We start from the raw sequence: 57671 nt of genomic DNA on the forward strand, positions 1-57671 counted from the left end.
CAAGGCGGCAAGCGAGTGAATCCCGATGAGCTTACATTTAGTCAATGATTCGGGTGAAAGAGCGAAGCCAACGACGTTACACCCCAAGACCATTGGCGCTGTAACAAGGCGGCAAGCGAGTGAATCCCGATGAGCTTACATTTAGTAAGTGATTCGGGTGAAAGAGTGAAGCCAACGATGTTACAGCGTCAATGGGGCAGGATAGTGTTGCGCAAACTAGGTGGGAAAGGATAGTATGCGCGCCGCGGTAGCAAATTCGCCGTTTTTAATACAATATTTAGCCCGCACAGCACTCGTCGCACAGGGCAAGATGCAGCAGGCGTTATTGGGTTCCCTCACCCCAACCACTAAAAAGGTCACAATTTATGTATTCCTTTACAGCTCAACAGCGGTTTTCCGCGTTGATATGGCTTTCGCTATTTCATATCGCCATCATTACTTCCAGTAATTATCTGGTGCAATTACCTGTCTCCATCTTTGGTTTTACTACCACTTGGGGCGCTTTTACCTTTCCGTTTATCTTCCTGGCAACCGATCTGACGGTGCGTATTTTTGGTGCTCCCCTGGCGCGGCGAATTATTTTATCGGTGATGGTGCCTGCGCTGGTGATTTCTTATTTCATCTCCGCGCTGTTTTATCAGGGAAGCTGGCAGGGCTTTGCTTCGCTGAGTAGTCTCAACGTTATGGTGGCGCGCATCGCGACCGCCAGCTTTATGGCTTACGTGTTGGGGCAAATCCTTGATGTACAAGTGTTTAACCGCCTGCGTCAGCGCAACAGCTGGTGGGTAGCGCCCACGGCGGCAATGTTCCTCGGTAATATCAGCGATACTCTGGCGTTCTTCTTTATTGCTTTCTATAAAAGTAGCGATGCGTTTATGGCCCAGCACTGGGTTGAAATTGCACTGGTAGATTACAGCTTCAAATTGCTCATTTGTCTGATTTTCTTCCTGCCGATGTACGGTATGCTGCTCAACGTCCTGCTCAAGCGCCTGGCGCAATCAGGTAAAGGCGAACCCGTAGCGTTTCATGACGACACAAAAGCCGCCAATATCTGACTTGCTTTTCGCCCGTGAATAGGTTGCCATAAAGGCCGTGAAGTCAATAATCTACATCCGTCACGCGTTGGCGGATGTAAGGTGCGTGAAACTTAAAGGAAGCCCTATGCACAAATTAGCCAAGTTTATGGGAATAACGCTGCTGGTTGCCGGTTTGGCGGCCTGCGATGGCAAAACTGATGATAAAACAGCATCAGCAGACAAGGGCGCAACGCCAGCCGCTGCGGCTGCCGCAACTAAGCAAATTAGCCTGCTGGATGGCAAACTCACCTTTGCATTGCCAAACGGCATGAGTGACCAAAGCGGCAAGCTGGGTACTCAAGCCAATAATATGCACGTTTATGCCGATAAATCCGGGCAAAAAGCAGTGATCGTTATTCTCGGCGATTCCACCCCGGACTCGCTGGAAGTTATTGCCAATCGACTGGAACAGCAGCAGCACGATCGCGACACTAACCTGCAAGTTGTGACCAATAAATCGATTCAGGTAAATGGTCAAACTCTGCAACAGTATGACAGCGTGATCAACTCTGCCGGTTCAAAAGCCTATTCTTCTATTGTGTTGGCGAAAATTGACAACCAGCTGATGACCATGCAAATCACCCTGCCTGCCGACAACCAGCAACAGGCACAAACTGATGCCGAAGCGATTATCTCAACGCTTAAAGTTCAGTAATATTATCGGTAATAAACGCGGAGCCCGCCTCCGCGTATTTCGTCCCTAAAATCCCGCCTATTTTCAACACACCCTCACATTTCGCGCAAAATCGAACGTAAATGCGCATATAAATCCTTAAAACGTGATCTCATCCCGCCAATTCATGCGCATTAATATTTCAAAGTGTTAATAAATCCGGCAGAATCGCCCCGACAGTCATATTTCTGCAACATTACTGTCATAAAGCAGATTCCATCTTCGTGTGTCGGATCCGTAGGATGCTCGTTATGGAACATTTCAATACCTATGGAAAGCACCTCGGAGGCATCATGCTTAGTATTTTCAAACCGGCCGCGCATATCGCGCCAGTGGACGATACGCACGTCGATCCACTCTACCGCCGCCTGCGCTGGCAGATATTTATTGGCATTTTCTTTGGTTATGCGGCCTACTATCTGGTGCGTAAAAATTTTGCTCTGGCGATGCCGTATCTGGTTGAACAGGGATTCTCACGCGGCGATCTTGGGCTGGCGCTGTCAGGCATTTCCATCGCCTACGGTTTCTCCAAATTTATTATGGGTGCGGTCTCCGATCGTTCTAATCCCCGCGTTTTCCTGCCTGCCGGGCTAATCTTATCCGCCGTAGTGATGCTTTTTATGGGTTTTGTGCCCTGGGCAACGTCAAGCATTGCCATCATGTTCGTATTGCTGTTCCTTTGTGGCTGGTTCCAGGGCATGGGATGGCCGCCATGCGGACGAACTATGGTTCACTGGTGGTCGCAGAAAGAGCGCGGGCGCATCGTTTCAGTATGGAACTGTGCGCATAACGTCGGTGGCGGCATTCCTCCCCTACTGTTTCTGCTCGGCATGGCGTGGTTTAACGACTGGCACGCCGCGCTGTACATGCCGGCATTTGCCGCTATCGCGCTGGCAGTTTTTGCTTTTGTAATGATGCGCGATACCCCGCAATCCTGTGGTCTGCCGCCTATCGAAGAATATAAAAACGATTACCCGGCCGATTATGACAAAGCTTCGGCAGAGCAAGAACTGACGGCAAAACAGATCTTTATGCAATACGTGTTGCCCAATAAGCTGCTGTGGTACATCGCACTGGCCAACGTATTTGTTTACCTGCTGCGTTACGGCATTCTCGACTGGTCACCGACCTATCTTAAGGAAGTGAAGCACTTTGCACTCGATAAGTCTTCCTGGACCTATTTCCTCTATGAATATGCCGGGATACCGGGCACTCTACTTTGCGGTTGGATGTCAGACAAAGTGTTCAAGGGCAATCGCGGGGCAACTGGCGTGTTCTTTATGACGCTGGTAACTATCGCCACTGTGGTTTACTGGCTTAATCCCGTGGGAAATCCAGGCGTGGATATGGCCTGCATGATCACCATCGGCTTTCTGATCTACGGGCCGGTAATGCTGATTGGCCTGCACGCGCTGGAACTGGCACCAAAAAAAGCAGCAGGAACGGCGGCTGGTTTTACCGGCCTTTTTGGTTATCTCGGAGGATCGGTCGCAGCAAGCGCGATTGTTGGTTACACGGTGGACTATTTCGGCTGGAATGGTGGGTTTATCGTGATGATCGGCGGCTGTGTGCTGGCGGTGATTTTGCTCGTAATGACGATGCTGAGTGAAAGCAAACACAAAGCGGAACTGGCTAAACGCAATTAGTCATAAAAAAATCAGATAATGAGCCGGAAAAACAAAGGGCCGCGAGTTGCACAACTGGCGGCCCTTTTTCGTAAGCGAAGTATTAACGCTCGCTGTTCAGATACATTTTACGCAGGTAATGCGGCACGGCGTCGTCGGCGTTGGAGCCGATAATTTCCGCCTCCGGCATCGCCGCTTTCAGACGCGGCAGTGAACCGCTCATCAAACAGCCTTTACCCGACATGTTTAGCATCTCAAGGTCGTTCATGCCGTCACCAAAGGCGATACAGTCTTTCAGCGTATAGCCCATCAGCCTGGAAACTTCTTCCAGCGCGTGGCCTTTCGACACGCCACCGGCCATCACTTCCAGACATACCGGCAACGAGAAGCTGACATTGACCCTGTCGCCCCAGCGCGCATTAATCGCCTGCTCCAGCGGGATCAATTTTTCGTGATCGTCGCAGGTAAAATACACCTTGGCAATACCGTCAGTTTCCAGCAGGCCCGGCTGATAGATCTTGTACTTGAAAATCGATTCTTTGAAAAAGTCTTCCTGATCGCGACGATCGCGATTCATGTGCCAATCGTCGTTGCGGTAGACATTGGTCAGAATATCGGGATTGTCGTGGACAATGGCGAAGAGATCTTCGGCGATATCCGGGTCGAGATTATGGCTAAAAATCAATTCGCCGTCGGTGTTGTGTACACGCGCACCGTTGGAGGTGATCATGTACGCGCTGATGCCCAGAGCATCGCGCATCTGTGCAACGTCAATGTGATGACGTCCGGTGGCAAACACAAAGTGAATATCCCGCTGGGTTAATAGTTGCAGGGTCTCTTTGGCGAAAGGGCTCAGGGAATGATCGGGTGACAGCAGCGTGCCATCTAAATCGGATGCAACAACATGATACATAACGTTAGGTTCTAACCTCTGATGGAGTTGTGCGCGGCAGGCCGCGGTTTAAGTTCGTCGCGCATAAAAGCGCATGATGGCGTCTAACGCCTTTGCCCGCATATCGTCCCGCTCGAACAGGATCTCATGGCGTGCGCCTTCGATAACCAGCGGCTTACCCCCAACGCAGGGGTGTCCGGCAATGGCCATGGCCTGACAAAAAGCAGCATGCGACCTGTTATCGACAACGTGGTCTTCACCTGCCTGCAATAACAACAGTGGCGTAGTAATATTTTTGGCTTGTTCCAGAATCTTGACGCCTGCCTGAATGCTTTCGCGCACCCAATGGTAGGTCGGCCCGCCCACCCGCAACTCGGGATAATCGGCATAAAAACGCTGATTACGACGATAGCGCTCGCGGCTGTGGGTCAGGCGATTGACCACAAACGGCAGTGGCCGCCAGGTGCCGGTACCCAGTGCATATTTATTGCGATAAAGCGGACGCCGTTCAGCCCAGTTAAGAATATTGCGCGTTAGCCAGTCCGGTGTGCGCAACGAAATACCGGTCATCGGTGCACAAAGCACTGCTGCATCGAAGTTTTTAGGTTCACTGGCTAAAAACAGTGCCATGATCGCGCCACCCATCGAATGAGCCAGCGCAAACTTTTTAGCATAATTGCGCGGAGCGATCTCGAGCTTATAAAAGGTCGATAAATCTGACACGTAGTCGTCAAACTTGTCGACATGCCCCAAGTGCGGATCTTTAAGTAATCTTCCTGAACGACCTTGACCACGGTGGTCGAGAATCATGACGTCGTAGCCACAGTGAAACAAATCGTAGGCCAGCTCAGGATATTTTACGTAGCTTTCGATACGCCCGGTGGATATAAAAATGACTTTGTTATGACGAGCGGAACAGAAACGCACGTAGCGGATCGGGACGTTATCAACCCCGTTAAACTCGGCTTCTTCGCGTGTGCGCCAGAAATCCAGCAAGGGTCCGGTAGCAAAGGCTGAAAAGCCGTATTCTCGCGTTAACCAGCGATCGTAATTAGATGGCATCGACTGTCCCAGAACAAAAATACCGCGTGGAGAAATAAGTTGTTTTCAGGCCGTAGCGCATTAATAAGCAATAGCGTATTGTGCCACAAAAAGACGGTTCTCAATAGATTTCAAGCTGCAGAGTCAGCATTAAGGAAGAAGTAAAATGACAGTAGATTGGTGGCTGACGTACCTGCTCACAACCTCAATTTTAAGCCTTTCACCGGGTTCTGGTGCCATTAACACCATGAGTACCGGTATCAGCCACGGTTATCGCGGTGCGGTCGCCTCTATCTCCGGATTACAGCTCGGCCTGTCGATTCATATCGTGCTGGTGGGTATCGGTCTTGGCGCGCTGGTGTCACAGTCGCTGCTGGCGTTTGAAATTCTGAAATGGTGCGGGGCGGCGTATCTTATCTGGTTGGGGATCTGCCAATGGCGCGCAGCGGGAGCTATCGACATGAATGCGCTGGCCAGCAATATGCCGCGCCGTCGTTTGTTCAAACGCGCGGTGTTGGTCAATCTTACCAACCCAAAAAGCATCGTGTTTCTCGCCGCGCTGTTCCCGCAGTTTATCGTTCCACACCAACCGCAAGTTGCGCAGTATCTGGTGCTGGGAGTTACCACCGTCGTCGTCGATATTATCGTGATGATCGGTTACGCCACGCTGGCAAAACGCATTTCTGGCTGGATAAAAGCGCCAAGGCAAATGACCCTGCTCAATCGCATCTTCGGCTCGCTGTTTATGATGGTTGGGCTGCTGCTGGCAACGGCGCGGAAAATTTGACCACAGCGAAGAAGGCCCGTTTTATCCCTATCATGGACAACAACTCACTCACCATGGTGAGGGTATTCCTGAAAGCGCGATTTACAGCGAGCATCCGGATAAAAAGTTTGGGGTGTGGTATTAATTGCCGAAGATAAACGAAAAATAGCTGCTTTAGTCGCTTAATAATGCGAAAAACCGCCATCGGCGGTTTTTTATTACATGACGTTGAAGATTAGCGGGAAATAATCAGGTGGATACCGATACCCGCGAACAGCACGCCCGCTACGCCATCAATCCACTTGGCTAAGCGCTGATAACCTCGGCGCATCACTGGCAGAGCAAACACCATCGCGACTACCGAGAACCAGGCCAGCGTTTCGAGACTGATCAACGCAAACAATCCCCAACGCTCGCCATTGCCGACGCTATCGCCAACGAACAGCGAGAAGATACTGCCGAAATAAATAACCGCTTTCGGATTAGAAAGATTGGTCAGCAAACCGCGCATAAAGGTTTTACCGCGCTTGGGCAAGATTACCGGCTGAATCTCGGATACGCTTTCACCCGCCGCTTTTTGCGCCCGCGCAGACTTCAGCAGTTGCCAGCCCATCCAGCAAAGATACAGCCCGCCGCCCACGGTAATGATTTGATGCAGCCAGGCCATTTTTTGCAGCAAAAGGTGCAGGCCCATTAATGCGACGGCGGCCCAAACCAGCACCCCCAGCGTAATGCCAAACACGCCCATCATTGCCTCTTTGCGCGAGCGGCTCATTGCCGTCTGAGAAACAAAGAAGAAGTCTGGCCCCGGCGACATCAATGCTACGAGATGCACGGCGGCAACGGTTAAAAACAGAATTAACATGATTTACTGCTCCTCTTTACGCTGACTTATTTGATTGTTGACGGTCGGGCATTGTACTCATTCGTCGTCGTTATCAATGTGATCGCGGATCAATGCCATAAACGGACGACCAAATTTTTCAAGCTTGCGCTGGCCAACCCCGGTAATACCAAGCATTTCGCCGGGGCTGACTGGCAGCTGTTCGGCCATTTCCAACAGCGACGTGTCGTTAAATACTACGTAAGGTGGAACGTTTCCTTCATCCGCAAGGGTCTTACGCAGCTTGCGTAGTTTGGCAAACAGCTTGCGGTCATAGTTGCCACCATAGGTTTTCTGCGTGTTGGTGCCGCGAATTTTAAGTGTTTGCAGGCGCGGAACGGCCAGCTGCATCGCTATCTCGCCACGCAATACCGGTCTGGCAGCCTCGGTGAGCTGCAACGCGGAGTGCATGGCGATATTTTGGGTAATCAGCCCGAGGTGAATGAGCTGGCGCACCACGCTTATCCAGTGCTCATTGCTTTGCTCGCGACCCATGCCGTAAATCGGCAACTTGTCATGGCCGTATTCGCGGATACGCTGATTGTTCGCCCCACGCAGCACCTCAACGATATAGCCTAAGCCAAAGCGCTGGCCGACACGATACACGCAGGACAGCGCTTTTTGCGCATCCATCAGGCCATCGTAGCGTTTAGGTGGGTCAAGGCAGATATCGCAGTTGCCGCAGGCTTCCTGCTTGCCTTCGCCAAAGTAATTCAGCAGCACTAAACGACGGCAGGTTTGCGCTTCGGCAAAGGCGCCCATCGCGTTGAGCTTGTGGCGTTCGACGTCCTGCTGTGGCCCTGCCGGTTTTTCATCAAGGCATCGGCGTAGCCAAGCCATGTCGGCCGGATCGTAAAGCAGTAAAGCTTCGGCAGGCAAACCGTCACGCCCCGCGCGTCCGGTTTCCTGATAATAAGATTCGATATTGCGTGGGATATCAAAGTGCACCACGAACCGCACATTGGGCTTGTTAATCCCCATGCCAAAGGCGACAGTCGCGACCACAATTTGCACGTCGTCACGCTGGAATGCTTCCTGCACCTGCGATCGGCGATCGTTTTCCAAACCGGCATGGTAGGCACCCACGCTGATGCCACGGCTTTGCAGCCGGGCGGCGGTGTCTTCAACCTTGGCTCGGCTACCACAATAAATAATGCCGCTTTTGCCGCGTTGGTCCTGCACGAAACGCAGCAGCTGGTCGAGAGGTTTAAACTTCTCGACCAGAGTGTAGCGAATATTGGGACGGTCAAAGCTGCTAACCTGCACCAGCGGGTCGTTGAGTTCGAGCAGGCGCACGATATCGTTACGCGTAGCATCATCGGCGGTTGCGGTCAGGGCAATCACCGGCAGCTGTGGATAACGCAGTTTCAGCTGGCCGAGCGCGCGGTATTCTGGACGGAAATCGTGGCCCCACTGAGAAATACAGTGAGCTTCATCGACCGCCAGCATAGCCGGATTCCACTGTTGCAGCTGCTCCAGGAAATCGCCCATGGTCAGACGCTCAGGGGCGATATAGAGCATTTTAATACGCCCGCTGCGACAGCCAGCCATGACTTCCTGCTGCTGTTCGCGGGTTTGGGTAGAATTGAGGCAACCGGCTTCTACACCGGCAGCCATCAGCTGATCGACCTGATCTTTCATCAGGGAAATCAGCGGAGAGACCACCAACGTCAGGCCATCCATCACCAGCGCAGGGATCTGATAACACAGCGACTTTCCGCCGCCAGTAGGCATCACCACCAGGCAATCTTTACCTAAGATGGCTGCATTTATGATCGTCTGCTGACCCGGTCGAAATTGCTGGTAGCCGAAGGTATCTCGCAACACCTGCTCTGCCAGTAACTCCTTATTTATCACTGCCGCCGTTGACACTCGTTTCCCCAAAATTTATTACACCCGAACGCTTCTCCTTGAATAACATGAAGATAGCGTCGGGTTATGCTGGTGCCGATCGGTCGGTCACATCATATCGTTCATCATGATACCAATACCGAAGCGAGTCTGCTTGTGGTTGTAGTCAATCATTGACTCACCGTAGCCACTAAACAGCTGGGTATAGAAGCGCACATGACGAGTAATTGGATAACTCCAACCCAGTTCACCGCTGCCGTAACCGGTGTTCCAGTTATAGTGGCTGGTTACGGTGATAACGCTATCGCCCAGCGCATAGCCGACTTTCACCTGGTAATAACCCATATACTTGGTGATGTCCGGATTATCATCATTACTTTTACTTTCTGGAATACGGTACCAGGGTTTTAGCTCAACTTGCCAGTTGCCATGCTGCGCCATATAACGAGCATACACGCGGTTCCAGCTGCGCGAGGTGGGATCGGCACGACCGTTGGATTCATGGTTGAATCCATACTCGGCTTCACGCAGAGTCCAGCCAAGGAACTCGTAATCAGTGGCCCAGGCGAGGAATAACTGTGGCTCGTAGTTGGTTTCACGGAAAGGCGAGGACTCTTTACTGTTGGAAATCTGCCACCAGGATCTCTGCGTATAAGACGCACCCAATACCGAGTTATCGCCAGCAATACCGCGCCAGATTGGGAACGCCAGACTCAGCTGGAATTTTAGCTCATCGTGTCTGGCATTATGGGCCCAGTTATAAGACTGGATCGCCTGCTTGTTGATATTACTGGTGTCAGTATAAATGACATAGTTTGTATCGTAAGGATAAAGCGTAAACGGATTATCGTGTTCCTGGAGCATGTTGGCAATGATGCTGCCGCGCACGCTCGGTGTGTCATGCACGTCCTGAATTTTTGCTTCATCAGCATAGCTGAGTAGCGGTAAAGCCAGCATGGCAGCGCCAGCAGCCCAAGATTTACCCATCCTTTCACCCCAAAAAGTTAATTGCCGCGAATCGGCATAATCAAAAAATGTTGATACATATTGTTAAAAAAACAGGCCATTCTACACACAATTTTAAACCTGTAGAGGATTAGCATAAGTAAGCTAGAAAACAATCACCAGGATGCTTAAAATCAACAATTCATTCACAAAGCAAATACTATCCTCGTCATTCGCTATCAGGAAATGTTATGTCTGCCACACCATTGAGTCACGATGCAGCCCGCCAGCTAATAGGTGAGATTTTTATCTATGACATGCCATTCAATCGCGAGCTTGGTCTAGAACTTTGCCGCCTTGATGCTGGCTGTGCCGAGCTGACTTTTCAAAATCAATCGAAGTTAGTGGGCAATGCGGTGCAAAAGATTCTGCACGGCGGCGTGATTGCGTCAGTGCTGGACGTCGCCGCCGGACTGGTGTGCGTTAACAGCGCACTGATCCGCTTTGATAAACCTGAACATCCACTGCTGGAACCGGAACTGCGTCAGCGTTTATCGAAGATGGGCACCATTGATCTGCGAGTTGACTATCTGCGTCCCGGTCGTGGCGAAAATTTTGCAGTAAAAAGCACACTGATCCGCGCTGGAAATAAAGTTTCCGTCGCGCGCGTCGATTTATTCAATGAAACCGCGATTCATATCGCCACCGCCACCGCGACCTATCTGGTTGGCTAGGAACATGAATTAACAGGGAATTGCCATGGATGCCAAAAGAACCCGCGAGGGAGTAATCTTTGCCTTTATCGCCTATTTTATCTGGGGCGTTGCGCCTGCCTACTTCAAGTTGCTGCAACGAGTCCCCGCCGAAGAAATCCTGACCCATCGGGTGATCTGGTCCTTCTTCTTTATGCTGGTGTTGCTGTCAGTCAGCCGAGGCTGGGGCGGCGTGCGCAAAGTGTTTGGCACCCCGATTAAGGTTGGATTACTGCTGGTGAGCGCCCTTCTGGTCGGTGGAAACTGGCTGCTGTTTATCTGGGCCATCAACCATGACCATATTCTCGAGGCCAGCCTGGGCTATTTTATCAGTCCGCTGGTGAACGTTTTGCTGGGGATGATGTTTCTCGGCGAGCGCTTTCGTCGATTACAGTGGGTGGCGGTGGTGCTGGCGCTAGCCGGGGTGCTGGTACAGCTGTGGATATTTGGCTCGCTGCCGATTATTGGCCTGGGGATTTCACTGACCTTCGCGTTTTATGGCCTGCTACGCAAGAAGATCGCCGTGGATGCTCAATCGGGAATGTTGATTGAAACGATGTGGCTGCTACTGCCTGCTGCAATTTATCTGTTCTATTTTGCCCACAGTTCGACCAGCAATCTGATTAATAATCCGCTGTCTCTGGACCTGTTACTGGCGGCAGCAGGGGTGATCACCACCGTGCCGCTGCTGTTCTTTACCGCCGCGACCTCACGACTGAAATTCTCCACGCTAGGCTTTTTCCAGTATATCGGCCCAACATTGATGTTCCTGCTCGCGGTGCTGTTTTATGGCGAGTCGGTTAAACAATCTCAGTTGGTGACATTCGCTTTTATCTGGGCCGGTTTAGCCTTTTTTATCTATGACGCGGTTCAGCATCAGCGCCAGCAGAAAAACCTCAAGGCGGTAGGCATCGCCACCGCCGAGGCCGTCGAAATCAAAAACTAAGAGGGGGCCGGCGTGGCGCTGCGTGAGATAAAGCGCGCCATTGCAGGGCCAGTGACAATAATGGTCAACAGCCGCAGTGTCTGCATCGCCATTATAAACGAAATATCCACGTGGCTACCGGCCGCGATAATTGCCACCGTATCCAGCCCGCCCGGGCTGGTTGCCAGATAGGCCGTCAGCATGTCGACGTGCAGGATTTTAGTCAGTACCCAGGCCATTGCGCCGCACAGCAAAATCAAACCAATAATCGAGACCACCATCTGCGGCAGCGTGCGTAAAGCCAACTTGAAGATAGGACGAGTAAAACGCAGGCCTACACTCCAGCCAATCAGGGTATAGGCAATCGCCAACAACCATTCGGGAACTTCTAATAATACCGTGCCTGTAGAGTGTAGGAACGCGCCGACCACCGCCGGGATAAGCAGCGCACCCGAGGGAATACGCAGCTTGGGGGCAAGCCAGACGCCGGCGAGCGCAAGCGCGGGTGTCACCAGAAAGCGCCAGTCCAATGCCGGAAACCATTCTACTGCCGCCGCACCCGTGGCATGATCGCCCAAGCTTAGCCGCGAGACAATCGCTGCCGCCGTGGCGACAAACAGCACGCGCAAGTACTGCATAAACGCGACTAATCGCACGTCGGCCCCAAAGTCGCCAGCCATTGCCACCATCGCGCTGGCACCGCCCGGAGAAGACCCCCACGCACCGGTCGGACCGGGAAGATCGCTGAATTTCACCAGTAGCCAGCCGGAAAGGCCGCTGGCCAGCAGCGTGCAGACCAACACCATCAACACTAAAAACCAGTCGTGCAGCAGCGGCGGCAAAATGGAAGGTGAAAGCGCCTGCGCAATCATACAGCCAATCACGCCTTGCGCGATTTTGAAAAATACGCCTGGAATGCGCACCGTAGCGCCAAACAGGCCCATCACGACGCCGACGATCATCGGCCCCAACAGCAATGCGGCCGGAACATTAAAATATTGAAAGATAAAGCCTAAAATCAGCGACGCGACGACCAGACTACACCACTGGGCGACGGGAGCCATTCTTTCCATGTACATTATTCGAGTCTACGTAAAAGCAACAGGAGGGATATTTTTAGCACATTTAAGGAACTAGCGGGTAAAGATAAGGCGGGATTTCCCCCGGCGAACCGGAGGATCTGTTACTGAGAAAAGAGGCATTACAGCCAGTTTTTTCTTTTGAAATACAGGTATGGCGCGAGACCGGCGAGCAGCATTAACACCAATGCTGCCGGATAGCCGAATTCCAGCTTCAGCTCTGGCATAAACTGGAAGTTCATCCCGTAGCTTGAGGCAACCAGCGTCGGCGGCAGGAACACAACCGAAACCACCGAGAAAATTTTGATGATGCGGTTCTGCTCGATGTTGATAAAGCCCATCGCCGCCTGCATCAGGAAGTTGACCTTTTGGAACAACGATTCGTTGTGCGGCAGCAGCGACTCGATGTCACGCAATACTTCACGCGCCTGCTCAAGCTGTCCGCCAGGTAAACGGGCTTTACGCACCAGGAAATTCAGCGCGCGCTGGGTGTCCATCAGACACAGGCGAACCTTCCAGCCGATATCTTCCAGCTCGGCCAGCGTAGAAAGCGCGGCGTCGTACTCATCGCCCTGATGACCTTCCATAATCACGCGCGAGAGCTTCTCCAGATCGCTGTAGATGTTTTCGATCTCATCGGCCAGCTGTTCGATTTTAGTTTCGAACAGATCGAGTAGCAGCTCGTAGGCATTGCCGTCGGTCAGTTGCTGATTTCTGGCGCGCATGCGGTACAGACGAAACGCCGGCAGTTCGCGCTCACGCAGAGTAAACAGGCGGCCATCGCGGATGGTAAATGCCACGGTGCTGTTACCCGCGTGATCTTCCGCGTCTTCGTAATAGAAGAAGGAGTGAATATGCAGGCCGTCTTCGTCTTCAAAAAAACGTGCCGACGCTTCGATATCGTCCAGTTCTGGCCGGGTTGCCAGACTTTGCCCTAATTCGTTCTGTACGCGATCGCGTTCCAGATCGTCAGGCTCAACCAAATCGACCCACAGAGACTCAGACAGAGAGGTCTCTGATTCATCCAGTTCCAAACGGGATAAGCGGCTGTTATCTAATTTAAAAGCACTCAGCATGTGCCCGTTCTCCCTAATGGTGACAGGTTTAGACAACGCATTGAAGCACTAGGGGAAACACAGGTGAAAGTCACCAGCATGTTTCAGACCCGATTCAGGTCTGACTCACAGCGACGGGTTGGAGCCGCTGACAACCAAGTTAAGCAGGATTCGATTATCCGCTCTCTGGCCGTCAGCAATGAGGGCCTAGGAGTGGAACCTGCTTAACAGATTATTGAGCCAGTATCGACTGGGTGCGTCCAAGGCGAAAATCCTCATAAATAATAGTGCGCGCATGTTACGCCGATAAGAAAAAGACTGTCAACCGGGAAGGTGCTTAATTCCGCAACATTTCGGCATGATTTTCAACCGTCGATCAACAGTCTGCCTGCTTACCCGCAAGACGTTTTTTGACTACACTCTATAGCACACCAAATCGAAATTCGCCCCACCACTCCATACTTTTCAGGATCAAAAATGATTAAGCAAATTACCCGTGAAAATCTTGGCCAACTCGCGACCAAAGCGGAACAATCGCCACGCCTGCGCACCAATCTTAACCTGCATCCTGACGTTAACGATCCGGTACAACGACTGGCCGTGACCATGGAGCCACAAAGCTATGTGCGCATCCATCGCCATCCGCATACCTGGGAATTATTGAGCATTTTGAGCGGCCGTCTTGTTGTATTGATTTACAATTCAGAGGGAAAAATAACCGAACGGCTGGTGTTGGGTGAAGAGACGCGAACGCTGGAAATTCCGGCGGGTATTTGGCACAGCGCGATTGCATTGGATAAAGGCACCACTTTCCTGGAAATTAAACAGGGGCCTTATGTTCCTGTGCCAGAGGAAGATACCTTCACCGGCAGCCCGGCCGAAGGCGACGACAAATCCGCAGCGATTATGGCCTGGTATCCGGATGCCAAAGTGGGTGACACCGTGAAGTTTTAAGCTTTTAAACACAAAAAACGCCCAGATAAGGGCGTTATTGTCGCAGGCAGTTTGAGTGCTCTACTCTTTGAAAAATCAACATTTAAGCGCAAGCGATTTATAGCCTTTGAATTCTAACGCCCAAACGAGGGCGTTATTGTCGCAGGCAGTTTGAGTGCGCACTCCTCGCAAGCTCAACATTTAAGCGCAAGCGATTTATAGTCTTTGAATTCTAGCGCCCAAACGAGGGCGTTATTGTCGCAGGCAGTTTGAGTGCTCTACTCTTTGAATATCAACATTTAAGCGCAAGCGTCGCGGCTATGTTGAGTGCGGACAGCGCGGAGAAACCGGAGCGTACATTAGTACGTGAGGATTTCGAGCACTGCCCAAGCTCAACAGAGCAAGTAAGCTAGCTTAAACCGCCTCAAGCCGGGCATAGGCGGCGACTAACCATTTAATGCCTTCGCCGGGGAAGGCGATCTGCAGGCGGCTGTGTTCACCGCTACCTTCCAGATTGACGATGGTGCCTTCACCGAATTTTGGATGACGCACTCGTTGCCCCAAAGCGAAGCCGCTGCTGTTTTCACTGAGCACCGGCGTGCCCATGCTGCGGTGTTTGACCTGACGCGTCACGCTGGCGCGTAATCGCACCTCTTCAACGCAGTTTTCCGGCAGTTCGCCAACAAAACGTGAAGGCCGATGATAGACCTCTTTACCGTACAATCGGCGAGTTTCGGCGTAGGTCAGAGTCAGCTTTTTCATTGCACGGGTTACGCCAACGTAGGCCAGTCGACGCTCTTCTTCAAGACGCCCGCCCTCATCCAGCGACATCTGGCTCGGGAACATCCCCTCTTCCATGCCGACAATAAACACCTGCGGGAATTCCAGTCCTTTAGCCGAGTGCAGCGTCATTAGTTGCACCGCGTCCTGATAAGCATCTGCCTGCCCTTCACCGGCTTCCAGCGCGGCGTGAGAAAGGAAAGCCTGCAACGGCATCAGATCCTGGTCTTCATCCTGATAGCTGAACTGACGCGTTGCCGTCACCAGTTCCTCAAGGTTTTCAATACGCGCCTGGCCTTTTTCGCCTTTTTCCTGCTCATACATGATAAACAGGCCTGAATCTTTGATCACACGGTCGGTCTGAACGTGCAATGGCATCTCTGCCGTTTCGTGCGCCAGCGCGTCCACCAGCTCGGTAAAGCGTTGTAGTGAAGACGCTGCGCGACCGGCCAATACCTTTTCCTGCAACAGCACGCGAGTTGCCTGCCACATAGTCAGCTGACGATCGCGAGCCGTTTGACGCACCACGTCGAGGGTGCGATCGCCGATGCCACGCGTCGGGGTATTCACCACGCGCTCAAAAGCGGCATCGTCGTTGCGGTTAGCCATCAGGCGAAGGTAAGCCAACGCGTCTTTAATTTCCTGACGTTCAAAGAATCGCTGGCCACCGTAGATGCGATATGGCATCGCCATCTGCAATAAAGCCTCTTCCAGCACGCGCGATTGGGCATTGCTGCGATAAAGAATCGCGCAGTCGTTCAGCGCCCCACCGTTGTCCTGCCACGCCTTGATGCGGTTAACCACGAAGCGGGATTCATCCAGCTCGTTAAACGCACAGTAAAGAGAAATGGGTTCGCCTTCGACACCCTCGGTCCAGAGGTTTTTACCCATACGGCCATTGTTATTGGCAATCAGCGAGTTGGCAGCGGTCAGAATGGTGCTGGTGGAACGATAGTTCTGCTCGAGGCGAATAGTTTCCGCGCCGGGGAAATCCTGCAGGAAACGCTGGATGTTTTCCACCTGCGCACCACGCCAGCCATAGATTGACTGGTCATCGTCGCCGACGATCATCACGTTGTTATTTTCACCGCACAGCAGGCGGATCCAGGCGTACTGAATGCTGTTGGTATCCTGGAACTCGTCCACCATCAGGTTGGTAAAACGCTCACGGTAGTGTTGCAAGATATGCGGCTTGTTCAGCCACAGCTCGTGAGCGCGCAGCAGCAGCTCGGCGAAATCCACCAGACCGGCGCGATCGCAGGCTTCCTGATAGGCCTGATAAATCCTCAGCCAGGTAGCTTCAACTGGATTACCATAGCTTTCAACGTGTTGAGGACGAAGACCTTCATCTTTTTTGCCATTGATGTACCACATAGCCTGACGCGGCGGCCACTGTTTGTCGTCGATGTTCAGCGCTTTGATAATACGCTTGAGCAGGCGGAGCTGGTCGTCGCTGTCGAGGATCTGGAAGTCCTGCGGCAAATTGGCGTCAAGATGATGGGCGCGCAGCAGGCGGTGAGCCAGGCCGTGGAAAGTACCAATCCACATGCCACCCTGGCTGGTGCCAATCAGCTGTTCAATACGGTGGCGCATTTCGGCTGCGGCCTTGTTGGTAAAGGTCACCGCCATAATGGAATACGGGGAGCAGTTCTCTACTGACAGCAGCCAGGCGATGCGATGCACCAGAACTCGGGTTTTCCCGCTGCCTGCACCTGCCAGCACTAAAAGATTGCTGCGCTTGGCGCCTACGGCTTCGCGTTGTTTTTCATTAAGGCTGTCGAGCAGGTCAGAAACGTCCATAAGCACCGTTTGTCTGGATAGAGAATTGCATCCACGGGAAGGTCGAAGAAATGTCGACCTCCCCAAGGAGGTTTACTGCTGTTATATACAGTATATTATCACAAAAGGCTACCCGAGGTATCACAGTAGCGTGGTGAGAGAGCTTAGTGCGTTGATCTCGATGTGCGGCAACAGGCGCGCATCGGGAATAGTCATCAGATTACCCTGACGCAGGTTGATCCAGCAGGCCTGCATGCCACAGCGTACAGAACCGGCGACGTCTGTGGTCAAGTCGTCGCCAACGTGGAGAATATTGGCTAGCGGCAAGTCAAGACGCTCGGCCGCCAGTTGGTACATGTCGTCCCACGGCTTGGCGCGCCCGTCCCGCCCGGCAACCAGTGTAAACTCGAAATGCTTCGACAGGCCGCACAGGTCGGGATTGGCATTGCCGTTGGTGATCGCCACCAGCGGGAATTTTTTGCCCAGCGCGGCAAGCGTGTCGTGGGTTTCCTGCGGTACATCAATGCGGCTGCGCCATTGAGCAAAGTTCTGCATCGTAGCTTCGGCACCGGCTGTGGATTCTGCCTCGCTCAACCCGCGACGCAGCAACGTGTGGTACAGCGCCTTATGACGCCACGCGGTAACGTCATGATAAATTTCTGCATCCTGTTCGAGCAGCTCCGCTCGCACCGCCCGCCATTCTGCCGATTCGATATCTGCGGTCGCCGGATGGTACTGACGCAAAAACTGCATCGTTTCCGACTCGGTACGGACAATCACCGGATAGTTATCGTAAAGCGTATCGTCGAGATCGAATGTGATCGCCTCGATCTGTTGCAGGGGACGGTAGAACTTCATCAGGATTTTCCTCGTTTAGCGCGGGGATGCGCGGCATCGTAAACTGACGCCAAATGTTGAAAGTCGAGATGGGTATAGATTTGCGTGGTCGACAGGTTGGCGTGGCCCAGTAGCTCCTGGACGGCGCGCAAATCACCACTCGACTCCAGAACGTGCGTCGCAAAGGAGTGGCGCAGCTTGTGGGGATGAATATGACTGTTCACGCCCTGCTTGATGCCCCACTCTGCAAAGCGCTTTTGCACGTTGCGGGTTGAAATTCTTCGGCCTTGATTAGATAAAAACATCGCGTCATCTTCAGGCCCGAACAGGTCACGCAGCGCCAGCCAGTTCTCAAGCCAGGTGACCGCCGTGCGGCCAATCGGCAGTTTTCGCTCTTTGCTCCCTTTACCCATCACCCAAACTTCGCCGGAAGGTAAATCAACGTGTCCGAGATTTATGCCCACCAACTCAGATAAACGCAGGCCCGCGCCATACATTACTTCAAGCATAGCGCGATCGCGAACCGCGAGTGGATCATTGAGGTCGATATCCAGTAACTGCCCGACTTCATCGACGTCGATATTTTTAGGCAGATGGCGCGGCGCGCGCGGGGTAGAAATTCCTTTCGCTGGATTAGCCTTGAGCACGCCCTGATGCACCTGCCAGTCAAGGAAGCTGCGCAACGCCGAAAGGCGCAATGCCAGGCTGGACGCGCCGAGACCCGCGCGTTTACTGCGAGCTGTGAGCATGCGAACTTTGGCGGCGTCAAGGTCGCGCCAGTCAGTCAGATTCAGATCGGCAGCCATGCCAATCAGCGCCTGAAGTTGATGGTGATAACTGCTTTGCGTTAGCGGGCTGAGCTGGCGCTCGACCCGCAGATAACGTAAGAATGCCTCGACCGCGGGTTGCAGTGGCGAGTCAGTTTCACTCATGCGCGCTCTATCCAGCGCGACACCAGGCCGGGTAGCATTTTTGCCAGCTGGTCGAGCATCACGGTGCCCATTCCTGCCTGATAGTGTTGCGGATCGCGGCTGCTGAAAATCAGCATCCCCAATTCGCCTTCCTCGCCCATCAGCGACAGCGCAACTGAGCCGACCGCCTTGGCCTGAGGCAGAACCAGCAACAGTTCCGGGCCGTTAAGACTGCCGAGGAAATGGTGGGTATCACCAAGTCGTTGAATACGTAAAGATTCAAACGAGCTGCGCGTCAAAGCAAGATGCGTGAAATCGGAAGGCGCGCCAATTCGCCAGCTTTCGCTAAACAGCCGAACGTTGGCACCCGCCAATCCAAAACCTCGGCCCCAGCGTTGCAAACGGTTAAGCATGTCTTGCAGGCTGGTAGCGTCGGCGAGATTGGCTTGCAGCTCAATCAGGCGGCCAAACAGGGTTTCATTGATGGTTGCCTGTTCCATCAGCAGGGTAATTTCTTCTTCCAGCCGGGAAATCTGGTTACGTTGACGTCCAAGCTGCCATTCCACCAGCGAGATACTGCCTTTCACCGGGTGCGGAATGTGCATTTGCTCAACGCTGCGCGAATTTCTAATAAAGAAATCAGGGTTTTGCAGCAGATACTGCATTACCAGCTCGTCATCGAGCTCGGCAACGTTGGCGCTTTCTATCTGATCATCAAGATTGTTCATAGATGAATGAATCCGTCATAAACATGGGTGGCAGGTCCGGTCATAAACAGCGGATGGCCCGGCCCTTTCCAGCGAATGTTGAGGCTGCCTCCCGGCAGGTCCACCTGAACTTCTTCCGCAAGCAGCCCTTGATGTATGCCAATTGCGACTGCTGCACAGGCACCGCTTCCGCAGGCCTGCGTTTCTCCCGCACCACGCTCGTACACTCGCAGCTTGATGCTGGCAGTGTGAATCACCTGCATAAAACCGACGTTAACACGTTCTGGAAAACGTTCGTGACTTTCGAGCAGCGGGCCAAGATGTTCTACGCCGGCAGTGACCACGTCGTCAACCTGTAACACGCAATGAGGATTGCCCATCGAGACGACGCCACACAGTACAGTGTGTTCTTCTGCCCGTAAAATATAGGTTTTTTCAGGTTTAGGGGCACGGAAAGGAATTTGCTGCGGCTCAAAAATCGGCTCGCCCATATTCACTTCAACCAGCTCGTCTTCCGTCACCGTGAGAGTCATGCGCCCGTTTTGGGTGCTGACCTGAATTTCACGTTTGTTGGTTAGCCCCTTGATACGGACAAAACGGGCGAAACAGCGTGCCCCGTTGCCGCACTGCATGACTTCGCTGCCGTCGGCGTTGAAGATGCGATAATGAAAATCCAGTTCAGGATCGTAAGGAGGCTCGACGACCAGCAATTGGTCGAAGCCTACGCCTCGGTTACGATCGGAAAGTCGGCGGATCAGTTCGGGAGAGAAGTAAACATTTTGGGTGACGGCGTCAACGACCATAAAGTCATTGCCCAGGCCGTGCATTTTAGCGAACTGCATATCTTACTCCGCTTGACCTCTGGCCATCGCCAGAAGAGTGATCCTGTTGCTTGACGATTAGTAAAGCTGCCCGCTGTTTTTAGCCGCGTCTTTATCAGGAGAAACACCGGTTGCCTGATTCGCGTTAGGCGCTACTGCTTTTTGGTTGGCAGATTTAGCGGCTGGCGGGAAGTACAACGGCCCTTTCAATCCACAGCCGGAAAGTGCAAACAGGGCCATAGCAGCCATAGAGCAACGTAGTGCGGTTTTCATATGCAAATTTTTCATTTTGATTGTTTTCATTTTAACCAGGATCTGCGATCCACCGTCCAAGCTCTCTATAATCGCAGTTGGATCATGAAAAGCAATAGGAATCGATTATCAAAAACAGGGAACAGTCGCGAAGGCTATCGACAGATCAGTGGATTTGAAACTGCTGCGCCAGGCTGGCAGGTTCCGAACCGACTTCCGGCACCGCCGCGTAAAGGTGCGACAGAACGTTGCTGCGGAAAGGGATAACCTGGGTACGCCCTTCCAGCGAGACAATCTGGTAGAACTGCGGCAAGTTAAAATTCACAAAACTTGAACCGTAGGTGAATCGATCGTGGGATGACGAATAAAAACGGCTGACGTCGCGCACCAGATCTTCTTTGCTGCCTTCGCAATGGTGATAAACCTCGACGCGATTCGACTCATCCAGAATATAGATGTTAAAGCCGACCTCATCGCTGCTGGTTTCGAAGAAAAACTGGATGATCCCTTCGCTGGCGTAGCCGTCAACTACCGACGGCAGATGCACCTGTGAGGTATCCACTTTGACCGACAAACCGTGCAGTTTGTTATTGGAGATAGCGCCGTAGAATTCGATGGCGTTTTCGAGTTTTTGCACCGAAACGGAGAGACGTTCGAAGAACAGTCCCCAAGTCTGACCGGAAACTCTCACCGCTTTGAAACGACCTGGCTCAAGGCGCTTGCTCGACAGGCGCAACTCAATGCACTCAGACACTAACTGCTGAATACGGGTGCGGATCAGGCCGCGCAAATGCTGGCTGTAACAGAAGACTTCTACAGACTCCGGCGGCGCGGCATCCTGATGCATTTTACCCAGGATGGTTTTCAGCGCTTCAAGCACCGCTTGCTCACTGCTGAAATGCAAGGTACGCACTTCATTCCACGAGTTGCGATACAGCAGATCAATACTGCCCACCAGGCACTGCTGCTGTTCGCCGAAGCTGAATACGTCGAGCTTGCGGAAATCAAAATGCACCACCTGATTACGAAATGCCGCGGTCGGATCGTGCTCTAGATTGACGATGATCGACAAATGACGGATTTCACAAGGGCTATACAGCGCCTTTGGCGTCGGGGCAGGCAGGCGGATAGGGAAATTGTTTGAGATATCTGCCACCAGCTCGCGCAGTTTGGAGATATCACATAAGTTGCTGCTTTTGATGTGCAGACGCGTAGTCGGCGTCAGCAGCCCGTTGAAATAGGCCCAGGCCACCAGCTTGCTTAGGTAGCGGTTATATTCCAGCGGCTGATGGCTGATGATCGAATCCATCGACGGCGACTGATTATAGAGATACCAGCCTGTCCGATTGGCGCGCCCGGTCGGAACGTGAATAAAGGTCAAATCGCTTTCGGAAAGGTCAGGCGAAATCTGTGGGTTAACCAGCGTGACTTTACCCGGCAGCGCTTCAAAGGCGGCATACAGTTTACGGGTCAATACGCCGATATCCTGCGGACTGGCGCTGACACTAAGGTTGTTACGGCGCGCAAAGCGGATCAGGTTACGATAACTTTGCATCATCGCATCAAGCAGCTCGTTGTGTGCTTCACGCACGCGCTCGATTTTCCAGTTGGCTCGGTTATCAAGTATCGCCAGACGCTCTTCACTCCAGCCCCACTCGCTGACCAGCTGAGTCAGAATTTCACGACGCCAGCCCACCGTGGCGCGAGTGCGAGAGAGTTTTTCATGCACTTTGAGATAGAAACAGCGGCGAACCAGGTCAAGACGGGTGAAGTCTTCCACCTGCGTCAAATAACGGGTCACGCGGTCGAGCATCATGCAGTAGGCGTCAAGACCGAAGCAGACAATCTCCCCTTGGTGCAGACGCTGTTTGATGTCCATCGCCAACAGCTGGGTATTAGGGTATTCCCAGGAATAGGCTTCAAGCAGCAAGGTTTTCAACACCGCCTTGTAAGGCGAGTCGATACTTTTATATAGCTGCCACAGGCTGGCACCGAAATACTCCTCGGCAGACAGCGTGCTCAGGCCGCCGAGGTCAAGCCACTCGTTCGGCGTGAGCGCACCCTGTGAATAAAGGGAGAGCACGTACTCATCGTAATGCGCCTCTTCTTCGCCCGGCACCATATTCCACAGAATACGTTTGCCGGCGAGACGCACGGCGGTACGGTAAAATTCATCCAGCAGCAAGATATGCTGAGTGGAACCGCAGTCCTCACCGCTCAGGCTGCCGCTTTCATTATGGCGGAAGCGGTTTTCATCAATCAGGAAGAAGCTGACCTCAACGCCCATCGACGCCGCCCATTTTTCGAGCAGCAGGCATTTTTCCTGCAGGCGATTGCGCTCTTCGTTGTCTAGCCAGGATTGATGACAGACCCAAATGTCGAGATCGGAAGATTGGCTCTGACCAATCGACGAGGTGCTGCCCATTGAATAGACGCCGGTAATCGGCAGTTCGCCTTTAACCGTCGGCTCAAAAGGACTGCCCCATTTCTCGGCAAGGGTGTTCAAATAGGTTTGTTGGGATTCATCAGGCGTAAAAATGCAGACGCCATGGGGCGCTTTACCTTCAAGGTAACCCGGCATCAGGGGATGGTGGTGATGTAACAAGACGGGCAACAGACTATAGACCTGCTGGAAAGCGGGTCCTTGAGCCACAACTGCGCGATCAACGCGAAGCTGATTAATTGCATCCAATCTTTGCTTTAATGTCTCGATGTAGAGGTACAAGACTTTTCGCCCGATTTTCTTCCAGTGTCTAGAAACAACCCCGTATCCAAATACGCCATTAGTTTTTAAAAACTTTAATTTGAAATATGTATTTGACGTATTATTGCTGGAAACGTGATCAATTTAACACCTTGCTGTTTGACCGTAAAGGAAGTAACGCACCACAATTACTGTTGCGTCTCTATACATTTTACTTCCTGATCCGTCATGCCACAAATTTCCCTGTTAAACCGTCACAACTTCCCTGATCGCTGACACCTCATCACCGTAGGTGGTAGGATGGTCTGCGAAATTAAAAAACGGTAAGAAGAATGTTAGACAAAACCATCCGAATTGCCACTCGACAGAGCCCGCTAGCCCTGTGGCAGGCACAATTTGTTCAAAGTCAGCTCAAAGCTTTTCATCCGGATTTGCAGGTTGAATTAGTCCCGATGGTCACCAAAGGTGACATCATTCTGGATACGCCACTGGCCAAAGTTGGCGGTAAAGGCTTGTTCGTCAAAGAGCTTGAGCTGGCCTTGCTGGAAGGACGCGCCGATATCGCCGTTCATTCAATGAAAGACGTACCGGTCGATTTCCCGAAAGGCCTTGGGCTGGTCACGATTTGCGAGCGCGAAGACCCGCGTGATGCTTTCGTTTCCAATCACTTTGCCAGCCTCGACGATCTGCCTCAGGGTAGCGTAGTAGGCACCTCAAGCCTGCGTCGTCAGTGTCAACTGCGTCAGCAACGCCCAGACCTGCAAATTCGCGATCTGCGCGGCAACGTTGGCACCCGTCTGGGTAAGCTCGATAATGGCGATTACGACGCAATTATTCTGGCTGTCGCCGGTCTGAAACGCCTGGGTCTGGACTCACGCGTTCGCGCTGCGCTGACGCCGGAAGAGTGCCTGCCCGCCGTCGGTCAAGGTGCCGTGGGTATTGAATGCCGTCTCGACGACGTTCGCACTCGGGAGTTACTGGCTCCGCTGGCTCATGTCGAAACGACACTGCGCGTTGCCGCAGAGCGTGCGATGAACATGCGTCTTGAAGGCGGTTGTCAGGTTCCGATCGGCAGTTATGCGGAGCTTGAAGGCGATACCCTTTGGCTGCGCGCGCTGGTTGGCGCGCCGGACGGTAGTCAAATGGTGCGCGGCGAACGTCGTGGTCCGACATCCGAAGCGGAAAGCATGGGCATCAGTCTGGCGGAAGAGTTGTTGAACGCCGGAGCACGCGAAATATTGCAGGAAGTCTACCAGGGTAACGCACCAAAATGACCATTCTGGTGACCCGCCCTTCACCTTCGGGAGAACAGCTTGTAGCCCGGCTTCGTACGCTGGGCAGGGTCGCCTATCACTCGCCTTTAATCGAGTTTGCACCGGGTAGCGAGCTTGCGCAGCTGCCCACAATGCTATCCTCGTTAAAGCCGCAGGATATGATTTTTGTCCTTTCCCAGTATGCGGTGAACTACGCTGACCGTGCGATACGTCAGCAGGCTCAACACTGGCCTGATTTTGTAAGCTATTATGCTATTGGGCGAACCACTGGTTTGCTGACGCATCGCGCCAGCAGCCTGCCGATAATTTATCCACAGGATGGCGAGACCAGCGAAACACTGTTGAATCTTCCTGCCTTGCAATCAATTAAAGGCCGTAATGCTTTGATTTTGCGTGGGAATGGCGGGCGAGAACTGCTGGCGGATACGCTAAGGGAGCGCGGTGTTAACGTAAGCTACTGTGAGTGTTATCGACGCAGCCCGATTTTCTACGACGGCAGTGAGCAAAGCTCAAGCTGGCAACGCGCCGGGGTGAATACTCTGGTGGTCACCAGCGGAGAAATGTTACAACAGTTATATACGTTAGTTCCTGATTACTATCGAACAAGTTGGCTTTTAAGCTGCACGTTGATAGTGGTCAGCGAACGTTTGGCAACCCTTGCCCGCCAACTTGGCTGGCAATCTATTAGGGTTGCAGATAACGCAGATAATGATGCGCTGATCCGTGCATTAAAATAACCTGACTAAGGGACGTGCCCAGATGACGGAACAAAAAAATCCTTCCGCAAAGGTAGATGAAACTCACATTGCGGTTGAGAGCCCCCAACAGCCAGACATTGCTTCTCGTGAAACCGTACAGAAAGAAAAACGTACGGGCCCCGTTTTGGGTGCAATCGCCATTGTGTTGGTGATCGCGCTTGGCGTAGGCATTTATTATCACGGACACCAACAGGCTCAGGCGGAAGTTGCTGCCAACGAAGCATTGCAAGACCAACTGGCGACGCTCAAGAGCAGCCAGCAGCAGGACAAGCAACAAATCGACACCTTGCTGAGCCAGCAGGATAAATCTCAGCAGGAAGCCACGCGCCAGCAAGCCTCTTACAGCCGTCAGTTAAGTGAGTTGCAGGATAAAGTCGCCAGCATTTCCGGCAGCGATGCCAAAACCTGGATGCTGTCGCAGGCAGATTTCCTGGTCAAACTGGCTGGTAGAAAACTGTGGAGCGATCAGGACGTTACCACTGCCGCCGCGCTGTTGAAAAGCGCCGACGCCAGCCTGGCCGACATGAACGACCCAAGCCTGATTGGCGTTCGTAAAGCGATTAATGACGATATCGGCAGCCTGTCCGCAGTGACTCAGGTCGATTTCGACGGCATCATCCTTAAGGTGAATCAGCTTTCAAATCAGGTTGATAACCTGCGTCTGGCTGATAACGACACGGATGACACGCCGATGGACAGCGACAGCGGCGAACTCTCCGGTTCACTGACAGAATGGCGTCAAAACCTGAGCAAGAGCTGGCACAACTTTATGTCCGATTTCATTACCATTCGCCGTCGCGACACCAGCGCCGAGCCGCTGTTAGCACCGAATCAGGACGTGTATCTGCGCGAAAACATCCGCTCGCGTCTACTGATTGCCGCACAGGCCGTGCCGCGTCATCAGAATGAAATCTATAAGCAGTCACTGGAAACGGTATCGACCTGGGTTCGCGCCTATTTTGATACAACCGATCCTTCGACCAAAGCGTTCCTTGCGGATCTCGATAGTCTGAGCCAACAGTCTGTTTCAATGGACGTTCCGGATCAGCTGAAAAGCCAGCCAATGCTGGAAAAACTGATGCAAACGCGCGTGCGCAATCTGCTTCAACAGCCTGCCGCGGCGGCGACCAGCAACGCCGCAACGACCAGCAAACAGGGGGAATAACGCATGCTACGTGTTCTCATACTGTTTCTAATCATTATTGCCGGAATTGTTGTTGGGCCGATGCTGGCCGGACATCAGGGCTATGTATTGATCCAGACCGACAACTATAACGTTGAAACCAGCGTTACCGGTCTGGTGATCATGGCGATTCTGCTGTTTGTGGTGCTGTTTTTGATCGAATGGCTGCTGCGCCGTTTATTCCGTACCGGCGCAAATACTCGTGGCTGGTTTGTGGGCCGCAAGCGTTCCAAGGCGCGTAAACAGACCCAGCGCGCGATGATCAAGCTGGCAGAGGGCGATCATCGTCAGATGGAAAAGCTGCTGACCAGCAACGCTGCCCATGCCGATCAGCCGATGGTGAACTATTTGCTGGCGGCCGAAGCGGCTTCGCAGCGCGGTGACGAGATTCGCACTAACCAGTATTTGGAACGTGCCGCCGAGATTGCCGATACCGATCAGTTGCCGGTGGATATTACCCGCGTGCGTATTCAGCTGGCGCAGGGCGAGATCCACGCCGCGCGTCACGGTGTCGATCGCCTGATTGGCCTGTCGCCACGTCACCCTGAAATTCTGCGTCTGGCAGAACAGGCATACATGCGCACAGGTGCTTACGCGTCGCTGATGGAAATTTTGCCCTCGATGGCGAAAGCGAATATCTATGACGAAGAGCAGCTGCAACGTGTTCAGGAACAAGCTTACGTCGGCATGATGAACCAGTTGATGGCTGAGGAAGGCAGTGAAGGCCTCAAGCGCTGGTGGAAGAATCAGAGTCGTAAAACCCGTCACGAACCTGCATTACAGGTAGCAATGGCGGCGCACTTGATTCAATGCAACGATCACGATCTGGCACAGGAAGTCATTCTTGATGGCCTGAAACGCCAATACGATGAACGCCTGGTAGCGATGCTGCCGAAACTGCGCTCAGGTAATTCGGATCAGATTGAGAAATTCCTGCGTCAGTCAATCAAGCAAAACGGTGCTACCCCGCTGCTAAGCAGCACGCTGGGACAAGTTTTGTTGAAGCATGGTGAATGGTTGCAGGCAAGTGAAGCGTTTCGTGAAGCTCTGCGACAACGGCCTGACGCCTACGATTACGCCTGGCTGGCCGATGCGCTTGATAAGCTGCACAAACCGGCTGAAGCGGCGGAGATGCGCCATCAGGGGCTGATGCTGACGATTAACAATTCGCAGCAATAACTCGCTTTAAAACTGTTTAAAGCTCGCCAATCTGGCGGGCTTTTTTTTCGCCGCAGGATCGTGCGATTAATAAATCACAGGCAAAAAAAACACTTGCCGGAGAGACAAGTGTCAAAAACAATCAGGTCTTGGACAACATGGGTAGTGTCACACTCAACGTTTTGTCTGCTGGTTGATAACGTTTGTCAGAGAGAACAATGGTTATCGGGCAGATAGACAAGAGACACTGTAATTTGGCTCTGCGTCATTCCCAGGGTTATGAAGCTACGCAATCATAAAAGGTGGAATGAGCATCTACGACAGAGATATTGCAGGGAGCGTGCCAGATCGGTTGATTACCTTATCCGACATGGCGATATAAAAATTATGCCTATGATAAATAAGTATAAATATTCAGTCATCCAAGAGCAGCATTTCCGGAATGAATTAACTTATTGTTAGAAAAGGATTTTTAACAGCAAATTTGTCGTCTTTCAGCGACACTATTAAGCACCAAGGTTTTTATCTTTTACTTTTCAGATAGATGAGTGTCTCTTACCAACGACAATCAATACTGGAATTTAAAGTATTACCTTTCCTGCCGATTATACTCACAGTTAAATGTCTATTAAAAACAAAAACTTAACAGTTAGTGTCGCTGAAAGGGAACAGAGGATGATTTAAGGGAAAGTAATGAGGTAATTCAACGGAATATGACAAAGAGGAAAAACAAAAAGCCCCGCATTTCTGCAGGGCTCTTTATTTGAATTGGTCGGCGAGAGAGGATTCGAACCTCCGACCCACTGGTCCCAAACCAGTTGCGCTACCAAGCTGCGCTACTCGCCGATGTCGTGCTTTTACTCTTTACAACCTGTCTTACGGATTACGTGGTACAGAGCTATTAAAGTTTTGTGTGGTGCGAAGAGAGGGACTTGAACCCTCACGTCCGTAAGAACACTAACACCTGAAGCTAGCGCGTCTACCAATTCCGCCACCTTCGCACTGTCACAAACTTTACTCTTTACAACTCACACTCACTTCACAAGGAAGAAGTGGGGTGGCTAATGGGGCTCGAACCCACGACAACTGGAATCACAATCCAGGGCTCTACCAACTGAGCTATAGCCACCATTGTATCTTTACTTCACGTCCGAAACTAACACCGCAACTCTTTGCGCAAAACCAACCGAGGTCAATGGTGCGCCCGACAGGATTCGAACCTGAGACCTCTGCCTCCGGAGGGCAGCGCTCTATCCAGCTGAGCTACGGGCGCTTAGCGCCGTTGCGGGTGGGGATACTACGGCTTAACCGCCATGCTGTCTAGTGCTTTTTTTTGAAAAAGTTTCGATTGATTACGAATTGTCCATTAAGCACTAAAAGTAAGCATATCAGGCTCCCCACCCACGCTTTTTTCTTTAAAAGCGCTTAACGGCTGCGGCGATTCATTCCCAAAGCCAGGTAAATAAGTGATACCGCAGCAATAAAAATTGCCCCAACCAGCAAAGAAATTCGCGTATCAGGGTTAATTGCCATACCAACCAGCACACAAAGCAGGAAAGCCAGTGTCAGATAGTTGGTATACGGGAATAAAATTGACTTAAACGGGTGCGCTTTCAATGCAGTGCGATGTGCTTCACGAAAACGCAGTTGGCTAATCAGCACCACAAACCACGGGATCATCCCCGGTAATACACTCGCACTATAGACATAGACGAACACTTGCTCGGGATTCGGGATCAAATAGTTCAGGCACGAGCCGACCAGCAGGCAAATAATCGTTACGGTAATGCCGTACACCGGCACGCCGCTGGCAGAGACTTTAGACAGAAACGCCGGCAGCTGGCCGTTTTGCGACAGCGCGTAGAGCATACGGCCACAGCTGTACATGCCGCTGTTACAACCTGATAGCGCAGCAGTCAGCACCACAAAATTGATAATACCGGCCGCGGCGGTGATCCCGACTTTGGCGAAGGTCAGCACAAACGGGCTGCCGTGGGTGCCCATCTCATTCCATGGGAAAATGGTAATGATGACGAAAATCGCGCCAACATAAAAAATCAGAATGCGCCACAGGATGTTATTAATCGCGCGTTTAAGGGTAACTTGCGGATTCTTGGCTTCACCGGCAGTGATCCCCACCAGTTCAACCCCCTGATACGACGCCACAACAATACAGAGCGCAAACAGGAAACCTTTCCAGCCTCCGGCAAAGAAACCGCCATGAACGGTCAGATTATCGAAACCGATGGCCTGTCCGTGGTTGCCAAAACCAAAGAAAATCACCGCCAGGCCGACGACGATCATCACAATAATGGTGGTGATTTTAATCAGCGCAAACCAGAACTCCATCTCACCGTAAAGCTTGACCGCCGCAAGGTTGGCAGCTGCAACGATGGCAACCGCCGCCAGCGCGGGGATCCACTGTGGCAAATGCGGGAACCAGTACTGGGCATAAACGCCGATGGCGGTAATTTCCGAAATCCCCACCGCTATCCACATAAACCAATAGCCCCAGGCGGTTAGATAACCGAAATACGGACCAAGATATTTATGAGCATAAACGGCAAACGATCCGGCGACGGGTTCGAGATGCAACATCTCGCCCATTGAACGCATAATAAAGAAGACAAACACGCCAGCCAGAATATATGCCAGCAAAACAGAAGGGCCTGCCCATCTCAATGTACTGGCGGCCCCCATAAACAATCCAACCCCGATAGTCCCGCCTAAGGCTATCAATTCAATGTGGCGGGCCTCCAACCCTCGATGAAGTCCGTTTTTTTCTTCGTTACTCGCCATAAATCCTCTGTTTCTCAAAGTGTTGTGTTTGTTCTGTTTTCCGGATTTTCCGGAATATTATTGTTATTTCCCAAGGTCAGGGCAGATAAAACGGCGGTATGGTTTCGTATTTTGGGGTCAGTTGCAAATGAGAATGAATAAAATAGCGGGGCAGGTCGAATTTTCAGCAATTTTGCAGTGAAATTACGCTGAGAGTAAGGATAAAAGCCCGCGACCAGACACGGGCATGAAACGATTACAGCCGACGGGTGTAATAATAAAGAACGAACTTTAGCAGTTTAAGTTGGCGCGGCAGGCGGCCAGGCTGATTGATTAATCGGTAAAGCCACTCTAGTCCGAGCTTCTGCCAACCTTTAGGAGCACGCTTTACCGCGCCGATAAATACGTCGTAGGTTCCGCCAACGCCCATGTACAGCGCGTCGGGATAAACCTTGCGACAGTCACGCATCAAAATCTCCTGACGCGGAGATCCCATCGCCACGGTAATCACTTTCGCCCCACTGGCTTTAACCCGCTCGAAAAGCGCCTCTCGCTCTGCTGGGGTAAAGTAACCGTTTTGACTGCCGACAATATTGACGTTCCATTGCTTACGCAGCTTGTCCCTGGTTTGTGATAACACAGCTTCTTGACCGCCGATCAAAAATACCGGCGTTCCAAGTTGTCCTGCGCGTTGCATTACGGCTTCCCACAGGTCGGCACCCGGCACGCGTTCAACGTTGGCGGCGGGATATTTTCGACGGATGGAAGCCACAATACTGACCCCGTCGGCATACTTATAATCCGCCTCTTTGATCAAACTGCGCAGCTGGGCGTCACGCTCGGTCGCCAGCACTTTCTCGGCATTGATCGCGACCAGAGTCCCCGTTTTTACTGCGTCCTCAGTAATGAGATAGTCGCGGAACTGGTCCATGTCGCGAAATCCCCACAGCTCAATGTCACGGATGCTGTATTTCGGAATAGACAGGGGGATTGAGCTTGAATTCATTATTATCCTTTATCGCGCACGAACGGCTCTGTCACCACAACGGGTTCAACATTGGCCAGGTGGTCAACACGCATTCTTATTAATCCGGCGGTATCAAACAACCAATACAGCAACTTGGCGGCGATTAGGCAAAGGCCAAAAACCACGGCAAAAAATATTACCCGCGAAAAGAATGAATCCACCCCTTCACGAGCCAAGACAATAATATTGAATACCGCACCGAAACAAAAGCTCTGCAAAATCGCCGCCTTGTAAGGATTGGTCGCGTTCCGAGCCAGCGCATACAGCCAGTCGAACCACTTGATAATCATGCCTACCGCGACTGCACCCAACGGGATAAACGCCGCCCCGCCCATAATTACCAGTGAACCAATCAGCGTTGGAGAAATCGCCAGGCCAGAGTGATTGTCGAGCACTTCCCAAGTGAAATAGTTACCGGTATTCATCACCGCAGACGGCCTGCCGTGCCATAGCCAGGTCGGGATAAACACGTAGAAATCACGGATAATTGGCATCAGCCCCTGGAAGTGGATCTTGTCGTAATTTTGCAGCAATAGCGCAAGATTCTCCCACGGCGAGAAAGTATCGCGGGTCAGATAAAGGAAAGTATAGAAAGCTTCGGGGCCACTGACGTCAAGGTTGTAGCGTTTCAGCGCCAGCCAGAACATTCCCACCACTGCCATAATGCCCGCCAGCAACAACATCCACAGCGTGATCCAGCCGCGAATAATGCCGATAAACAGGAACAGCGCCAATGCGATGATGATATTGGCGCGCGTGCCCCCTACCACTACATAGGTCAGCAGACCAAAGGCAAAAGTAGTAAACAGAAACAGGAACCAGTTAGTCCGAGTCTGCCTGAGGAAATAAACCACCAGCATCGCCGGAATAAAGAAATAGAAGAAACGTTTTAGCGCCACGCCGGACACGTTGCTGGAGAAAATCTGACTATAAGAGGTCAGTTTGAAAAGCAGGAAGCCGTTGTGGGCGAAGAAAATCCCCAGCGTCACAAAGGCAACCAGCGCCATCAGGATCCAGGTCAGATTGGTTTCAACCCGATTCATGCTAAACACTTCCCGCCTCGGCACGGCTCGTGGTTTACGCAACCGCGTTTTATATACCACGTAATAGATGCCATAAAAGCAGGTTGCCGACAGCATTGCCTCCAACAGAAAAGGCACCGGTACCACGGCGGTGTTGAATTCAAACACCAGCAGGCAGGTCAGCGGGAAGCCAAAATAAAAGGTCAGCAGATACAACACGGAGAAAAAAAGATTGAAGCTAAACCGCACCCGCCGGAATTCCAGATAGGTCAGACTCAAAATAAATAGCAACGAGAAAGCATAGACGATGCTTAGACCGCCCAACTGCGCCAGCGTCATGATGAAACTCCCACGGCGTTGTTCAAGGCCTGCACCCAGCCCTGAATGTAATTCGGGCTAAAAAAGGCAATATTTTGCCGATCGGCATTCAGCAACTGACGACGAGCCTCGTTCAGAGTGGCACCATCGAGCTGGTCGTCGTCAAATAACACCGGCAAATCCTGTTCCGCCATATCCTGCCAGAAAGGGTTTTTGCGCGAGAGCACAAACGGCACGCCAAACTGGATCAGCAGACAAAGCGTGCCAATCCCCTGCTGTCTTTCAAAGATAAAATATCCTAGCGCGCAGCTTTTCAGCATGCTCAGGTAGTCGGAAAACGCCATGGACTCGGTTAACAGCTCGATGTTTTCCGCAGGGAAAAGTGCCAGCGCTTCACCGCGTACCAGCTCGATATAGGTCTGATTATTTGCAGGATAGCCCATTGGGATAATCACTTTTATCCCCGCGCCCCACTGTTTGTGCAGCGCGCGCAGAGCGTCGATATGGCGATTGCTCGGATCCCCCGAGTTGCCGACCAGCACTGTTGGCTGCCCTTCGGGAACAGGGGCGTCAGCGGGCAAGGTCAGCGACGGATCCATGCGGGTCGGGAAATACAGTAATGAAGAAGGCACCCGAGGATGTCGCTGGTGATAGTGTGACAAATCGCCCCGGGTGGCGAATACGCGCCCGACTCGCCCCTGAGCCAGGCGGCGCAATAAATAAAACAGTCGATATTTCAAGCTGCCGGAGTTTTCGTACAGGTCCGCGCCCCAGACATGCCAGAAGGCCTGTCGGGTATTGATCTTACCGCTTAACAAAGCCAGCCAGATGCCAGGATTAAATTGGCCATGAAAAAAGAAACGGCAATTTCTGTCAGCCTGCGCTCTGGCGATCACCGCCTGCGCCAGCGATTTTTTGTCGGCCAACACCTCGATACTCAACTTTTCACACGCCGGTAGCGCCTGTGAATCAAGGCTGGCGACCATAAAATGCTGCCCCTGCTCTAGCGGGACGTGATCGAGTAACACCTCGTTAAAGAAGCGCAGCACGGTCGAATTATGATGCGGGATATCAGATCCCAAAACGTGAATCAGCGTTTTCATGGTCGTCTACGATAAATAACAAAAAAGGTACAGCACAGCGCAAAGTAAATAGTGTAAGTCGCCATATAAGCCTGCGCGGCACCGAGTGCGCCGTGTAACGGGATCAGCCAATGCGAAAACAGAGTCAGCAAAAGAAACTGGCTGATTTCGGTCAACAGATAAAAACGCAGCGACGCTTTGGCAATCACTAGATAACCAAAGATATAAGCACTGACTTTAAGCACATCACCAACCAGCTGCCAGGCGAAAAGATCGCGCATCGCCGTAAACTGTGGCGAGAACAGTAGCCAGACAGCAAAATCACGCAGCAGCCAGACAGTCAAGCTGGCCGCGGCTACCATCGGCATCACAAACTTCAGCGCCTTGACGATCTCGCGGCTAATCTCTTCTTTATTGGTGAGACGAGCCAGCGTCGGCAACAGATACACGCTAAACGAGGCGGTAATAAATTGCAGATAGGCGTCAGATATACTGCTCACGCCCTGCCAGATCCCCACAGCCTGCCAGCCGTCGTGCTCGGCCAGTAAATTACGCATCATCACGTAAGCCACCGGCAAAGTGACTGAGGTGATCAGCGCCATAATTGTAAACTTGGCGAACTGGCGCGCCAGCTGTGGATCCCAGCTTGGAGCTAAAAATTTCGCAGAAAAAAGCTGACGACGCCAGAGCACAATTCCCGCCGGTAATACCACCAGCGCCGGAACCAGCGCAAAACCGACCAACGCGCCGCGATAACCGCCGACGCTAAAGCATAACCAATAGGCCAGCAAACCTGTCAGACTGCCACCGATTACTGCCAGCGAATTGCCTTGTGCATCACGATAGCCTTTTAGAATCGCCTGAAACAGGTTGGCGTATGCGATGCCCATCTGGATAAGCGCGACAGCCCGCACTACCGACTGATAGTCGCCGTGTCCAAAAAGCGCCACACTAATGGGCGCGGCGGCCAGCAACATAACCAGCGCCAGCGCGGTGGAAAATCCGAGAATCAGCGTAGAGGCTGTACCTAATATTGCCCTAAGCTTTTCCGGCTCCTGCCGTGATTGGGCGACATGCTTGGTGACGCCGTTAAAAATCCCCGCTCCCGACAGCACGCCCAGCACGGTGATCAGCTGGCGGAAATTTCCTGCCTGACCCACGCCGACCGGGCCGAAAGCGACGGCCAATAGTTTAATGACCACTAGCCCGGCACCAATTTTAATCAGTGTCGAACCGGCGGTCCAAAGAGACGCTTTTGCTAAAGACATATCAGGCGAAGAAGCTCCGCAAGGTAGAAATTACCGCCTGCTGCATGACGTTACTCATGTTGTAAAACAGCGGTAATCGCACCAGTTTGCTGCTCTCTTCGGTGGTATAAACGTCTTCACCGCAGAAATAGCCAAACTTCTTACCCGCAATCGAGGAATGCAAAGGAATGTAATGAAAGACGGTAAGAATTTCAGCCTCTTTCATATATTCAATTAGCGCATCGCGTTTTTCACTGTCTTTAAACTTGATGTAAAACATGTGCGCATTGTGTACGCAACCCGGCGCAATGGTGGGTAACACTAGGTCGCCAGCGTCCTGCAAAGGTTTCAGCGCCTTGTAGTAACTGTTCCACAGTTTTAAACGTTGCTGGTTAATCTGCTGGGCGGCTTCAAGCTGAGCCCAGAGATAGGCGGCCTGCAAGTCGGCCATCAAATAGCTGGAACCGATATCACGCCAAGTATATTTATCAACCTGGCCGCGAAAGAACTGGCTGCGATTGGTGCCCTTTTCGCGAATAATTTCAGCACGCTCCACCAGCTCAGGGCTGTTAATCAGCGTCGCGCCACCTTCGCCCCCGGCGGTGTAGTTTTTAGTCTCATGAAAGCTAAAGCAGCCAATATGGCCGAGGGTACCCAAAGCGCGCCCTTTATAGGTCGACATCACGCCCTGCGCCGCATCTTCGACCACAAAGAGCTTATATTTTTCGGCCAACGCCATGATGGTGTCCATTTCACAGGCGACTCCCGCGTAATGCACCGGCACAATCGCCCGCGTTTTCTCAGTGATTGCGGCTTCAATCAATGTTTCGTCGATGTTCATGGTGTCTGGTCGGATATCGACAAACACGATTGTCGCGCCGCGCAGAACAAAGGCGTTGGCCGTCGAGACGAAGGTGTAGCTCGGCATGATCACTTCATCGCCGGGCTTGATGTCCAACAAAATGGCGGCCATCTCTAAGGAGGCAGTGCAGGAAGGCGTTAAAAGCACTTTTGGACAGCGGAAGTTTTTTTCAAACCACTGCTGGCAGCGGCGGGTAAAACCGCCATCGCCACACAGTTTACCGCTGCCCATGGCAGCCTGCATGTAGTCCAGCTCAGTGCCGACAATCGGCGGAGAGTTAAATGGGATCATAAAATTACCTGTACAGCCAGTAAGCTGAATGAGACAGAACAGCACCGCAGGTACGATACAAATTCAACGCTGCGATATTGCCTGTTTGCGTGGCAACCTTGAGTTGCTCAATTCCATGTGCGAGGCACCAGCTCTGTGCCGCTTTCATTAACTGCTTGCCAATGCCACGCCCGGTAGCCTGAGGCTGAACGGCCAGCAATCCAACACGGGCAACCTTGGGTTCAATGGCGCGCAGCGTGACAAATCCCAGCAGCTGGCCATCATTGTCGCTTAAGGTCAGGCAATGAGTATCAAAGGTCCCCAGAATCGCCTTCTCGGCCCACAGCGCATAAAAACGACCAGAATCATGTGGTTGATACCAGGGCGAGCGAAAACGACTGAGCTGAAAAGCGCTGCCGGCCAACTGGCACACGCGGGATAAATCACGACGAGTCGCTAACTGATATTCGATTGTTGCAGGCTCGGCATCGCGGAGATCCAGAGAGAAATCGATTTCCCCCTCAACCATGCGAAACCCTAAATAGTACAGGCCGTCGATTATCTCGCTCTGATCGGCCGGCACTTTGGCATGCACCAGCGGATATTCACCCAAATCACTGCGCTGTAAAACCGGGCCAGCGAAATCCAGTATCAGTTTAGCGCTTGGCCGGGAGAAAAAATCGCTTTCCCACTGCAAATACTCAAGTCGCCCGCGGATTAGATTATCGTTCATTTTTCCTCCAAGCCTTGAAGTCGCGCAACGACGGACCTAACGCCATTGGCCAGAGTAAACTATTACACCGTTTAGTTTAAGGGAGGCTTAGCGCCACACACCTTTAGTATCGACCACCCAGTTTTGGGTGATCAGTTGGCCAGGAATCTGCTTAAACGCCGAGTGATCGACCAGCATGACCACCACGTCGGCATGCTGCAACGCCGAGTCGAGCGATTTTAGGCTGGCCTTGTTTGCCAGTGCAGTGGGTAAATGCTCAACGTGCGGCTCAACCACCCAGGTTTCGCCTGCGTGCCAATCGGCAATCAGCTGCGTGACGTGTACCGCCGGGCTTTCACGTAAATCGTCAATATCTGGTTTAAACGCTAACCCAAAGCAGGCAATGTTGATTTCACTGGCGCGTTTTCCAGTAGCAGCCAGGCAGTCCGCCACCGCTGTTTTAACTTTATCAACGACCCAGAAAGGCTTGCCGTCGTTGACCACCCGCGCGGTGTGAATCAATCGGGCCAGATCAGGATGCTGAGAAACGATAAACCACGGATCGACGGCGATACAGTGGCCACCGACGCCTGGTCCGGGCTGCAAAATGTTGACTCGGGGATGGCGGTTTGCCAAACCAATCAGCTCCCAGACGTTGATCCCCTGTGCATCGCAAATCAGCGACAGTTCATTGGCAAAGGCGATATTAACGTCGCGGAAACTGTTTTCAGTCAGTTTGCACATCTCGGCCGTGCGGCTGTTGGTCACCACGCATTCCCCTTCCAGGAAAATACGATACAGACTGCTGGCCCGCTGCGAGCATTGGGGAGTCATTCCGCCAATAACGCGATCGTTCTTGATAAGTTCTACCATCACTTTACCCGGCAGTACGCGTTCCGGGCAGTAAGCGATGTTAACGTCTGGCGCGTTAGTATCAGTTGCCGAGGCCTCTGACAGCGGGAATCGCAGGTCTGGACGCAATGTAGCCAGCCACTGTGCCATTTGTTCGGTAGCACCCACCGGTGAGGTCGATTCCAGTATGATCAGATCACCTTTTTTCAGCACCACCGCCAGCGCGGTAACCGCTTTCTCGACATAGCTCATATCAGGCTGGTGACCGTCTTTGAACGGCGTCGGCACGGCTATCAGGAATGCGTCTGCTGGCTGCGGCACTGTCACGGCTTGCAAAAAGCCTTGTTCGACAGCCTGTTGCACCAGCGCATCAAGCTCGGGTTCGACAATATGTACCCCGCCGCGATTGATGATATCGACCGCGCGCTGGTTGATATCCACACCGATAACCTTTTTATGACGTGAAGCAAAGGCGGCCGCTGTTGGCAGGCCGATATAGCCCAAACCAATGATGGAAATAGTTTCAAACGAGGCGTTGGTCATTACAGTCATGATTTCACTCAAGTATTCTTTAACGCATCCAAAATGCGGCTACAGGCATGCCCGTCACCGTAAGGATTGTGGGCTCGGGTCATTGTCTGATAGGCATCGTCATCGGTGAGAAGCCGCGAGACTTCGCTGACAATCGCCGCAGTATCTGTGCCCACCAGTTTAACCGTGCCCGCATCTACAGCTTCCGGTCTTTCCGTGGTATCTCGCATCACCAACACGGGTTTACCCAGAGACGGCGCTTCTTCCTGTATCCCACCAGAATCGGTGAGGATCAAATACGCTTTATCCATCAGATAAACGAAAGGCAAATAATCCTGCGGATCGATTAAAATAACGTTATCAATGCCCTGCAAAATTCGGTTTACCGGTTCGCGAACCAAAGGATTGAGATGCACCGGATAAATAATTTGCACATCGGCGTGAAGCTTGGCGATTTCTGCCAACGCGCTACAAATGCGCTCAAAGCCATTACCAAAGCTTTCGCGTCGATGGCCGGTAACCAGAATCAGTTTTCTTTCGGGGCAAATAAAATCGTAGTTTTTGGCAATTCGCGCAGTGAGATCCGGCGACTGTTGCAGCAGGTTGCGTACCCAAAGCAGCGCATCTATTACCGTATTGCCGGTCACTGTAATGCGACTTTGGTCCACGCCTTCACGCAGTAAGTTATTGCGCGACAAGGCCGTTGGGGCGAAATGCCACTTTGCCAAATGTCCGGTCAGACGGCGGTTGCCCTCTTCTGGCCACGGTGACAACATGTCGCCGGTGCGCAGGCCAGCTTCAACGTGGCCAATCGGGATCTGCTGATAAAATGCCGCCAGGCTGGCAGAAAGCGCCGTTGTGGTATCGCCATGGACTAGCACCACGTCCGGCTTGAATTCTTCCAGCACCGGCTTCAGCCCCAGCAAAATCCTGCTGGTTATCTCGGTCAGCCCTTGGCCGGGCTGCATAATATTGAGATCGTAATCCGGCTTGATGGCAAATAAATTTAGGACCTGGTCCAGCATTTGACGATGCTGGGCCGTCACACAGACTCTTGAATCAAAGGCATCATCCTGAGCCAAAGCATGTACCAGGGGTGCCATTTTTATTGCTTCCGGCCTGGTACCGAAAATCGTTAATACTTTCACAGAGGCACTCTCTTTTGATAGGCGCAGCGCTTTCCTGCGGAGCGAGCGCGTCAATGGCGCTCGATTTTTCATCGCTATCTTTTTTATTTTTTAATTTACTAGCGCGACGCGTCGACGGGCCAGTGCAACACCAGCTCCGATCAATCCACCGACAATTCCCCACATAATCATCAGCAGTACCCGGCGTGGACTGTCGCGTTTTACCGGCTCTTCCGGTGTACGCAAATAACGATAAGTCTGGAATTTGGCGTTTAAAACTGGCCCCACATTAAGCGTAGCCAACATCGCTTTGTTCTGATCGTAATCGATATCAAAACTCGGGCCAGAGGCCTGTAACAGCTGGAGCCTGGCTTGCAGCATTGGCGTGCCGAGCAGGAACATGTCAGCATCGGCAAGGCTATCCGGCGTGGCATCGGTCATGCCGTGATCGATGTTTTTCTGTTGGGCAATTTTCAGTGCCTGCGCAGTGTTATTCAGCTCGCGATTATAAATGGCCGTTGCCACCTCTTCCTGGCGTTTGACCTGCGCTTTCATCGATTGCGTTCGCGCAGCCCAGGCCCCTTGAATCTCATCATAAAGATGTTGTGCTGCACGAGCGCTGGCAAAGTTGACGTACTGGCGTAACAGTTTGTTGGCATCGGCCGCGGTTTCGGCCGTCAGTTTTACGCTGTCGTTAGGGATTTTCTTGTCGTCACGCGGTGTAAACTGAATCGCGCTAATCAACTTGTCGAGGAGAACCGCGTTCGCTCCGCTATCCCCAGTCTTGCGCTGGGCGTAATAGGGATTATCCAGCCAAAAGTCGCGACGAGTGTCGTAAGCCGCCAGCTGCATCACAAACTCGTTGTAGGCGTCGTCGGAAATGGAGGCCTGGTCACCCGCGGGAGTAAAGGTGTTTTTGGCATCAAGATTACGCAGGAACTGTTCCTGGGAGAAATAGGAGGCCAGATTGTTTACCGTAGGTTTATCGGTAACCGCCGTGGTGCTCCACTCCTGTTTCATCAGCAGGGAGATAAGCAAAGCCGCGATGGCAAACCCCAGTCCCAGGCCGATAATCCACAGTTTGCCTTGCCAGAGTGTTCTGCAAAGCCCGCGAATATCCAGCTCGTTATCAAGGGCGAGTTCATTCCTTGTAGACATCGTCTCTGACTTCATCATTACCACCAACTATTTGAATTTAAAGTAATATTGTCATCCAACTGCAGTCATGCCTGGATTTTGATCATTGCAAGCGGCAAGTATTTGAAAGGTAAGGCTAATGAACAGAATGGCGGCGCAGTCTTCTTTTGACGCGCTTCATGAAACGAGCGACACGCCATGCACGCTTTATACAATAGCCGTAGAGCATAAAAGCAACCAGGAATAGCCCCAACATCAACCATTCCGGGAAACGCAGATGTTCGCCGACAACACCAATAATCGCCAGCAGAGCCGCAGACAGAGTGATCAGCACAAAGGCCTGACGGGAAGAAAATCCGGCACGCATAATCAGATGATGGATATGTTGGCGGTCGGCAGAGAACGGGCTCATTCCCTTGCGCAGACGACGATACATAATGGCAATCATGTCCATCAACGGAATGGCAATCAGCCACAGCGCAGTCACTGGCGTCATTGGAGGATGGAAAGATGTGCGCGAAGTCTGGGTGCATTGCAACAAAATCCAGATCACAGTAAAGCCAATTAGCGTACTGCCCGCATCGCCCATAAACACTTTATAGCGACGACCAAACACGCCGAGGTTAAGCAGGACGTAAGGAATGATGGCGGCAATCATGGAGAAACACCACAGTGCCAGGGATTGATTGCCCGCGTATAGCATCACCACCCCCATCGATCCGAAGGTGACGCAAGACAGTCCTCCAAGCAGGCCATCGATTCCATCAACCATGTTAAATGCATTAATGGAAGCCCAAACGGCAAACAGGGTGACTAGATAACCAAATGGGCCGAGAAACATCTGCCAGGGGCCAATAATTCGTCCGAGATCGTGCAGCACCATATCGCCGTAAGCCATCATGACTACGGCAACCAGCGCCTGAACGCAGGCGCGAATTTTTACACTGATGTCGTATTTGTCGTCCAGCGCACCAATCAGAACCAGTAGACCCGCACAGCCGAGATATAAAAGCTTATGCGGAATTTGTGGATTACCGATCCAAAATGCGAAGCAGACCCCGGCATAGACAGTTATGCCGCCCACCAAAGGAATAAGCCCTTGATGACGTTTGCGGAAGTCTGGTTTATCAACTAATCCAATTTTTTTGGCAACTTTCCTGGCCAAAAACAAAAAGAGAAATGAAAACAAGAAAACAAGAACAAGCTCAGTACTCAGATTGAGTAAATTCACAGTTAAAACGTCTCTGCAATATTGGTAAAACTACACGACTTTTCGGGCAGCCAAGACTCTATTCTGGTAGTAGCCATTACCACCTCGCGGTTTGATGCCATATTCTAGAATGACAGCTCGGATTTTTATTGAGATTTTTAGTGTGGTCCGAAGGATCCTTCCTACCCGCTTATACACAGCGACAAATTAATGAACAATGACAGTTTTGACTATCGGGGGTTATCTGATTCTTTCGTAAAAAGCCCGTAGCCACTACACATCGTAGCGACCAAAAGCAAAAAACGCCACGTCTAGACGCAGCGTTTTTAACAATGTTGAAGCAAAAACTTCAACTGTCATCGGCAAAGACGAATTATGAACGTTTCATCATATCGAAGAATTCATCGTTGGTTTTGGTCATTGCCAACTTGTTGATGAGGAATTCCATTGCGTCGATTTCACCCATTGGATGGATAATCTTGCGCAGGATCCACATTTTCTGCAGCTCTTCCGAAGTGGTAAGCAGCTCTTCTTTACGCGTACCGGAACGGTTGTAATCGATAGCAGGGAAGACACGCTTCTCGGCGATTTTACGCGCCAGATGCAATTCCATGTTACCTGTACCTTTAAATTCTTCGTAGATAACTTCATCCATTTTAGAACCGGTATCAACCAGCGCGGTGGCGATGATTGTCAGGCTGCCGCCCTCTTCCACGTTACGCGCAGCACCGAAGAAGCGCTTGGGACGGTGCAGGGCGTTGGCGTCAACACCACCGGTCAGCACTTTACCTGAAGCAGGAACCACGGTGTTATAAGCACGCGCCAGACGAGTGATGGAGTCCAGCAAGATGATAACGTCTTTCTTGTGCTCAACCAGGCGTTTGGCCTTTTCAATTACCATTTCGGCAACTTGAACGTGGCGAGATGCTGGCTCGTCAAAGGTGGAAGCAATAACTTCACCTTTAACCAGACGCTGCATCTCGGTCACTTCTTCCGGACGCTCGTCAATCAGCAGAACCATCAGTACGCAGTCCGGGTGATTGTAGGCGATGCTTTGCGCAATGTTCTGCAGCAGCATGGTTTTACCGGCTTTCGGCGGTGCCACAATCAGACCACGCTGGCCACGACCAATTGGCGAAGCCAGGTCGAGAACGCGAGCGGTCAAGTCTTCAGTAGAACCGTTACCGCGCTCCATACGCAAACGTGAGTTGGCGTGCAGTGGGGTCAAGTTCTCGAACAGGATCTTGTTACGGGCGTTTTCCGGTTTGTCATAGTTAACTTCGTTAACTTTTAACAGGGCAAAATAGCGCTCGCCTTCTTTTGGCGGTCGGATTTTACCTGAAATGGTGTCACCAGTACGGAGGTTGAAGCGGCGGATTTGGCTAGGAGAAACGTAGATATCATCAGGACCGGCGAGGTAGGAGCTGTCTCCAGAACGGAGGAAACCAAACCCGTCCTGCAAGATCTCCAGAACACCGTCACCGAAGATATCTTCTCCGCTCTTGGCGTGCTGCTTCAGTATAGAAAAAATAATGTCTTGCTTGCGCATGCGGGCCTGGTTTTCCAGTCCCATATTTTCGCCGAGTGTAATCAGGTCAGAAACCGGCGTATTCTTTAATTCGGTAAGATTCATAATGGTGGGTTCTTAAACTCGGGGTGTATCTCGAAGATCTGTCGTGAATGGGGATGGCAGGGGTTGTCCATGCCAGCTTAAAATTTCTTAGGGTAGAGACTCTCAATTTGCAGCTTCTGATTACAGGTCGCGATTTTGCTCACGAGCTATTTCTTGAAAGAGGGCAGACTTAAATTGAAGGTGTCTCAAAGCCGATTTTTATAAAACCGTTTGATTGTCAAAGCACATCGCCAGTTCGCCTGTTTTTATAAACAAGTCATTTTCTATATAAGCAGTTTTATGAAAGCACTTATAGGCAGATGGTTTCGACACAGAGTAAAACGTTAGAATCAAACTACAGGTAAGCTCAAATATGCAGTAAGCGTAAACTTAGCACGCTTCTTTGCAGGCGTCTAGCGGTCAGTGTGAAAAACACACGTTGCCCACCAAACGCCTGATTTAGGTCATTCGGAACGATTACAGATTAGCGTTCAGGAACTCTTTCAACTGACCCTTCGACAGTGCGCCGACTTTAGTTGCCGCCACTTCGCCGCCTTTGAACAGCAGTAAAGTAGGGATGCCACGAATACCGTATTTTGGAGCGGTACCCGGGTTTTCATCGATATTCAATTTGGCAATGGTAAGTTTGCCTTCGAACTCGCTGGCAATTTCGTCCAGGATCGGAGCAATCATCTTGCACGGACCACACCATTCTGCCCAGAAATCGACCAGCACCAATCCATCGGCTTTTAATACGTCTTTGTCGAAACTGTCATCAGAAAGGTGAATAATTTTATCGCTCATGTTCTACTCCAAAGGATTAACTTTACCTTGTTGATGTAGCATTAACCAACAGTAGGTTGACTCTATTTCACCACGTTTATTTCAACGGATATGCTTTCGTAAAGCAATAGTTAGCTGATATTCTACCACACTATGAGCAAAACACACTTAACTGAACAGAAGTTTTCCGACTTCGCCCTGCACCCGCTAGCAGTCGAAGCCCTTGAAAAGAAAGGGTTTCATTACTGCACGCCTATCCAGGCACTCGCATTGCCTATCACGCTCTCAGGACGTGATGTTGCGGGTCAGGCGCAAACCGGTACCGGCAAGACGCTGGCTTTTCTAGCGTCTACTTTCCATTATCTGCTTTCTAACCCTGCTGCTGAGGGTCGTCAGACTAATCAGCCGCGTGCTTTAATTATGGCACCAACGCGGGAATTAGCAGTGCAAATTCATTCGGACGCCGAAGCGCTGTCTGAATCTACCGGGCTGAAACTCGGTCTGGCCTACGGTGGCGACGGCTACGACAAACAGCTTAAAGTGCTGGAAAGTGGCGTCGATATTCTTATCGGCACGACTGGCCGTTTAATCGATTACGCAAAACAGAACCATATTAATCTGGGTGCAATCCAGGTCGTGGTGCTGGACGAAGCCGATCGCATGTTCGATCTGGGCTTTATCAAAGATATCCGCTGGTTGTTCCGTCGTATGCCGCCTGCGACTCAGCGCCTGAATATGCTGTTCTCCGCCACCCTGTCTTATCGTGTGAAAGAGCTGGCATTCGAAAACATGAACAATGCCGAATCGATAGAAATCGAACCGGAACAGAAAACGGGTCACCGTATTCAGGAAGAGCTCTTCTACCCTTCTAACGAAGAAAAGATGCGCCTGTTGCAAACGCTAATAGAAGAAGAATGGCCAGATCGCTGCATCATCTTCGCCAACACCAAGCACCGTTGTGAAGACGTTTGGGGCCATCTGGCTGCTGACGGACACCGCGTAGGCTTGCTGACCGGCGACGTGGCGCAGAAGAAACGCCTGCGCGTGCTGGAAGACTTCACCAAGGGTGATATCGATATTCTGGTTGCAACCGACGTAGCCGCTCGTGGTCTGCACATTCCTGCCGTTACGCATGTCTTTAACTATGACCTGCCTGACGATTGCGAAGACTACGTTCACCGCATCGGTCGTACTGGTCGTGCTGGCCTTAGCGGTCACTCAATAAGCCTGGCCTGTGAAGAATATGCCCTGAATCTGCCAGCCATCGAAACTTATACCGGCCACAGTATTCCTGTCAGCAAATATAACAGCGATGCATTATTGACTGACCTGCCTGCGCCAAAACGCCTCGCGCGTACTCGCAATGGCAGCGGCCCACGCCGTAATTCATCATCATCTTCACGACGCGGTAGCAGTGCGCCACGTAACAACCGCAAACGTTCGGGCTGAAAATCATGCTGAGTTCCACCTCACTTTATGCAGCGATCGATCTGGGTTCCAACAGCTTCCATATGTTGGTAGTCCGTGAGGTGGCAGGCAGTATTCAAACGTTGGCCAGAATCAAGCGCAAAGTGCGCCTGGCTGCCGGGCTGGATGTAAACAGTCATCTCTCCGCTGAAGCAATGCAGCGTGGATGGCAATGCCTGAAATTATTTTCAGAACGTCTGCAAGACATTCCCCGCGAGCAAATCCGCGTGGTGGCAACGGCGACACTGCGCCTGGCCAAAAATGCCGATGAATTTTTACAGGTTGCTGAAAATATTCTCGGATGCAAGATTCAAGTGATCAGCGGCGAAGAAGAAGCGCGGCTGATTTACCACGGCGTGGCGCACACTACCGGCGGCCCGGACCAACGCCTGGTTGTTGATATTGGCGGCGGCAGTACTGAGCTGGTAACCGGAACCGGAGCGCAGGCCAATACATTGTTTAGCCTGTCGATGGGATGTGTTACCTGGCTTGAGCGTTATTTTACTGACCGAAGCCTGACGAAAGAAAATTTTGAAAAGGCCGAACTGGCCGCAGTTGAGATGATAATCCCTGTTGCGCCGGAGCTACTGGCCCACGGCTGGCAGGTCTGCGTCGGAGCCTCAGGGACCGTGCAGGCGCTGCAGGAAATCATGGTGGCGCAGGGAATGGACGAACGCATCACCCTCGCCAAGCTGCAACAGCTTAAACAGCGCGCCATTCAATGTGGCAAGCTGGAAGAGCTTGAAATTGAAGGCCTGACGCTGGAACGCGCACTGGTTTTCCCAAGCGGCCTGTCTATTCTGATCGCTATCTTCAAAACCCTGAAAATAGAATCGATGATGCTGGCCGGTGGCGCGCTGCGCGAAGGGCTGGTTTACGGCATGCTCCACTTGCCGGTCGAACAGGATATCCGCCAACGCACCCTGCACAACCTGCAACGGCGCTACCTGCTCGACGTTGAGCAGGCCAATCGAGTAGCGGCTCTGGCGGAAAACTTTTCTCAGCAGGTTTCGAGTACCTGGCAGCTTGATGCGCGGGCGCGCGAACTGCTGACCAGTGCCTGTCTTATCCACGAGATTGGACTCAGCGTTGATTTCAAACAGGCGCAGAATCATGCAGCCTATCTGATCCGTCATCTCGATTTACCCGGCTTTACTCCGGCACAAAAAAAACTACTGGCGACACTGCTGCAAAACCAGAGTAATAACCTGGATTTACCGCTGCTAAATCAGCAAAACGCCCTGCCTCCGCGTCAGGCCGAACGCCTTTGTCGCATAATGCGTCTGGCAATTATTTTTGCCAGCCGACGTCGCGACGATACGCTGCCTGCGGTGCGTTTACGCGCCAATGACGATGAGCTGAATGTGCTGGTGCCTAACGGATGGCTGGAACAGCACCCATTACGCGCCGAAGAGCTGGAGCAGGAAAGCCATTGGCAGAGCTATGTCCATTGGCCACTGTTTGTTGAAGAAACTGTCAAGTAACGAGTGAAAAAGCAGAATCGACCTTACGTGGCGTTTCTCTGCTGATCGACGACGTTATCACCTATCTGGGAGCTTTTCGGCTCCCATTTTTATGATTTTTGCGAGCTAGCTTTTATTTTTATCGGCGGCTTTTGCGCTGGCCAACTGCGCACGGATCTTCTCCAGATGGCTCTGACCTTTCACCATTCGCTCCTGCGGCGACACCACTTTTCGCTCGCTTTCCCACGCTAAATCGTCCTGCGGTAACTCCTGCAAAAAACGGCTAACCTCAGGTCGCAGCAGTTCACCGTATTGCCTGCGCTCGCGGCAGTGAGTAAAAAACAGTTCTTTCTGCGCACGCGTTATTCCGACATAGGCCAGGCGACGTTCTTCATCGACATTATCTTCATCCATGCTGCTCTGATGAGGCAATAACCCTTCTTCCATGCCAACCAAAAACACATAGGGGAATTCCAGCCCCTTCGAGGCATGCAGTGTCATTAGCTGAACCTGATCCAGCTCTTCGTCGCTCTCGCCGCGCTCCATCATGTCGCGTAGAGTAAAGCGAGTGACCACCTGAGTCAGCGACATCGGCTCGTCCAGGTCAGTGCCTTCAAGCATTTCAGTCATCCAGCTAAACAGCTGATTGACGTTTTTCATACGCATTTCAGCCGCCTTAGGGCTGGGCGAGGTTTCGAACAGCCAGCTTTCGTAGTCCATGCCGTGGATCAGGTCACGCACGGCGGCGATAGGCTCACGCTCGGCAAGTTCGGCGACACTTCCCATCCAATGAGTAAAACGCTGCAGCGATTCCAGACCACGGCCAGTCAGAGTCTGGCCCAGACCAAAATCAGAGCTGGCCTTGAACAACCCTTTATTACGCTGATTAGCCCATTCACCGAGCTTTTGCAGCGTAGCCGCACCAATCTCACGGCGCGGCGTGTTGACGATACGCAGGAAAGCGCTGTCATCGTCTGGATTGGTCAGCACTCGCAGATAGGCCAGCAGGTCTTTGATTTCCGGGCGCGAGAAGAATGAGGTGCCGCCCGAAATACGATAAGGAATGCGGTTTTGCATCAGCATCTTTTCAAACAGCCGCGACTGATGGTTACCGCGATATAAAATTGCATAATCGCCGTGGTTGGTTTTATTCATAAAACGATGGGCAATCAATTCCCCCACTACACGCTCCGCCTCGTGGTCCTCATTATTGGCGGTGATTACCTTTAGCGCCTCACCGTAGGCCAGCTCGGAAAACAGTCGTTTCTCGAACACGTGCGGATTGTTGGCGATCAGGATATTGGCAGCTTTGAGAATACGCTGCGAGGAGCGGTAATTCTGCTCCAGCTTAATCACCTGCAAGGCCGGGAAATCTTCTTTTAGCAGCACCAGATTTTGCGGTCGAGCACCGCGCCAGGAGTAGATTGACTGATCATCATCGCCCACCACTGTAAAGCGCGCGCGGTTGCCCACCAGTAGTTTCACCATCATATACTGGCTGGTGTTGGTATCTTGATATTCGTCCACCAGCAGATAACGCAGCTTGTTCTGCCAGCGCTCGCGAACTTCTTCATTGCGTTGCAACAACAGCGTCGGCAGCAAGATTAGGTCGTCAAAATCGAGGATATTACAGGCGCGCATATGGTCATGATAAAGGCCATAGCAAAGTGCGAAAATCTGATCGCGCTCGGATCGAGCCAGCTTGGCGGCGCCAGACGGGTCAATAAGATCGTTTTTCCAGTTGGAGATCGTCGAGATCAATTGCTGCAACAGGGTTTTGTCGTTTTCCAGCCACTTTTCACTCAGCTCTTTGAGCAGCGCCAGCTGGTCCTGATCGTCGAACAGTGAGAAGTTGGATTTCATTCCCAGCGCCGCGAACTCGCGCTTGATAATTTCCAGCCCCAGCGTGTGGAAAGTCGAAATCAGCAAACCGCGTGATTCCTTACGACCCAGCGTTTGCGACACGCGTTCTTTCATTTCGCGCGCGGCCTTGTTGGTAAAGGTCACAGCGGCAATATGCCGTGCCTGATAGCCACATTCGCGGATCAGGTGAGCGATTTTATTGGTAATAACCCGCGTTTTACCCGAGCCGGCGCCGGCCAAGACCAGGCAGGGTCCGGTGACGAATTCGACGGCGTGTTGTTGGCTGGGATTCAATCGCATTGGGTTATTTTTGCTCACTTGATAGACGCGGGAGGAGGATTGTAGCAGAAACTTCCGCCAGAAATGAGAGTCAAAAGTGTAAGGTTCAGAGCTTGAGAGGCATCGCGCAGTGCACATCCGGCGTTGCAGGTGTTACATTACGCCCTGAGTAGTTATTGATTAATTTTATCTAAAGGTCACGATTATGGCGAACACCGCTTCAGCATTACACATCCTGGTGGATGACGAGAACAAAGCCAACGAACTGCTGGCTCAGCTGCAACAAGGCGCTGACTTCCAGGAACTGGCGCGTAAGCACTCTACCTGCCCATCCAAGCGCGATGGCGGTTCACTGGGTGAATTCCGCAAAGGCGACATGGTTCCTGCTTTCGACAAAGTGGTATTTAGCGGTGAACTGCTTAAACCATTGGGTCCGGTTAAAACTCAGTTCGGTTACCATCTGATCAAAGTTCTGTACCGCAACTAAGTTTGCTTCGCAGGCTGTAACAGTAATAGAAAGTAAAAAGCACCGCCAAGGCAGTGCTTTTTTATTTTATACGGCATTGCAGGTAAAACGCTGTTTATCAGCTGGCAACCGCGATGCGTTTCATGTCGGTCATGTAGCCGCGCAGTTTGTGGCCCACAGATTCGATAGCGTGAGCACGGATTGCTTCGTTCACGTCACGCAGCTGAGCGTTGTCTACTTCAGTTGCAGCAACAGATTTGCCCAGGTCACCGGCTTGCAGCGTGGTCATGAACTCTTTCAGCAATGGTACTGCCGCGTTAGCGAACAGGTAGTTACCGTATTCAGCGGTATCAGAGATAACCACGTTCATTTCATACAGACGCTTGCGGGCAACAGTGTTGGCGATAAGCGGCAGCTCGTGCAGTGATTCGTAGTAAGCAGACTCTTCGATGATGCCAGAAGACACCATGGTTTCGAACGCCAGTTCAACGCCAGCTTTAACCATCGCAATCATCAGCACGCCGTGGTCAAAATACTCTTGCTCAGAGATTTTGCCTTCGAACTGTGCAGCGTTTTCGAACGCAGTTGCGCCGGTCTCTTCACGCCAGGTCAGCAGTTTAACGTCGTCTGCCGCCCAGTCAGCCATCATGCCGCTAGAGAATTCGCCAGAGATAATGTCATCCATGTGTTTCTGGAACAGTGGAGCCATGATCTCTTTCAACTGCTCTGACAGTGCGAAAGCACGCAGTTTAGCCGGGTTGGACAGGCGATCCATCATCAAGGTGATGCCGCCCTGCTTCAGTGCTTCGGTAATGGTTTCCCAACCGAACTGCAGCAGTTTTTCTGCATAAGTTGCGTCTACGCCGTCAGCGACCAGTTTGTCGAAGCACAGCAGTGAACCGGCCTGCAACATACCGCACAGGATGGTCTGCTCGCCCATCAGGTCAGATTTAACTTCAGCAACGAATGAAGATTCCAGAACGCCTGCACGATGACCACCGGTCGCCGCAGCCCAAGCTTTGGCAATCGCCATGCCTTCGCCTTTAGGATCGTTTTCCGGGTGAACGGCGATAAGCGTAGGAACGCCAAAGCCGCGTTTGTATTCTTCACGTACTTCAGTACCTGGACATTTCGGGGCAACCATCACCACGGTGATGTCTTTACGAATTTGCTCGCCAACTTCAACGATGTTGAAACCGTGAGAGTAACCCAGCGCCGCACCGTCTTTCATCAGAGGCTGAACCGCTTTAACTACCGCGCTGTGCTGCTTGTCTGGAGTCAGGTTAACCACCAGGTCGGCCTGCGGGATCAGTTCTTCGTAGGTGCCAACTTTAAAGCCGTTTTCAGTCGCTTTGCGCCATGAAGCACGTTTCTCGGCAATCGCTTCTGCACGCAGGGTGTAGGAAACGTCCAGGCCGGAGTCGCGCATGTTCAGACCCTGGTTCAGGCCCTGTGCGCCACAGCCAACGATCACCACTTTTTTACCCTTTAGGAAGCTGGCTTCATCAGCGAATTCATCGCGAGCCATAAAGCGGCACTTGCCTAATTGCGCCAACTGCTGACGCAGGTTCAATGTGTTGAAATAATTAGCCATGGTAAAACTCCGTTGCGTTTGTTTGGTACGAAAATGTTGAGCCCTAAATGATTCGAGTGGCAGGAAGGCGGCAAGTTCGTGAGTCCCCGGAGCTTAATCAGGTAAGTGACTGGGGTGAACGAGCGTAGCCAACGCATCTGCAACTTGAAGCATGACGGGTTGCTTGAGAAACACTATATGTCATGCACGGCATTGCTTAAATTGATATATTAAGAAGATGACATTGCAGTTTATGCAACATCAATAAATCCACAGCAAACGCATGACTTAGCCGGAAAACTTTATGGACTTACGCGATCTGAAACTGTTTCTCAACTTGGCTGAAAGCCGTCATTTCGGGAGGTCGGCCAAGGCTATGCACGTCAGCCCATCAACCCTTTCCCGACAGATACAGCGGCTGGAAGAGGAGCTGGGGCAGGCGCTTTTTCAGCGTGACAACCGCACCGTACAGTTGACACAGGCAGGCGACCAGCTAAAAATTTTCGCCCAGCAAACCCTGTTACAGTATCAACAGCTGCGCCATGCGATGGGGCAAAACGGCCCTACACTTTCCGGCGAACTGCGACTGTTCTGCTCAGTAACAGCGGCGTACAGCCATCTGCCGCCAATTCTTGACCGCTTTCGCGCTCAGCATCCACTGGTAGAAATTAAACTTACTACTGGTGATGCCGCCGACGCAGTAGAAAAAGTACAGTCGACCGAAGCCGATTTAGGCATAGCCGGGCATCCGGAAACGCTGCCTTCAAGTATAGACTTTACGCCGATTGGTGAAGTCACCATGGCGTTGATTGTGCCCTCCTTACCTTGCGCAGTGCGGACTCAGGTCAGTGAGCCAAAACCTGAGTGGTCGCAAATCCCGTTTATTATTCCCGAGCACGGCCCGGCCCGAAAACGCATCGACAGCTGGTTCCGTCATCACAAAATCACTAACCCACTGATTTACGCCACTGTTTCTGGGCATGAAGCGATTGTCTCGATGGTCGCATTGGGCTGTGGCGTGGCGCTGATCCCCGGCGTAGTGCTGGAAAACAGCCCTGATATGATCCGCAACCGTATTTCGGTGCATGACAACGTGACCATCGGCGCGCCGCTGCCATTAGGGGTTTGCGTACAGCGTAAACGCCTCAACGAACCGCTGATTGAGGCGTTCTGGCAGTTGCTATTGCACAGAGAGCTAAAGCTGTAGCTTAAACGGCGGGGAGGAATTCCGCCGTGATCTTTGTCGGCTCTTGTGATGGGTTTTGTGATCAAAAAAGCGATTAAAGATCGGCAGGATCGACCTGTTTCATGGTTTCAACGCGCATCAGCCAGTGATACAGCGGCTCAAGTTGCAGGAAAGCTTTTGCCAGTTCATCCACCAGTCTGGGGCTGAACAGCTTCTCGACTTGATTGTCGCTTGCCATTACCGCAAAAGATTTTCTGTTGTACCAGTTGGCGATCGCCGGGTCCTGCTCTTTAACCAGCGGACGTTTGTAGCTTTCTCCCGCCAGTTCAAAAGGCGCACGGCAGCATTCGGCCACCTCGAGAAACTGCACCGGTTGGCGAGTCAACGTGTGGCGGAACAGGTCCATGGTTTGCTTATTGGCGCTGTAATAGCCCAGCCCATAGCGCAGCATATCGGGGCCAAGCTCGAAGAAATACACCGGCGCGTCTTTCCAGTCTTTGCTCGGGCGCTTAAAGGTCAACCACATTCGGCTGCGATAACGAGTTTTGTCGTGGGAGAAACGCGTGTCGCGATGAATGCGCGACAGCGTTTTACCAATGGCGGGACGGATTTCAAACTGCGGATCAATAGCCAGCATGGTGTCGCTTAATGCTTCCACCAGCGTGCGGAACGGCGTTAGCAGTGTTTGATCGTAAATGTGACGGTTTTCATCAAACCACGTCTTGTCATTTTCGATGCGAACCTGCTGTAGAAAATTCAGCCCTTGCTGGCTGAAACCGTTAAACGCAGTGCTCATACGCCGTCCCTGTTTTAATGAACTAAATTACTGCTAACCTATCCCTGCAAAAAGAATCGGAAAGCCGGATTATCTGACTCATTGTGGCAGTCATAACCCAGCGCCGAAAGATTCTTCTCGAACTCAGGCTCTTGATCCGTCAACTCAAACGCGGCCAACACGCGACCAAAGTCGGTGCCATGGCTGCGATAATGGAACAGAGAAATATTCCAGTGCGTGCCCAGCGTGTGCAGGAATTTCAGCAATGCGCCAGGAGACTCCGGGAATTCAAAGCTGTAAAGACGCTCACGCAGAGGCTTGCTCGGACGACCGCCAACCATATAGCGCACGTGCAGTTTCGCCATCTCGTCGTCGGACAAATCCACGACCTGATAGCCACCCTCGTTGAGCAAATCGATAATTTCTTTGCGCTCGGCGTGCCCGCGCGTCAGACGAACGCCAACAAAAATGCAGGCATTATCGGCATCGGCATAGCGATAGTTGAACTCAGTCACTGAGCGACCACCAAGTAACTGGCAGAAATTCAGGAAACTGCCTTTGCGCTCGGGGATAGTTACCGCCAGCAAGGCTTCACGCTGCTCTCCCAGCTCACAACGCTCTGAAACATAACGCAAAGCATGGAAGTTGAGATTGGCACCTGACAACACATGAGCCAAACGTTCGCCCTGAATATTATGCTCTTGCACATATTTCTTCAGACCGGCGAGGGCCAAAGCGCCGGAAGGCTCGGCGATAGCGCGCACGTCTTCGAACAAGTCTTTAACCGCCGCGCAAATTGCATCGCTGTCGACGGTGATGACGTCATCGAGATATTCACGGCACAGGCGGAAGGTTTCGTTACCGATACGCTTAACGGCTACGCCTTCGGCAAACAGCCCGACGCGCGCCAGATCCACCGGCTCACCGGCATCCAGCGCCGCACGCAGGCAGGCAGAGTCTTCGGCTTCAACACCGATAACCTTGATTTGCGGCATCAGTTGCTTAATCAATACCGCCACACCTGCCGCCAGACCGCCGCCGCCGACCGGAACAAACACCCGGTCGAGGTGCGCATCTTGTTGCAGCAACTCCATCGCCAGCGTTCCCTGCCCGGCGATCACCGCCGGATGGTCAAACGGTGGCACAAAGGTCATGCCCTGAGACAGTGACAGCTCAATCGCTTTGGCTTTTGCTTCGTCGAAATTAGCTCCGTGCAGCAGCACTTCGCCGCCAAAATTACGCACGGCGTCAACTTTGATATCGGCGGTCGCCACCGGCATCACAATCAGTGCTTTTATCCCTTTTCGGGTGGCTGACAAGGCAACGCCCTGAGCATGGTTACCGGCCGAAGCTGTAATCACGCCGCGCGCCGCTTGCTCTTCAGTCAATCCGGCAATCATTGCGTAGGCGCCGCGCAGTTTAAAACTGTGCACCGCCTGACGGTCTTCACGTTTCACCAGGATTACGTTATCCAGGCGAGTCGAGATTTTTTCCATGACCTGTAACGGGGTGACTTGCGCCACCTCATAAACGGGTGCTCGCAACACTGCGCGCAGATATTCTGCACCGCAGGGTTGGTCCGGCAGTGGTTGTGATACCGCCATGCAGTTAGCCTCCCAGCTTACTCTTATCGCGAATTGCACCTTTGTCGGCACTGGTTGCCAGCAATGCATAGGCGCGCAGAGCGTAGGAAACTTCACGCACACGATTTTTTGGCGTCCAGGCTTTATCACCACGGGCCAATTCGATTTCACGACGTGCAGCCAGTTCACTGTCAGCGACATCCAGCACCATGCTGCGGTTTGGAATGTCGATGTCAATCATGTCGCCTTCTTCGATCAGCGCAATCAGGCCACCGTTGCCCGCTTCCGGAGAAACGTGGCCAATTGACAGACCTGAAGTACCACCGGAGAAACGGCCATCGGTAATAAGCGCACAGGCTTTGCCCAGACCCATGGATTTAAGATAGGTGGTCGGATACAGCATTTCCTGCATGCCCGGCCCGCCTTTAGGCCCTTCGTAACGGATAACAACCACGTCACCGGCAACCACTTTACCGCCAAGGATCCCTTCAACCGCTGCATCCTGACTTTCAAATACTTTAGCCGGGCCACGGAAGGTCAGGTTTTCTTCATCAACGCCTGCGGTTTTAACAATGCTACCGTCAACCGCCATGTTGCCGTAAAGCACGGCCAGGCCGCCTTCGGTGCTGAACGCGTGTTCGATGGAACGAATACAGCCTTCGGCGCGGTCGTCATCCAGCGTGTCCCAACGGCAATCCTGTGAGAAAGCCTTGGTGGTGCGGATACCGGCAGGGCCTGCGCGGAACATCTTTTTAACGGCTTCGTCTTCGGTCAGCATGATGTCGTATTTTTTCAGCGTTTCCGGGAATTTCATTTCCAGAACGTTGCTCACATCGCGATTCATCAGGCCAGCGCGGTCAAGCTCGCCCAGAATGGCCCATACGCCACCCGCGCGGTGAACGTCTTCCATGTGATATTTCGGGGTGCTCGGTGCCACTTTACACAGGTGAGGAACCTTGCGGGACAGCGCATCGATGTCAGTCATGTTGAAATCAATATCGCCTTCCTGCGCCGCGGCCAGCAGGTGCAGGATGGTGTTAGTCGAGCCGCCCATCGCGATATCCAGCGTCATGGCGTTTTCGAATGCTGCTTTATTGGCGATGTTGCGTGGTAATACGCTTTCATCGTCATTTTCGTAATAACGTTTTGCCAGACTAACGATGCGGGTACCGGCAGACAGGAACAGATCTTTACGGTCGGCATGGGTCGCCAGCAGTGAACCATTGGCCGGCTGGGACAGGCCCAGAACTTCGGTCAGACAGTTCATCGAGTTTGCGGTAAACATCCCGGAGCAAGAACCACAGGTCGGACAGGCAGAACGTTCGATCTGTGCGCTGTCTGCGTCGCTGACTTTAGGGTTTGCACCTTGGATCATCGCGTCAACCAGGTCGAGCTTGATGATTTTGTCAGACAGCTTGGTTTTACCGGCTTCCATCGGGCCACCGGAAACAAAGATCACCGGAATGTTAAGGCGCAGCGCGGCCATCAGCATCCCCGGGGTGATTTTGTCACAGTTGGAGATACAAACCATGGCATCGGCGCAGTGCGCGTTTACCATGTACTCCACCGAGTCGGCGATCAGCTCACGCGAAGGCAGTGAATACAGCATGCCACCATGACCCATGGCAATCCCGTCATCCACGGCGATAGTGTTGAACTCTTTGGCAACACCGCCGCAGGCTTCGATCTGCTCGGCAACCAGTTTACCCATGTCGCGCAAGTGAACGTGACCCGGGACGAACTGAGTAAAGGAGTTGACGACGGCGATAATCGGTTTGTTGAAATCGTCATCGGTCATCCCGGTAGCGCGCCATAATGCGCGGGCGCCGGCCATATTTCGGCCTTGAGTCGTGGTAGCGGAACGTAACTTTGGCATGCTCTATTTACTCCAATTAATACTTTTTACAGGCGACGTAATCGCCGCCTGCCTAATAGGGTTTTATCGTTGTTATGGGTTAACTTGGTCCAACCAGCCGTACTTGTCTTCGGTTTCGCCGGTGAACAGGCCGAAGAATGCGCTCTGGATTTTCTCGGTAATCGGACCACGTTTGCCCGCGCCAACCTGAATGCCGTCTACGCTGCGAACCGGGGTGATTTCGGCTGCAGTACCCGACATAAACACTTCGTCAGCCAGGTACAGGGATTCACGAGACAGCACCTGCTCGCGAACTTCGATACCCAAGTCTTTCGCCAGTTTGATGATTGCATCACGGGTGATACCTGGCAGAGCAGAAGAGGTAAACGGCGGAGTAAACAGGATACCGTCTTTCACTTCGAACAGGTTTTCGCCTGCGCCTTCGGAAACATAACCGTTAACGTCCAGGGCAATACCTTCCTGATAACCGTGACGGCGCGCTTCGCTACCCACCAGCAGTGAGGACAGGTAGTTACCACCGGCTTTCGCTGCGGTTGGAATGGTGTTGGCCGCAACGCGGTTCCATGAAGAAACCATTGCATCGATACCGTTTTCCAGCGCTTCTGCACCAAGGTACGCGCCCCATGGGAACGCCGCAATGATCACGTCAGTTTCATAACCGTCCGGTGGGTTCACGCCCAGACCCACGTCGCCAACGAATACCAGTGGGCGGATATAGGCGCTTTTCAGGTTGTTTTTACGCAGCACGTCGCGGCAGGCTTCCATCAGCTCTTCCACGGACTGTTTAACCGGGAAACGATAGATTTTTGCAGAATCGTGCAAACGCTGCATATGTTCACGATGACGGAAAACTACTGGTCCTTTGTGCGAGTCGTAGCAGCGCACGCCTTCAAATACTGAAGTGCCGTAG

At 52.2% G+C, this 57671-nt stretch carries 48 protein-coding genes and 4 tRNA genes (1 of these 52 running past the window's edge); 15 read left to right on the top strand and 37 right to left on the bottom strand.

Annotated elements, in window-relative coordinates; all coding sequences use genetic code 11:
* The first annotated feature begins 365 nt into the window (after positions 1–365).
* The 3 genes from SPM24T3_RS16000 (at position 366) to glpT (ending at position 3395) form a co-directional block, all read left to right on the top strand.
* Positions 366–1055 carry a 7-cyano-7-deazaguanine/7-aminomethyl-7-deazaguanine transporter gene (locus SPM24T3_RS16000; RefSeq protein WP_009637834.1) on the top strand — a complete coding sequence of 230 codons (690 nt, stop codon included), beginning with the start codon at positions 366–368 and terminating at the stop codon, positions 1053–1055.
* A gap of 106 nt (positions 1056–1161) precedes the next feature.
* Positions 1162–1731 (top strand): DcrB family lipoprotein, encoded by a 570-nt coding sequence (locus SPM24T3_RS16005; protein WP_009637835.1) that lies wholly within the window; start codon positions 1162–1164, stop codon positions 1729–1731.
* Positions 1732–2042: 311 nt separating this feature from the next.
* Positions 2043–3395 carry a glycerol-3-phosphate transporter gene (gene glpT, locus SPM24T3_RS16010; RefSeq protein ID WP_009637837.1) on the top strand — a complete coding sequence of 451 codons (1353 nt, stop codon included), beginning with the start codon at positions 2043–2045 and terminating at the stop codon, positions 3393–3395.
* A gap of 82 nt (positions 3396–3477) precedes the next feature.
* Here the strand turns inward: glpT and yigL are convergent, their stop codons facing one another.
* Both yigL and pldB read right to left on the bottom strand, forming a co-directional pair.
* Positions 3478–4287, bottom strand: a complete 810-nt coding sequence (yigL, locus tag SPM24T3_RS16015; RefSeq protein WP_009637838.1) for a sugar/pyridoxal phosphate phosphatase YigL — start codon at positions 4285–4287, stop codon at positions 3478–3480.
* Between the two features lie 48 nt (positions 4288–4335).
* The gene (gene pldB / locus SPM24T3_RS16020; protein WP_009637839.1) at positions 4336–5328 is read right to left on the bottom strand and encodes a lysophospholipase L2; all 993 of its coding nucleotides are present in this window, start codon (positions 5326–5328) and stop codon (positions 4336–4338) included.
* A gap of 145 nt (positions 5329–5473) precedes the next feature.
* Between pldB and rhtB the strand changes: the two genes are divergently transcribed.
* Complete coding sequence (gene rhtB, locus SPM24T3_RS16025) at positions 5474–6094, top strand: homoserine/homoserine lactone efflux protein (RefSeq protein ID WP_009637840.1); 621 nt, start codon at positions 5474–5476, stop codon at positions 6092–6094.
* A gap of 214 nt (positions 6095–6308) precedes the next feature.
* On the opposite strand, the gene rhtC is transcribed toward rhtB, so the two are convergent.
* The 3 genes from rhtC to pldA all read right to left on the bottom strand — a co-directional run bounded on the left by rhtC (position 6309) and on the right by pldA (position 9794).
* Complete coding sequence (gene rhtC, locus SPM24T3_RS16030) at positions 6309–6938, bottom strand: threonine export protein RhtC (RefSeq protein WP_009637841.1); 630 nt, start codon at positions 6936–6938, stop codon at positions 6309–6311.
* 57 nt (positions 6939–6995) lie between these two features.
* Complete coding sequence (gene recQ / locus SPM24T3_RS16035) at positions 6996–8828, bottom strand: ATP-dependent DNA helicase RecQ (protein WP_009637842.1); 1833 nt, start codon at positions 8826–8828, stop codon at positions 6996–6998.
* 87 nt (positions 8829–8915) lie between these two features.
* Complete coding sequence (pldA, locus tag SPM24T3_RS16040; protein WP_009637843.1) at positions 8916–9794, bottom strand: phospholipase A; 879 nt, start codon at positions 9792–9794, stop codon at positions 8916–8918.
* 209 nt (positions 9795–10003) lie between these two features.
* Here pldA and SPM24T3_RS16045 point away from each other — a divergent pair, with 209 nt between their 5' ends.
* Both SPM24T3_RS16045 and rarD read left to right on the top strand, forming a co-directional pair.
* Positions 10004–10486 carry a thioesterase family protein gene (locus tag SPM24T3_RS16045; protein WP_009637844.1) on the top strand — a complete coding sequence of 161 codons (483 nt, stop codon included), beginning with the start codon at positions 10004–10006 and terminating at the stop codon, positions 10484–10486.
* Between the two features lie 25 nt (positions 10487–10511).
* On the top strand, positions 10512–11450 hold the full coding sequence (gene rarD / locus SPM24T3_RS16050; protein WP_009637845.1) for an EamA family transporter RarD: 939 nt from the start codon (positions 10512–10514) through the stop codon (positions 11448–11450).
* Here rarD and SPM24T3_RS16055 read toward each other — a convergent pair.
* Positions 11447–12502, bottom strand: coding sequence for an AbrB family transcriptional regulator (locus SPM24T3_RS16055; RefSeq protein WP_037378877.1), 1056 nt, complete (start codon positions 12500–12502; stop codon positions 11447–11449). The genes rarD and SPM24T3_RS16055 overlap by 4 nt on opposite strands.
* 128 nt (positions 12503–12630) lie before the next feature.
* Complete coding sequence (gene corA, locus SPM24T3_RS16060; RefSeq protein WP_009637847.1) at positions 12631–13584, bottom strand: magnesium/cobalt transporter CorA; 954 nt, start codon at positions 13582–13584, stop codon at positions 12631–12633.
* Between the two features lie 456 nt (positions 13585–14040).
* On the opposite strand from corA, the gene SPM24T3_RS16070 reads away from it, so the two are divergent.
* Entirely contained in the window at positions 14041–14517 is a 477-nt protein-coding gene (locus SPM24T3_RS16070) for a WbuC family cupin fold metalloprotein (RefSeq protein WP_009637848.1), read from the top strand.
* 393 nt (positions 14518–14910) lie between these two features.
* Here the strand turns inward: SPM24T3_RS16070 and uvrD are convergent, their stop codons facing one another.
* From uvrD to SPM24T3_RS16105, 7 genes are all read right to left on the bottom strand, one after another.
* Entirely contained in the window at positions 14911–17076 is a 2166-nt protein-coding gene (gene uvrD, locus SPM24T3_RS16075) for a DNA helicase II (protein ID WP_009637849.1), read from the bottom strand.
* 120 nt (positions 17077–17196) lie between these two features.
* Positions 17197–17913 carry a 5-amino-6-(5-phospho-D-ribitylamino)uracil phosphatase YigB gene (gene yigB / locus SPM24T3_RS16080; RefSeq protein ID WP_009637850.1) on the bottom strand — a complete coding sequence of 239 codons (717 nt, stop codon included), beginning with the start codon at positions 17911–17913 and terminating at the stop codon, positions 17197–17199.
* Positions 17913–18824, bottom strand: coding sequence for a tyrosine recombinase XerC (gene xerC, locus SPM24T3_RS16085; protein ID WP_009637851.1), 912 nt, complete (start codon positions 18822–18824; stop codon positions 17913–17915). Before xerC ends, yigB begins: the two co-directional genes overlap by 1 nt.
* Complete coding sequence (locus SPM24T3_RS16090) at positions 18821–19531, bottom strand: DUF484 domain-containing protein (protein ID WP_009637852.1); 711 nt, start codon at positions 19529–19531, stop codon at positions 18821–18823. The genes xerC and SPM24T3_RS16090 overlap by 4 nt, the downstream gene beginning before the upstream one ends.
* On the bottom strand, positions 19528–20352 hold the full coding sequence (gene dapF, locus SPM24T3_RS16095; RefSeq protein ID WP_009637853.1) for a diaminopimelate epimerase: 825 nt from the start codon (positions 20350–20352) through the stop codon (positions 19528–19530). Before dapF ends, SPM24T3_RS16090 begins: the two co-directional genes overlap by 4 nt.
* A 57-nt stretch (positions 20353–20409) precedes the next feature.
* The gene (locus tag SPM24T3_RS16100; protein ID WP_037378880.1) at positions 20410–20604 is read right to left on the bottom strand and encodes a lipoprotein; all 195 of its coding nucleotides are present in this window, start codon (positions 20602–20604) and stop codon (positions 20410–20412) included.
* 145 nt (positions 20605–20749) lie between these two features.
* The gene (locus SPM24T3_RS16105) at positions 20750–23308 is read right to left on the bottom strand and encodes a class I adenylate cyclase (protein WP_009637855.1); all 2559 of its coding nucleotides are present in this window, start codon (positions 23306–23308) and stop codon (positions 20750–20752) included.
* 311 nt (positions 23309–23619) lie between these two features.
* Between SPM24T3_RS16105 and hemC the strand changes: the two genes are divergently transcribed.
* Genes hemC through hemY form a run of 4 tightly spaced genes read left to right on the top strand, consistent with a single transcriptional unit; the run spans position 23620 to position 27681 of the window.
* On the top strand, positions 23620–24561 hold the full coding sequence (gene hemC / locus SPM24T3_RS16110) for a hydroxymethylbilane synthase (RefSeq protein WP_009637856.1): 942 nt from the start codon (positions 23620–23622) through the stop codon (positions 24559–24561).
* Positions 24558–25298 carry a uroporphyrinogen-III synthase gene (gene hemD, locus SPM24T3_RS16115; RefSeq protein WP_009637857.1) on the top strand — a complete coding sequence of 247 codons (741 nt, stop codon included), beginning with the start codon at positions 24558–24560 and terminating at the stop codon, positions 25296–25298. Before hemC ends, hemD begins: the two co-directional genes overlap by 4 nt.
* Before the next feature lie 22 nt (positions 25299–25320).
* Entirely contained in the window at positions 25321–26484 is a 1164-nt protein-coding gene (gene hemX, locus SPM24T3_RS16120; protein WP_009637858.1) for a uroporphyrinogen-III C-methyltransferase, read from the top strand.
* A gap of 3 nt (positions 26485–26487) precedes the next feature.
* The gene (hemY, locus tag SPM24T3_RS16125) at positions 26488–27681 is read left to right on the top strand and encodes a protoheme IX biogenesis protein HemY (RefSeq protein ID WP_009637859.1); all 1194 of its coding nucleotides are present in this window, start codon (positions 26488–26490) and stop codon (positions 27679–27681) included.
* 748 nt (positions 27682–28429) lie between these two features.
* Here the strand turns inward: hemY and SPM24T3_RS16130 are convergent.
* From SPM24T3_RS16130 to trxA, 17 genes are all read right to left on the bottom strand, one after another.
* Positions 28430–28506: transfer RNA gene (locus tag SPM24T3_RS16130), tRNA-Pro, on the bottom strand.
* Between the two features lie 68 nt (positions 28507–28574).
* Positions 28575–28661: transfer RNA gene (locus tag SPM24T3_RS16135), tRNA-Leu, on the bottom strand.
* Positions 28662–28713: 52 nt separating this feature from the next.
* Positions 28714–28789 (bottom strand) — tRNA-His (locus SPM24T3_RS16140).
* A 67-nt stretch (positions 28790–28856) separates the two neighbouring features.
* Positions 28857–28933, bottom strand: a tRNA-Arg gene (locus SPM24T3_RS16145).
* A 152-nt stretch (positions 28934–29085) separates the two neighbouring features.
* On the bottom strand, positions 29086–30459 hold the full coding sequence (locus SPM24T3_RS16150; protein WP_009637860.1) for an amino acid permease: 1374 nt from the start codon (positions 30457–30459) through the stop codon (positions 29086–29088).
* A 235-nt stretch (positions 30460–30694) separates the two neighbouring features.
* Positions 30695–31444, bottom strand: coding sequence for a lipopolysaccharide N-acetylmannosaminouronosyltransferase (gene wecG / locus SPM24T3_RS16155; RefSeq protein ID WP_009637861.1), 750 nt, complete (start codon positions 31442–31444; stop codon positions 30695–30697).
* Between the two features lie 2 nt (positions 31445–31446).
* On the bottom strand, positions 31447–32826 hold the full coding sequence (gene wzyE, locus SPM24T3_RS16160; protein ID WP_009637862.1) for an ECA oligosaccharide polymerase: 1380 nt from the start codon (positions 32824–32826) through the stop codon (positions 31447–31449).
* Positions 32823–33908, bottom strand: coding sequence for a TDP-N-acetylfucosamine:lipid II N-acetylfucosaminyltransferase (locus tag SPM24T3_RS16165; protein WP_009637863.1), 1086 nt, complete (start codon positions 33906–33908; stop codon positions 32823–32825). Before SPM24T3_RS16165 ends, wzyE begins: the two co-directional genes overlap by 4 nt.
* A complete protein-coding gene (gene wzxE / locus SPM24T3_RS16170; RefSeq protein ID WP_009637864.1) occupies positions 33905–35155 on the bottom strand; it encodes a lipid III flippase WzxE in 1251 nt (416 codons plus the stop codon). The genes SPM24T3_RS16165 and wzxE overlap by 4 nt, the downstream gene beginning before the upstream one ends.
* Position 35156: 1 nt before the next feature.
* The gene (gene rffA / locus SPM24T3_RS16175; protein ID WP_009637865.1) at positions 35157–36287 is read right to left on the bottom strand and encodes a dTDP-4-amino-4,6-dideoxygalactose transaminase; all 1131 of its coding nucleotides are present in this window, start codon (positions 36285–36287) and stop codon (positions 35157–35159) included.
* A 4-nt stretch (positions 36288–36291) separates the two neighbouring features.
* On the bottom strand, positions 36292–36999 hold the full coding sequence (gene rffC / locus SPM24T3_RS16180; protein ID WP_009637866.1) for a dTDP-4-amino-4,6-dideoxy-D-galactose acyltransferase: 708 nt from the start codon (positions 36997–36999) through the stop codon (positions 36292–36294).
* An 87-nt stretch (positions 37000–37086) separates the two neighbouring features.
* The gene (gene wecC, locus SPM24T3_RS16185) at positions 37087–38373 is read right to left on the bottom strand and encodes a UDP-N-acetyl-D-mannosamine dehydrogenase (protein ID WP_037378882.1); all 1287 of its coding nucleotides are present in this window, start codon (positions 38371–38373) and stop codon (positions 37087–37089) included.
* Positions 38374–38390: 17 nt separating this feature from the next.
* Positions 38391–39509 (bottom strand): non-hydrolyzing UDP-N-acetylglucosamine 2-epimerase, encoded by a 1119-nt coding sequence (wecB, locus tag SPM24T3_RS16190; RefSeq protein ID WP_009637868.1) that lies wholly within the window; start codon positions 39507–39509, stop codon positions 38391–38393.
* A 90-nt stretch (positions 39510–39599) separates the two neighbouring features.
* Positions 39600–40664 carry an ECA polysaccharide chain length modulation protein gene (gene wzzE, locus SPM24T3_RS16195; protein WP_050956176.1) on the bottom strand — a complete coding sequence of 355 codons (1065 nt, stop codon included), beginning with the start codon at positions 40662–40664 and terminating at the stop codon, positions 39600–39602.
* A gap of 97 nt (positions 40665–40761) precedes the next feature.
* Positions 40762–41856 (bottom strand): UDP-N-acetylglucosamine--undecaprenyl-phosphate N-acetylglucosaminephosphotransferase, encoded by a 1095-nt coding sequence (gene wecA / locus SPM24T3_RS16200; RefSeq protein WP_009637870.1) that lies wholly within the window; start codon positions 41854–41856, stop codon positions 40762–40764.
* Positions 41857–42208: 352 nt separating this feature from the next.
* The gene (gene rho / locus SPM24T3_RS16205) at positions 42209–43468 is read right to left on the bottom strand and encodes a transcription termination factor Rho (RefSeq protein WP_009637871.1); all 1260 of its coding nucleotides are present in this window, start codon (positions 43466–43468) and stop codon (positions 42209–42211) included.
* Between the two features lie 456 nt (positions 43469–43924).
* Positions 43925–44251, bottom strand: coding sequence for a thioredoxin TrxA (trxA, locus tag SPM24T3_RS16210; protein ID WP_009637872.1), 327 nt, complete (start codon positions 44249–44251; stop codon positions 43925–43927).
* A gap of 132 nt (positions 44252–44383) precedes the next feature.
* Between trxA and rhlB the strand changes: the two genes are divergently transcribed.
* Together rhlB and gppA are read left to right on the top strand one after the other, a co-directional pair.
* Positions 44384–45679, top strand: a complete 1296-nt coding sequence (gene rhlB, locus SPM24T3_RS16215) for an ATP-dependent RNA helicase RhlB (protein ID WP_009637873.1) — start codon at positions 44384–44386, stop codon at positions 45677–45679.
* Between the two features lie 5 nt (positions 45680–45684).
* Complete coding sequence (gppA, locus tag SPM24T3_RS16220) at positions 45685–47181, top strand: guanosine-5'-triphosphate,3'-diphosphate diphosphatase (protein ID WP_009637874.1); 1497 nt, start codon at positions 45685–45687, stop codon at positions 47179–47181.
* Between the two features lie 105 nt (positions 47182–47286).
* On the opposite strand, the gene rep is transcribed toward gppA, so the two are convergent.
* A complete protein-coding gene (rep, locus tag SPM24T3_RS16225; protein WP_009637875.1) occupies positions 47287–49323 on the bottom strand; it encodes a DNA helicase Rep in 2037 nt (678 codons plus the stop codon).
* 184 nt (positions 49324–49507) lie between these two features.
* Here rep and ppiC point away from each other — a divergent pair, with 184 nt between their 5' ends.
* Positions 49508–49789, top strand: a complete 282-nt coding sequence (gene ppiC, locus SPM24T3_RS16230; protein WP_009637876.1) for a peptidylprolyl isomerase PpiC — start codon at positions 49508–49510, stop codon at positions 49787–49789.
* Positions 49790–49886: 97 nt separating this feature from the next.
* On the opposite strand, the gene ilvC is transcribed toward ppiC, so the two are convergent.
* Positions 49887–51362 carry a ketol-acid reductoisomerase gene (ilvC, locus tag SPM24T3_RS16235; RefSeq protein ID WP_009637877.1) on the bottom strand — a complete coding sequence of 492 codons (1476 nt, stop codon included), beginning with the start codon at positions 51360–51362 and terminating at the stop codon, positions 49887–49889.
* A gap of 283 nt (positions 51363–51645) precedes the next feature.
* Between ilvC and ilvY the strand changes: the two genes are divergently transcribed.
* Positions 51646–52548: an HTH-type transcriptional activator IlvY gene (ilvY, locus tag SPM24T3_RS16240; RefSeq protein ID WP_009637878.1), complete on the top strand. Its 903-nt coding sequence runs from the start codon at positions 51646–51648 to the stop codon at positions 52546–52548.
* A gap of 73 nt (positions 52549–52621) precedes the next feature.
* On the opposite strand, the gene SPM24T3_RS16245 is transcribed toward ilvY, so the two are convergent.
* From SPM24T3_RS16245 to SPM24T3_RS16260, 4 genes are all read right to left on the bottom strand, one after another.
* Positions 52622–53323: a DUF2461 domain-containing protein gene (locus SPM24T3_RS16245; protein ID WP_009637879.1), complete on the bottom strand. Its 702-nt coding sequence runs from the start codon at positions 53321–53323 to the stop codon at positions 52622–52624.
* A gap of 38 nt (positions 53324–53361) precedes the next feature.
* Positions 53362–54906 carry a threonine ammonia-lyase, biosynthetic gene (gene ilvA / locus SPM24T3_RS16250; RefSeq protein WP_009637880.1) on the bottom strand — a complete coding sequence of 515 codons (1545 nt, stop codon included), beginning with the start codon at positions 54904–54906 and terminating at the stop codon, positions 53362–53364.
* Between the two features lie 4 nt (positions 54907–54910).
* Entirely contained in the window at positions 54911–56761 is a 1851-nt protein-coding gene (gene ilvD / locus SPM24T3_RS16255) for a dihydroxy-acid dehydratase (protein ID WP_009637881.1), read from the bottom strand.
* A 72-nt stretch (positions 56762–56833) separates the two neighbouring features.
* Positions 56834–57671, bottom strand: partial view of a branched-chain amino acid transaminase gene (locus tag SPM24T3_RS16260; RefSeq protein ID WP_009637882.1) — the 3' portion only. Its footprint extends 92 nt past the window's final position; 838 of the gene's 930 nt are visible here — the last part of the coding sequence; its start codon lies off the right edge, out of view — the gene reads right to left on this strand; its stop codon occupies positions 56834–56836.

The sequence above is a fragment of the Serratia sp. M24T3 genome, from assembly GCF_000257645.1.
In the GTDB taxonomy this organism is placed as follows: Bacteria; Pseudomonadota; Gammaproteobacteria; order Enterobacterales; family Enterobacteriaceae; genus Rouxiella.

Bases quoted from the DNA above. Each gene is read 5' to 3' on its own strand.
- SPM24T3_RS16000 (WP_009637834.1), top strand. From the start codon at position 366: ATGTATTCCTTTACAGCTCAACAGCGGTTTTCCGCGTTGATATGGCTT.
- SPM24T3_RS16005 (WP_009637835.1), top strand. From the start codon at position 1,162: ATGCACAAATTAGCCAAGTTTATGGGAATAACGCTGCTGGTTGCCGGT.
- glpT (WP_009637837.1), top strand. From the start codon at position 2,043: ATGCTTAGTATTTTCAAACCGGCCGCGCATATCGCGCCAGTGGACGAT.
- yigL (WP_009637838.1), bottom strand. From the start codon at position 4,287: ATGTATCATGTTGTTGCATCCGATTTAGATGGCACGCTGCTGTCACCC.
- pldB (WP_009637839.1), bottom strand. From the start codon at position 5,328: ATGCCATCTAATTACGATCGCTGGTTAACGCGAGAATACGGCTTTTCA.
- rhtB (WP_009637840.1), top strand. From the start codon at position 5,474: ATGACAGTAGATTGGTGGCTGACGTACCTGCTCACAACCTCAATTTTA.
- rhtC (WP_009637841.1), bottom strand. From the start codon at position 6,938: ATGTTAATTCTGTTTTTAACCGTTGCCGCCGTGCATCTCGTAGCATTG.
- pldA (WP_009637843.1), bottom strand. From the start codon at position 9,794: ATGGGTAAATCTTGGGCTGCTGGCGCTGCCATGCTGGCTTTACCGCTA.
- SPM24T3_RS16045 (WP_009637844.1), top strand. From the start codon at position 10,004: ATGTCTGCCACACCATTGAGTCACGATGCAGCCCGCCAGCTAATAGGT.
- rarD (WP_009637845.1), top strand. From the start codon at position 10,512: ATGGATGCCAAAAGAACCCGCGAGGGAGTAATCTTTGCCTTTATCGCC.
- SPM24T3_RS16055 (WP_037378877.1), bottom strand. From the start codon at position 12,502: ATGGAAAGAATGGCTCCCGTCGCCCAGTGGTGTAGTCTGGTCGTCGCG.
- corA (WP_009637847.1), bottom strand. From the start codon at position 13,584: ATGCTGAGTGCTTTTAAATTAGATAACAGCCGCTTATCCCGTTTGGAA.
- SPM24T3_RS16070 (WP_009637848.1), top strand. From the start codon at position 14,041: ATGATTAAGCAAATTACCCGTGAAAATCTTGGCCAACTCGCGACCAAA.
- uvrD (WP_009637849.1), bottom strand. From the start codon at position 17,076: ATGGACGTTTCTGACCTGCTCGACAGCCTTAATGAAAAACAACGCGAA.
- yigB (WP_009637850.1), bottom strand. From the start codon at position 17,913: ATGAAGTTCTACCGTCCCCTGCAACAGATCGAGGCGATCACATTCGAT.
- xerC (WP_009637851.1), bottom strand. From the start codon at position 18,824: ATGAGTGAAACTGACTCGCCACTGCAACCCGCGGTCGAGGCATTCTTA.
- SPM24T3_RS16090 (WP_009637852.1), bottom strand. From the start codon at position 19,531: ATGAACAATCTTGATGATCAGATAGAAAGCGCCAACGTTGCCGAGCTC.
- dapF (WP_009637853.1), bottom strand. From the start codon at position 20,352: ATGCAGTTCGCTAAAATGCACGGCCTGGGCAATGACTTTATGGTCGTT.
- SPM24T3_RS16100 (WP_037378880.1), bottom strand. From the start codon at position 20,604: ATGAAAACCGCACTACGTTGCTCTATGGCTGCTATGGCCCTGTTTGCA.
- hemC (WP_009637856.1), top strand. From the start codon at position 23,620: ATGTTAGACAAAACCATCCGAATTGCCACTCGACAGAGCCCGCTAGCC.
- hemD (WP_009637857.1), top strand. From the start codon at position 24,558: ATGACCATTCTGGTGACCCGCCCTTCACCTTCGGGAGAACAGCTTGTA.
- hemX (WP_009637858.1), top strand. From the start codon at position 25,321: ATGACGGAACAAAAAAATCCTTCCGCAAAGGTAGATGAAACTCACATT.
- hemY (WP_009637859.1), top strand. From the start codon at position 26,488: ATGCTACGTGTTCTCATACTGTTTCTAATCATTATTGCCGGAATTGTT.
- SPM24T3_RS16150 (WP_009637860.1), bottom strand. From the start codon at position 30,459: ATGGCGAGTAACGAAGAAAAAAACGGACTTCATCGAGGGTTGGAGGCC.
- wecG (WP_009637861.1), bottom strand. From the start codon at position 31,444: ATGAATTCAAGCTCAATCCCCCTGTCTATTCCGAAATACAGCATCCGT.
- wzyE (WP_009637862.1), bottom strand. From the start codon at position 32,826: ATGACGCTGGCGCAGTTGGGCGGTCTAAGCATCGTCTATGCTTTCTCG.
- SPM24T3_RS16165 (WP_009637863.1), bottom strand. From the start codon at position 33,908: ATGAAAACGCTGATTCACGTTTTGGGATCTGATATCCCGCATCATAAT.
- wzxE (WP_009637864.1), bottom strand. From the start codon at position 35,155: ATGTCTTTAGCAAAAGCGTCTCTTTGGACCGCCGGTTCGACACTGATT.
- rffA (WP_009637865.1), bottom strand. From the start codon at position 36,287: ATGATCCCATTTAACTCTCCGCCGATTGTCGGCACTGAGCTGGACTAC.
- rffC (WP_009637866.1), bottom strand. From the start codon at position 36,999: ATGAACGATAATCTAATCCGCGGGCGACTTGAGTATTTGCAGTGGGAA.
- wecC (WP_037378882.1), bottom strand. From the start codon at position 38,373: ATGACCAACGCCTCGTTTGAAACTATTTCCATCATTGGTTTGGGCTAT.
- wzzE (WP_050956176.1), bottom strand. From the start codon at position 40,664: ATGATGAAGTCAGAGACGATGTCTACAAGGAATGAACTCGCCCTTGAT.
- rho (WP_009637871.1), bottom strand. From the start codon at position 43,468: ATGAATCTTACCGAATTAAAGAATACGCCGGTTTCTGACCTGATTACA.
- trxA (WP_009637872.1), bottom strand. From the start codon at position 44,251: ATGAGCGATAAAATTATTCACCTTTCTGATGACAGTTTCGACAAAGAC.
- rhlB (WP_009637873.1), top strand. From the start codon at position 44,384: ATGAGCAAAACACACTTAACTGAACAGAAGTTTTCCGACTTCGCCCTG.
- gppA (WP_009637874.1), top strand. From the start codon at position 45,685: ATGCTGAGTTCCACCTCACTTTATGCAGCGATCGATCTGGGTTCCAAC.
- rep (WP_009637875.1), bottom strand. From the start codon at position 49,323: ATGCGATTGAATCCCAGCCAACAACACGCCGTCGAATTCGTCACCGGA.
- ppiC (WP_009637876.1), top strand. From the start codon at position 49,508: ATGGCGAACACCGCTTCAGCATTACACATCCTGGTGGATGACGAGAAC.
- ilvC (WP_009637877.1), bottom strand. From the start codon at position 51,362: ATGGCTAATTATTTCAACACATTGAACCTGCGTCAGCAGTTGGCGCAA.
- ilvY (WP_009637878.1), top strand. From the start codon at position 51,646: ATGGACTTACGCGATCTGAAACTGTTTCTCAACTTGGCTGAAAGCCGT.
- SPM24T3_RS16245 (WP_009637879.1), bottom strand. From the start codon at position 53,323: ATGAGCACTGCGTTTAACGGTTTCAGCCAGCAAGGGCTGAATTTTCTA.
- ilvA (WP_009637880.1), bottom strand. From the start codon at position 54,906: ATGGCGGTATCACAACCACTGCCGGACCAACCCTGCGGTGCAGAATAT.
- ilvD (WP_009637881.1), bottom strand. From the start codon at position 56,761: ATGCCAAAGTTACGTTCCGCTACCACGACTCAAGGCCGAAATATGGCC.